The organism is Acidovorax sp. sif0632, assembly GCF_019218805.1.
GTDB classification, from domain to species: Bacteria; Pseudomonadota; Gammaproteobacteria; order Burkholderiales; family Burkholderiaceae_C; genus Acidovorax; species Acidovorax facilis.
Genome location: NZ_JAHUWW010000010.1, coordinates 1 through 57,269, shown reverse-complemented (window position 1 = coordinate 57,269; position 57,269 = coordinate 1). Strand labels below are relative to the sequence as shown.

General features: G+C 63.0%; 51 protein-coding genes and 1 pseudogene (1 of these 52 running past the window's edge). 37 read left to right on the top strand and 15 right to left on the bottom strand.

Annotated elements, in window-relative coordinates; translation table 11 throughout:
* The 3 genes from KW832_RS24550 to KW832_RS24540 all read left to right on the top strand — a co-directional run.
* Positions 1-294, top strand: partial view of a DUF4212 domain-containing protein gene (locus tag KW832_RS24550; protein ID WP_121422795.1) — the 3' portion only. 51 nt of this gene lie to the left of the window's left edge; only the last 294 of its 345 coding nucleotides appear in the window; its start codon lies beyond the left edge, outside the window; it ends in the stop codon at positions 292-294.
* A 2-nt stretch (positions 295-296) separates the two neighbouring features.
* Positions 297-2,387 carry a VC_2705 family sodium/solute symporter gene (locus tag KW832_RS24545; protein WP_218301813.1) on the top strand — a complete coding sequence of 697 codons (2,091 nt, stop codon included), beginning with the start codon at positions 297-299 and terminating at the stop codon, positions 2,385-2,387.
* A 166-nt stretch (positions 2,388-2,553) separates the two neighbouring features.
* The gene (locus tag KW832_RS24540) at positions 2,554-3,060 is read left to right on the top strand and encodes a hypothetical protein (protein ID WP_218301812.1); all 507 of its coding nucleotides are present in this window, start codon (positions 2,554-2,556) and stop codon (positions 3,058-3,060) included.
* A gap of 111 nt (positions 3,061-3,171) precedes the next feature.
* Here KW832_RS24540 and KW832_RS24535 read toward each other — a convergent pair whose 3' ends face one another.
* The 3 genes from KW832_RS24535 to KW832_RS24525 form a co-directional block, all read right to left on the bottom strand.
* The gene (locus KW832_RS24535) at positions 3,172-3,531 is read right to left on the bottom strand and encodes an FKBP-type peptidyl-prolyl cis-trans isomerase (protein WP_055398683.1); all 360 of its coding nucleotides are present in this window, start codon (positions 3,529-3,531) and stop codon (positions 3,172-3,174) included.
* Between the two features lie 150 nt (positions 3,532-3,681).
* The gene (locus KW832_RS24530) at positions 3,682-3,990 is read right to left on the bottom strand and encodes a helix-turn-helix domain-containing protein (RefSeq protein ID WP_010464095.1); all 309 of its coding nucleotides are present in this window, start codon (positions 3,988-3,990) and stop codon (positions 3,682-3,684) included.
* 376 nt (positions 3,991-4,366) lie between these two features.
* Positions 4,367-5,272 (bottom strand): LysR family transcriptional regulator, encoded by a 906-nt coding sequence (locus KW832_RS24525; RefSeq protein ID WP_055398682.1) that lies wholly within the window; start codon positions 5,270-5,272, stop codon positions 4,367-4,369.
* Positions 5,273-5,394: 122 nt separating this feature from the next.
* On the opposite strand from KW832_RS24525, the gene KW832_RS24520 reads away from it, so the two are divergent.
* The 3 genes from KW832_RS24520 (at position 5,395) to KW832_RS24510 (ending at position 8,724) form a co-directional block, all read left to right on the top strand.
* Positions 5,395-6,363, top strand: coding sequence for a hydroxymethylglutaryl-CoA lyase (locus KW832_RS24520; protein WP_370628784.1), 969 nt, complete (start codon positions 5,395-5,397; stop codon positions 6,361-6,363).
* 24 nt (positions 6,364-6,387) lie between these two features.
* Complete coding sequence (locus tag KW832_RS24515; RefSeq protein ID WP_218301811.1) at positions 6,388-7,605, top strand: CaiB/BaiF CoA-transferase family protein; 1,218 nt, start codon at positions 6,388-6,390, stop codon at positions 7,603-7,605.
* Between the two features lie 81 nt (positions 7,606-7,686).
* Positions 7,687-8,724: a tripartite tricarboxylate transporter substrate binding protein gene (locus KW832_RS24510; protein ID WP_218301810.1), complete on the top strand. Its 1,038-nt coding sequence runs from the start codon at positions 7,687-7,689 to the stop codon at positions 8,722-8,724.
* Between the two features lie 173 nt (positions 8,725-8,897).
* On the opposite strand, the gene KW832_RS24505 is transcribed toward KW832_RS24510, so the two are convergent.
* The 4 genes from KW832_RS24505 to dnaG all read right to left on the bottom strand — a co-directional run bounded on the left by KW832_RS24505 (position 8,898) and on the right by dnaG (position 16,631).
* Positions 8,898-10,511 (bottom strand): methyl-accepting chemotaxis protein, encoded by a 1,614-nt coding sequence (locus tag KW832_RS24505; RefSeq protein ID WP_255577943.1) that lies wholly within the window; start codon positions 10,509-10,511, stop codon positions 8,898-8,900.
* Positions 10,512-10,626: 115 nt separating this feature from the next.
* Complete coding sequence (locus KW832_RS24500) at positions 10,627-11,646, bottom strand: tripartite tricarboxylate transporter substrate binding protein (RefSeq protein ID WP_218301809.1); 1,020 nt, start codon at positions 11,644-11,646, stop codon at positions 10,627-10,629.
* Between the two features lie 312 nt (positions 11,647-11,958).
* A complete protein-coding gene (gene rpoD / locus KW832_RS24495) occupies positions 11,959-14,328 on the bottom strand; it encodes an RNA polymerase sigma factor RpoD (protein ID WP_055398678.1) in 2,370 nt (789 codons plus the stop codon).
* A 257-nt stretch (positions 14,329-14,585) separates the two neighbouring features.
* On the bottom strand, positions 14,586-16,631 hold the full coding sequence (dnaG, locus tag KW832_RS24490; protein WP_218301808.1) for a DNA primase: 2,046 nt from the start codon (positions 16,629-16,631) through the stop codon (positions 14,586-14,588).
* 60 nt (positions 16,632-16,691) lie between these two features.
* Here dnaG and KW832_RS24485 point away from each other — a divergent pair, with 60 nt between their 5' ends.
* The 3 genes from KW832_RS24485 to KW832_RS24475 are packed head-to-tail and all read left to right on the top strand — an operon-like array spanning position 16,692 to position 21,166.
* A complete protein-coding gene (locus tag KW832_RS24485; RefSeq protein WP_218301807.1) occupies positions 16,692-17,795 on the top strand; it encodes a PotD/PotF family extracellular solute-binding protein in 1,104 nt (367 codons plus the stop codon).
* Positions 17,796-17,798: 3 nt separating this feature from the next.
* Positions 17,799-19,469, top strand: coding sequence for a diguanylate cyclase domain-containing protein (locus KW832_RS24480; RefSeq protein ID WP_255577942.1), 1,671 nt, complete (start codon positions 17,799-17,801; stop codon positions 19,467-19,469).
* A gap of 50 nt (positions 19,470-19,519) precedes the next feature.
* Entirely contained in the window at positions 19,520-21,166 is a 1,647-nt protein-coding gene (locus KW832_RS24475) for an acyl-CoA synthetase (protein WP_218301806.1), read from the top strand.
* A gap of 9 nt (positions 21,167-21,175) precedes the next feature.
* Here the strand turns inward: KW832_RS24475 and KW832_RS24470 are convergent, their stop codons facing one another.
* The 3 genes from KW832_RS24470 to KW832_RS24460 form a co-directional block, all read right to left on the bottom strand.
* The gene (locus KW832_RS24470) at positions 21,176-21,439 is read right to left on the bottom strand and encodes a hypothetical protein (protein ID WP_218301805.1); all 264 of its coding nucleotides are present in this window, start codon (positions 21,437-21,439) and stop codon (positions 21,176-21,178) included.
* Positions 21,436-21,933 (bottom strand): hypothetical protein, encoded by a 498-nt coding sequence (locus KW832_RS24465; protein WP_176886469.1) that lies wholly within the window; start codon positions 21,931-21,933, stop codon positions 21,436-21,438. Before KW832_RS24465 ends, KW832_RS24470 begins: the two co-directional genes overlap by 4 nt.
* Positions 21,934-22,124: 191 nt before the next feature.
* Entirely contained in the window at positions 22,125-23,024 is a 900-nt protein-coding gene (locus KW832_RS24460; RefSeq protein WP_218301804.1) for an AraC family transcriptional regulator, read from the bottom strand.
* A 171-nt stretch (positions 23,025-23,195) separates the two neighbouring features.
* On the opposite strand from KW832_RS24460, the gene KW832_RS24455 reads away from it, so the two are divergent.
* From KW832_RS24455 to KW832_RS24445, 3 genes are all read left to right on the top strand, one after another.
* Entirely contained in the window at positions 23,196-23,762 is a 567-nt protein-coding gene (locus tag KW832_RS24455) for a carboxymuconolactone decarboxylase family protein (protein ID WP_218301803.1), read from the top strand.
* Between the two features lie 188 nt (positions 23,763-23,950).
* Positions 23,951-24,580 (top strand): pyridoxamine 5'-phosphate oxidase family protein, encoded by a 630-nt coding sequence (locus tag KW832_RS24450; RefSeq protein ID WP_218301802.1) that lies wholly within the window; start codon positions 23,951-23,953, stop codon positions 24,578-24,580.
* A gap of 219 nt (positions 24,581-24,799) precedes the next feature.
* Complete coding sequence (locus KW832_RS24445) at positions 24,800-25,555, top strand: sulfite exporter TauE/SafE family protein (RefSeq protein WP_218301801.1); 756 nt, start codon at positions 24,800-24,802, stop codon at positions 25,553-25,555.
* A 178-nt stretch (positions 25,556-25,733) separates the two neighbouring features.
* On the opposite strand, the pseudogene KW832_RS24440 reads toward KW832_RS24445, so the two are convergent.
* Positions 25,734-26,048: pseudogene (locus tag KW832_RS24440) on the bottom strand (IS110 family transposase); the annotation flags it as partial.
* A gap of 136 nt (positions 26,049-26,184) precedes the next feature.
* Here KW832_RS24440 and KW832_RS24435 point away from each other — a divergent pair.
* A complete protein-coding gene (locus KW832_RS24435) occupies positions 26,185-26,772 on the top strand; it encodes a hypothetical protein (protein WP_218301800.1) in 588 nt (195 codons plus the stop codon).
* A gap of 144 nt (positions 26,773-26,916) precedes the next feature.
* Positions 26,917-27,231 (top strand): hypothetical protein, encoded by a 315-nt coding sequence (locus KW832_RS24430; protein WP_218301799.1) that lies wholly within the window; start codon positions 26,917-26,919, stop codon positions 27,229-27,231.
* A gap of 131 nt (positions 27,232-27,362) precedes the next feature.
* Here the strand turns inward: KW832_RS24430 and KW832_RS24425 are convergent, their stop codons facing one another.
* The 4 genes from KW832_RS24425 to KW832_RS24410 form a co-directional block, all read right to left on the bottom strand.
* The gene (locus KW832_RS24425; RefSeq protein WP_218301798.1) at positions 27,363-29,198 is read right to left on the bottom strand and encodes a gamma-glutamyltransferase family protein; all 1,836 of its coding nucleotides are present in this window, start codon (positions 29,196-29,198) and stop codon (positions 27,363-27,365) included.
* Positions 29,199-29,379: 181 nt separating this feature from the next.
* The gene (locus tag KW832_RS24420; RefSeq protein WP_218301797.1) at positions 29,380-30,954 is read right to left on the bottom strand and encodes an alkaline phosphatase; all 1,575 of its coding nucleotides are present in this window, start codon (positions 30,952-30,954) and stop codon (positions 29,380-29,382) included.
* A 173-nt stretch (positions 30,955-31,127) separates the two neighbouring features.
* Positions 31,128-32,672: a GGDEF domain-containing protein gene (locus tag KW832_RS24415; protein ID WP_121420607.1), complete on the bottom strand. Its 1,545-nt coding sequence runs from the start codon at positions 32,670-32,672 to the stop codon at positions 31,128-31,130.
* 106 nt (positions 32,673-32,778) lie between these two features.
* Positions 32,779-33,753 (bottom strand): NADPH:quinone oxidoreductase family protein, encoded by a 975-nt coding sequence (locus tag KW832_RS24410; protein ID WP_008905961.1) that lies wholly within the window; start codon positions 33,751-33,753, stop codon positions 32,779-32,781.
* Between the two features lie 139 nt (positions 33,754-33,892).
* Here KW832_RS24410 and surE point away from each other — a divergent pair, with 139 nt between their 5' ends.
* The 23 genes from surE to KW832_RS24295 all read left to right on the top strand — a co-directional run bounded on the left by surE (position 33,893) and on the right by KW832_RS24295 (position 56,732).
* Positions 33,893-34,681 carry a 5'/3'-nucleotidase SurE gene (gene surE / locus KW832_RS24405; RefSeq protein WP_055398666.1) on the top strand — a complete coding sequence of 263 codons (789 nt, stop codon included), beginning with the start codon at positions 33,893-33,895 and terminating at the stop codon, positions 34,679-34,681.
* The gene (locus tag KW832_RS24400; RefSeq protein ID WP_121420605.1) at positions 34,681-35,451 is read left to right on the top strand and encodes a protein-L-isoaspartate(D-aspartate) O-methyltransferase; all 771 of its coding nucleotides are present in this window, start codon (positions 34,681-34,683) and stop codon (positions 35,449-35,451) included. The genes surE and KW832_RS24400 overlap by 1 nt, the downstream gene beginning before the upstream one ends.
* A 12-nt stretch (positions 35,452-35,463) precedes the next feature.
* Complete coding sequence (locus tag KW832_RS24395; protein WP_121420604.1) at positions 35,464-36,381, top strand: peptidoglycan DD-metalloendopeptidase family protein; 918 nt, start codon at positions 35,464-35,466, stop codon at positions 36,379-36,381.
* An 8-nt stretch (positions 36,382-36,389) separates the two neighbouring features.
* A complete protein-coding gene (locus KW832_RS24390) occupies positions 36,390-37,427 on the top strand; it encodes an RluA family pseudouridine synthase (RefSeq protein ID WP_370628783.1) in 1,038 nt (345 codons plus the stop codon).
* A 146-nt stretch (positions 37,428-37,573) separates the two neighbouring features.
* Positions 37,574-38,329, top strand: coding sequence for an SMC-Scp complex subunit ScpB (gene scpB / locus KW832_RS24385; protein ID WP_055398663.1), 756 nt, complete (start codon positions 37,574-37,576; stop codon positions 38,327-38,329).
* Complete coding sequence (locus KW832_RS24380; protein WP_218301796.1) at positions 38,329-39,918, top strand: pseudouridine synthase; 1,590 nt, start codon at positions 38,329-38,331, stop codon at positions 39,916-39,918. Before scpB ends, KW832_RS24380 begins: the two co-directional genes overlap by 1 nt.
* Positions 39,919-40,008: 90 nt before the next feature.
* Positions 40,009-40,434: a nucleoside-diphosphate kinase gene (ndk, locus tag KW832_RS24375; RefSeq protein WP_008905954.1), complete on the top strand. Its 426-nt coding sequence runs from the start codon at positions 40,009-40,011 to the stop codon at positions 40,432-40,434.
* An 87-nt stretch (positions 40,435-40,521) separates the two neighbouring features.
* Positions 40,522-41,643: a 23S rRNA (adenine(2503)-C(2))-methyltransferase RlmN gene (rlmN, locus tag KW832_RS24370; RefSeq protein WP_121505919.1), complete on the top strand. Its 1,122-nt coding sequence runs from the start codon at positions 40,522-40,524 to the stop codon at positions 41,641-41,643.
* 36 nt (positions 41,644-41,679) lie between these two features.
* Positions 41,680-42,513 (top strand): type IV pilus biogenesis/stability protein PilW, encoded by an 834-nt coding sequence (pilW, locus tag KW832_RS24365; protein ID WP_055398660.1) that lies wholly within the window; start codon positions 41,680-41,682, stop codon positions 42,511-42,513.
* Positions 42,506-43,417 (top strand): helix-turn-helix domain-containing protein, encoded by a 912-nt coding sequence (locus KW832_RS24360; protein WP_218301795.1) that lies wholly within the window; start codon positions 42,506-42,508, stop codon positions 43,415-43,417. The genes pilW and KW832_RS24360 overlap by 8 nt, the downstream gene beginning before the upstream one ends.
* Before the next feature lie 20 nt (positions 43,418-43,437).
* Positions 43,438-44,700, top strand: a complete 1,263-nt coding sequence (gene ispG / locus KW832_RS24355) for a flavodoxin-dependent (E)-4-hydroxy-3-methylbut-2-enyl-diphosphate synthase (RefSeq protein WP_199726978.1) — start codon at positions 43,438-43,440, stop codon at positions 44,698-44,700.
* Between the two features lie 155 nt (positions 44,701-44,855).
* On the top strand, positions 44,856-46,121 hold the full coding sequence (hisS, locus tag KW832_RS24350) for a histidine--tRNA ligase (RefSeq protein WP_218301835.1): 1,266 nt from the start codon (positions 44,856-44,858) through the stop codon (positions 46,119-46,121).
* 14 nt (positions 46,122-46,135) lie between these two features.
* Positions 46,136-46,822 (top strand): tetratricopeptide repeat protein, encoded by a 687-nt coding sequence (locus KW832_RS24345; protein ID WP_218301794.1) that lies wholly within the window; start codon positions 46,136-46,138, stop codon positions 46,820-46,822.
* A gap of 2 nt (positions 46,823-46,824) precedes the next feature.
* Positions 46,825-47,991, top strand: coding sequence for an outer membrane protein assembly factor BamB (bamB, locus tag KW832_RS24340; RefSeq protein ID WP_218301793.1), 1,167 nt, complete (start codon positions 46,825-46,827; stop codon positions 47,989-47,991).
* A gap of 13 nt (positions 47,992-48,004) precedes the next feature.
* Positions 48,005-49,348 (top strand): ribosome biogenesis GTPase Der, encoded by a 1,344-nt coding sequence (gene der, locus KW832_RS24335; protein ID WP_218301792.1) that lies wholly within the window; start codon positions 48,005-48,007, stop codon positions 49,346-49,348.
* 106 nt (positions 49,349-49,454) lie between these two features.
* Positions 49,455-49,709, top strand: coding sequence for an RNA chaperone Hfq (hfq, locus tag KW832_RS24330; protein ID WP_010464175.1), 255 nt, complete (start codon positions 49,455-49,457; stop codon positions 49,707-49,709).
* A 69-nt stretch (positions 49,710-49,778) separates the two neighbouring features.
* Positions 49,779-50,945 (top strand): GTPase HflX, encoded by a 1,167-nt coding sequence (gene hflX, locus KW832_RS24325; protein WP_218301791.1) that lies wholly within the window; start codon positions 49,779-49,781, stop codon positions 50,943-50,945.
* Positions 50,946-50,999: 54 nt separating this feature from the next.
* Positions 51,000-52,376, top strand: a complete 1,377-nt coding sequence (hflK, locus tag KW832_RS24320; RefSeq protein ID WP_218301790.1) for an FtsH protease activity modulator HflK — start codon at positions 51,000-51,002, stop codon at positions 52,374-52,376.
* A gap of 9 nt (positions 52,377-52,385) precedes the next feature.
* Positions 52,386-53,294 carry a protease modulator HflC gene (hflC, locus tag KW832_RS24315; RefSeq protein ID WP_055398652.1) on the top strand — a complete coding sequence of 303 codons (909 nt, stop codon included), beginning with the start codon at positions 52,386-52,388 and terminating at the stop codon, positions 53,292-53,294.
* 30 nt (positions 53,295-53,324) lie between these two features.
* Positions 53,325-53,507, top strand: coding sequence for a DUF2065 domain-containing protein (locus tag KW832_RS24310; RefSeq protein WP_218301789.1), 183 nt, complete (start codon positions 53,325-53,327; stop codon positions 53,505-53,507).
* 90 nt (positions 53,508-53,597) lie between these two features.
* A complete protein-coding gene (locus KW832_RS24305) occupies positions 53,598-54,746 on the top strand; it encodes an ATP phosphoribosyltransferase regulatory subunit (RefSeq protein ID WP_121420593.1) in 1,149 nt (382 codons plus the stop codon).
* A 27-nt stretch (positions 54,747-54,773) separates the two neighbouring features.
* Positions 54,774-56,150 carry an adenylosuccinate synthase gene (locus tag KW832_RS24300; RefSeq protein ID WP_176886441.1) on the top strand — a complete coding sequence of 459 codons (1,377 nt, stop codon included), beginning with the start codon at positions 54,774-54,776 and terminating at the stop codon, positions 56,148-56,150.
* A 57-nt stretch (positions 56,151-56,207) separates the two neighbouring features.
* Complete coding sequence (locus KW832_RS24295; protein WP_121420591.1) at positions 56,208-56,732, top strand: phosphoribosyltransferase; 525 nt, start codon at positions 56,208-56,210, stop codon at positions 56,730-56,732.
* Positions 56,733-57,269 lie beyond the last annotated feature (537 nt).

Below are 57,269 nucleotides of genomic sequence, written 5' to 3'. Positions count from 1 at the left end.
CCGTTCCCGCCCGATCTGCACGATGTGCGGCACCTCAAGCTCAAGGCCGGCTTGCTGCTGCTGTGGGCGCTGGTGTCGTTCGGTGCCACCTACTTCGCCCGGGACCTGCAAGTGCTGGTCTTTGGCGGTTGGCCCCTGGGTTACTGGATTGCGGCGCAGGGGGCAGTGCTGGTGTTCATTGGCATTGTGGTGGTCTATGGCTGGGCCATGAACCGCTTCGAACGGCAGGATGCGGAGCGCCTCGCAGCGGATGCCGTCGCCCTTTCGGACGACGCGGACCGCCCCCACGGCTGACCATGGCTGAAAACAATTCTTCCGACACCGACCGGGCCTATCTGTGGCGGTTGCACCGCATCCTGGCGCTGTATGTGACCGGTGTGCTGGCCTTTCTGGCGCTGATGACCTGGGCAGAGCACCAGGGGCTTTCGCGGCACTGGATCGGGCCCATTTTTCTGTTCCTCACGGTGATGGTCTACGCGGGCATCGGTGTCTATGGCCGTACGACCGACCCCGAGGAATACTACGTGGCCGGTCGGCGCATTCCGCCCATGTACAACGGCATGGCGGCAGCGGCAGACTGGATGAGTGCCGCATCGTTCATCAGTCTGTCGGGGGCGCTTTACCTGCAGGGTTTTTCCGGCACACCGGGGCAGGCCGGGGGGCTGGCCTATCTGCTGGGGTGGACGGGAGGCTTTTGCTTGGTGGCGATGCTGATCGCACCGCACCTGCGCGCCATGGGCCTGTACACCGTGCCCGATTTTTTCCATGTGCGTTTTGGCGGCCGGTGGCCGCGTGTGATTGCGGCGCTGGCGGCGGTGCTCTGTTCGTTCACGTACGTGGTGGCGCAGATTTACGGTGTGGGGCTGATCGCTTCGCGCCTGACCGGTGTGCAGTTCGAGATCGGCATCATGCTGGGCCTGGGCGGGGTGCTTCTGTGCTCCTTCCTCGGTGGCATGCGCGCCATCACCTGGACGCAGGTGGCGCAGTATGTGGTGGTGCTGCTGGCGTTCCTGATCCCGGTGTCCTGGCTGGCGTACAAACAATTGGGCAACCCGTTGGCGCCCGCAGTCTATGGCGCGCAGATCAGCAAGATCGCCGACCTGGAAGCGCAGCTGCTCGATTCCCCCGCAGAGCATCAGGTGGTGCAGACCTACCTGCGGCGCGCCCAGGATTTTGAGGCGCGGCTGCGTGATGTGGAAGGCGCCCTGGAGCGTGAGCGCGAGAAAGGGCGGGAGCGCATTCGTGCGCTGCGCACCCAGAACGCTGATGTAGGTTTGATCGTCACGGCCAGCCGCGAGCTGGCGGCCCTGCCGCGCGATGCCGCAGCGGCGCGCGAACGCTGGACCCGCGAAATGCGCGAGAACTACGAGCGTGCGCGTCCCCTGGGCGGCTTGCCCCTGCACAGCCAGGCGTATGTGGGTGACCCGCATGGCACGCCCGACGAGCAACGCGACTACGAGCTGACGCGCCGCAACTTCCTGGCACTCATGTTCTGCCTGATGGTGGGCACGGCAGGCTTGCCGCACCTGCTCACGCGCTACTACACCTCGCCCACGGTGTCGGCGGCGCGGGCATCGGTGGCGTGGTCGCTGTTTTTCATCGCCTTGCTGTACCTGAGTGCGCCCGCGTTAGCGGTGCTGGTGAAATTCGAGGTCATGCAAAACCTGGTGGGCAGCAGTTTCGAGGCTTTGCCCACCTGGATGGCCCAATGGGCGCGGGTGGACAGCTCGCTGTTGTCGGTGGAAGACGTGAACGCTGACGGCATCGTGCAGTTTGGAGAGATCCGGCTGGGGGCCGACCTCATCATGTTGGCCACGCCGGAGCTGGGGGGCTTGCCCTATGTGGTGTCGGGCCTGGTGGCGGCTGGCGGGCTGGCGGCGGCGCTGTCTACCGCTGATGGGCTGCTGCTCACCATCAGCAACGCCCTGGTGCGCGACCTGTATTTTCAGGACGCAAAGCGCCAGGCGTCGCCGGAGCAGCGTGTGATTCTGAGCAAGTTTGCCTTGCTGTCCGTGGCCCTGTCGGCGGCATTTGTAGCGGCGCTCAAACCCTCTGAGATTCTGCCGATGGTGTCGGCGTCGTTCTCGTTGGCGGCTTCGGCCTTTGTGCCGGTGATGGTGCTGGGTATCTTCTGGCGCGGCACCACGCGGCAGGGGGCAGTGGCGGGCATGCTGGCAGGGCTTGGCGTGGCGGTGTACTACCTGCTGTCGCATGTGCCCGCCATGCGCGCGCTGCCCAGCTGGATGCTGGCAGACGGGCTGTGGTTTGGTATTCAGCCCGTCTCGGCCGGGGTGTTTGGCGTGCCCACCGGCTTGGTGGTGACGGTGGTGGTGAGCTGGCTGACCCGGCCTGCCCCGGCGCTGCCGCGCATCCGGTCCGAGATGTAGGGGGACTTGCGTTGGCAGGCTGGAGTACCCTGCCCGTGCGCCTGCTAATGGGTTATGCGTAAACCCCGATTACCAAGCCTGCGCAAACGTGAGAATCTGGGGCGTAAAAGCTTACCTGTCGGGGTGAGCTTCGGTAACACCACAATGGTTCAGCTCAAGGAGATTCATGGTTCTCGTCAAAACGCAGGCAGGGCAGGAAGCGCTCAAGGATCGGCGCGGTAGCCTCAGCTCACGCCAGCGCTCGGCTTTTATTCTTTTTGACGGAAAGCGCTCCACGGGTGAAATACTGGCGGCCACGGCAACCATGGGGATCACGCAGGAGGATGTCCAGGCCATGATTGCGCAGGGACTGCTGGCTCCGCTGCCGGGGCAGTCTCTGCCTGCAGCTTTTGCCACCCCGCATGATGCGACGGCAGAGCCTGCACCGGCCACCGATCTGGGGACGGTGGCGTCGCCGCTGGAGGGCTCCGGGCGCTCACCCAAGGAGCGTTACCAGGCGGCCTACCCCATCGCCACCGAGCTGACAGCGGGGCTGGGGTTGCGCGGGTTCCGGTTGAATCTGGCGGTGGAAGGGGCGGGCAGCTTTGAGGATCTGGCGGCGCTGGCACCCAAGATCCGCGAGGCGGTGGGTGACGCCAAATTCAAGCGGCTGGACGAAGCGCTTTTTGATTGAGGCGCCCGGATCCTTTCCCCCGAGAGGCGCACCAGGTTCATGCGTGAAGTGCTGGCACAAAAAAGCGGCCCCCAGGCCGCTTTGTGTTTGGTGCGTCACAGGGCGCAGTGCTCAGCGGCCGACCTTGAGCAGTTCCACATCGAACTTGAGCGTGGCGTTCGGTGGAATCACGCCGCCCGCGCCGCGTGCGCCATAGCCAAGGGCGGCAGGAATGATCAGGGTGCGCTGGCCACCGATCTTCATGCCTTGCACGCCTTCGTCCCAGCCCTTGATGACCATGCCCGCGCCCAGCGAGAACTCGAAGGGGTCGTTGCGGTCGCGGCTGGAGTCGAACTTGGCACCTTGCTCGCCGTTGTTGTAGAGCCAGCCGGTGTAGTGCACCGACACGTTCTGGCCCTTGGTGGCTTCGGCGCCTTCGCCCACGGTGGTGTCTTCGTATTGCAGGCCGGATGCGGTGGTGGTCAGTGCCATGGGTGAAATTCCTTGTTTGCTATTAAAAAAAGAGCTATTGGCGCTTGATGGTTAAGCGCTAGCAGCATTTTTGACCCCTATTTTAACGAAAGCCCCGCGCGGAGTTCCGGCGGGGCTTTTCCCTGAGTGGGGCAGGGGAGCTGTTTGGCGTCAGGCTTTTTTGGCGCGGCCAGCGACCCAGCGGGTGGCGAAGGCCTGAACGTCCGACAGGCGCTTGAGCAGGTCGGCGCCCGAGGGGGTGACGGTGTAGCCGTCGCTGCCGTGGTCTACAAAACCGGCTTCGCGCAGTTCCTTGATGCGGGTGTTGAGCGTGTTGGGGGTGATGCCCCCCACGCTGTCCTGCAGCAGGCGGAAGGTCTGGGGGTGACCGTCCTTCAGGGCCCACAGCACGCGCAGTGCGTAACGGCATTCGAGCCGCTCGAACAACTGGTTGATGGCGGCATTTTCTTTGGAGCTCATGGACGCTTCTCCTCGCGCAAGTGTTGGGTCAAATATTCATTCGGGTGGGCGAATGCCGGGCCCGGTGATGCGCTGAGACTATAGCGCGGAACCCATTTTGCTACAAGTTTGGTAGCTCAGAACGCACACCACACATGCGCTACACCCCGAAAAACCTGTGTTACAAGTCAAACTGTTGCGGTAGGGCCACGGTTCTAGGAGCCTGTAGGACTTAGAGCGTCGAAAGCGAAAACTGGCCCCAGCGAGGACAGTTTTTGCCGGATTTGCAGCCCCATAGCCCGGCTATGGGGCAAAAAAGGCGGTGTTCTCGAAGAGCGGCGAAGCCAAAAATGGACCGCTGCGGTCCATTCGCCAAGCCTGACAGGCTGCTAGACGGTCATTCCTGACGGCCCAGCCCCGCCAGGTGGCTGACCAGCAACTGTGCGGCCGGGGCCAGCATCTGGGCGCTGCGGTAACAGATGGCGAAGCGCCGTCGGGCCCAAGGGTCGCTCAGTGGAACCACCCGGATGGGCGCAGTCTGGGCAAAAGGCAGGGCCACTTCGCGCGGCACGACACTGATGGCCAGGTTGGCCCGCACCACCCGCAGTGCCGCATCGAAGTTGGACACCAGCACCCGGTGTGCCAGCATCTTTCCCTCCACGGCCGCAGCGCGCGCCAGCAACACCTGCACGGCGCTCAGTGCGGGCATGCTGACGAATTCATGGTCCAGCACGTCGGCAAAACGCACGCTCTGGTGCTGGGCCACCGGGTGCAGCGCATGGGCCACCACGGCCAGGTGGTCGGTACGGTAGCCGCAGGTTTCCAGGCCTGTAAGGTCGGCCGCGTCCCAGCAGATGCCGATGGAGGCACTGCCGTCGCGGATGCCCTGTACGACGTCCGGGCTCACGCGCTCCTCCAGGCTTACCTGGATGTCGCGGTGCGCCGGGTCTTGCAGAAAAGCGGCCACGTCGTCTGCCAGTGATTCGGCCATCACCGAGGCCGTGACCAGCATGCGCACATGGCCCCGCGTGCCGGTGGCATAGGCCGCCATGTCGCGTTCAATCTGGCCCACGCTGGCCAGCATGGTGCGCGCGTGCTCCAGCAGGGTTTCGCCCGCCGGGGTGGGCACCACGCCACGGCGTTTGCGCAGTAGCAGGGGTGTGCCCACGGTGTCTTCCAGCTGCGCCAGCCGCTTGCTGATGGCCGAGCCCACGATGGACTCCTGCTCGGCCACGCGCGCGATGCTGCGCTGCTCGCACACGGCGGCAAAGAGGCGCAGGGTCTGCAGGTCCAGATCGCGCATGGGCTTGTCTCCAGGTGTTTGATATTCCTGTTTGGAATCATATGGCTTCCAAAATGTATTTTCTGATTCTGTTGGGAATTTCTAGAATCGACGGCAGAACACGACCCGCCGGAGACAACGCAGTGCTTACCCCCTCTATCGCTTCCACCACCCCGGCGCGTGCCACCGTCCGCGAAGTGGGCCTGCGCGACGGCCTGCAAAGCATTGCCACCGTGGTCTCCACCGCGCACAAGATCGAATGGCTCAACGCCGCCTACGCCGCCGGCCAGCGCGAGATCGAGGTCGGCTCCTTTGTGCCCGCCCGGCTGCTGCCCCAGCTGGCCGATACGGCCGAGGTGCTGGCCCATGCCAAAACCCTGCCGGGCCTGGTGGCCTCGGTGCTCGTGCCCAACTACAAAGGCGCCGAACGCGCGCTGGAGCAGGGCGCTGACTTGATGGTGGTGCCCTTGTCTGCCAGCCACGCCCACAGCCTGGCCAACCTGCGCAAGACGCCCGACGAGGTGGTGGCCGAGGTGGCCCACATCCGCGCGCTGCGCGATGCCAGCGGCAGCCGCACATTGATCGAAGGTGGCGTGGGAACGGCCTTTGGTTGCACCTTGCAGGGCGAGGTGGCCGAGAGCGAGGTGCTGCGCCTGATGCAAGCGCTGCTGGATGCGGGCGCCGACCGCGTGAGCCTGGCCGACACCGTGGGCTATTCCGACCCGGCCTCGGTCGCCCGCCTGTTTGGCAAAGCGCGTGCGCTGGTGGGCGACCGCCTGGCCTGCGCGCACTTCCACGACACGCGCGGCATGGGCTTGGCCAACGTCTATGCCGCCTGGCAGGCAGGCATCACCCGCTTCGACGCCTGTCTGGCGGGCATTGGCGGCTGCCCGCACGCGCCGGGCGCCAGCGGCAACGTCACCACCGAAGACCTCGTGTTCATGCTGGAGCGCATGGGCATCGCCACCGGCATCGATGTGACTGCGCTGCTCGCGCTGCGCCAGCGCGTGGCCGGATGGCTGGCGGGCGAGACCCTGCATGGCACGCTGTGGCAGGCAGGGCTGCCGCAGAATGCCGCACCTGCCGCGCTGCACGAAGCAGCAACCGCCTGAACCCCTTTTCGGAACGCCCTGAACATGAACGACGACACACCCGCCACCCCACCATCCCCCCGCCTGCCGCTCGAAGGCCTGCGCGTGGTGGAGTTCACCCACATGGTCATGGGCCCCACCTGCGGCATGGTGCTGGCCGACTTGGGTGCCGAGGTCATCAAGGTCGAGCCCGTGGACGGCGACCGCACGCGCCACCTGCTGGGCGCGGGTGCTGGCTTCTTCCCCATGTTCAACCGCAACAAGAAAAGCATCGCACTCGACCTGCGCAGCTCCGAGGGCCTGGCGGCGGCGCGCAAGCTCGCGGCATCGGCCGATGTGGTGGCGCAGAACTTCAAGCCCGGCGTGATGACCAAATACGGCCTGGACTACGCCGCGCTGAGCCAGCTCAACCCGCGCCTCATCTACGTCAACCACACCGGCTTTTTGCCCGGCCCGTACGAGCACCGCACAGCGCTCGACGAAGTGGTGCAGATGATGGGCGGCCTGGCCTACATGACCGGCCGCCCCGGCGACCCGCTGCGCGCGGGCAGCAGCGTGAACGACATCATGGGCGGCATGTTCGGCGCGATTGGCGCGATGGCGGCGCTGATGCAGCGCGGCATTACCGGGCGGGGGCAGGAGGTGGACTCGGCCCTGTTCGAGAACAACGTCTTCCTGGTCGGCCAGCACATGATGCAGTACGCCGTCACCGGCAAGCCCGCCGCGCCCATGCCCGACCGCATCTCGTCCTGGGCCGTGTACGACGTGTTCAGCGTGAAGGACGGCGGGCAGATCTTTTTGGCCGCCGTGAGCGATGCGCAGTGGCAGACCTTCTGCGACGCCATGGGCTATGCCGACCTGAAGGGTGACACCGGCCTGGCCACCAACAACGACCGCGTACGCGCCCGCCCCACGCTGATGCCCGTGCTGCGCGAGCGGCTGGCGCAGCACACGGCCGACGAACTGGCCGCGATCTTCGAACGCCACGGCCTGCCGTTTGCACCCATCCGCCGGCCTGAAGAGCTGTTTGACGACCCGCACCTGCAAGCCACGGGTGGCCTGGCCGACATCACCCTGCCTGACGGCGAGCGCGCGGGCCAGACGGCGCAGATCACGCTGATGCCGCTGCGTCTGGATGGCCAGCGCCTCGATGTGCGCTGCGACCCGCCCCGCCTGGGCCAGCACACGGCCGAGCTGCTGCAGGGCCTGGGCTACACGGCCGATGAGGTGGCGGCGTTGCACGCCGCCGGGGCCATCGCCTGATTTTTTGAAACCATCCCCGGGCACAGCAATGTGGCGCAGACCACCGCCCAGGGTTCCCTGACCACGACCGGAGACAAACCCATGCCACGCACCACCACTGCCCCCGCTTCACCCCACGGCACGCCTGCCGCCCGCAGCGTGCTCACGCGCCGCCAGGCGCTGGCAACCGGCGCCGCCGCGCTGGGGGCTGCGGCCTGGGGCCTGCCCCGCCTGGCCCGTGCCCAGGGCGATGGCAAGCCGCTGCGCGTGATCCTGCCGCTGTCGGCGGGCTCGGGGGCCGACGGCGCCATCCGTGCCATCAGCACCAGCCTGGCCAAGGCGCTGGGCCAGCCCGTGGTCATCGAGAACCTGCCGGGCGCGGGCGGCATCACCGGCACCACGCAGATCGTGCGGGCGCCCAAGGACGGCTCGGTGATCGGCGTGGTGTCCAACAACCACGTGGTCAACCCCAGTGTGTACAAAAACATTCCGTTCGACTCGCTCGCCGACATCACGCCCATCACCATCCTTGGCGCCACGCCCTTTGTGCTGGTGGCCCACCCCTCGGTGCCCGTCAAGACCGTGCAGGAGCTGATCGCGCTGGCCAGGGCCAAACCCGGCGTCCTCAACTACGGCTCGTCGGGCAACGGCACCATCCTGCACCTGGCCGCAGCCATGTTCGTGGACCAGGCCAAGGTGTCGATCCAGCACATTCCCTACAAGGGCATGGGCCCGCTCATGAACGATGTGCTGGGCGGCCAGGTGCAGCTGGCCGTGGTGGCGGTAGCGCCTGCGGCAGCGCACATCAAGTCGGGAGCGTTGCGCGCCCTGGGCGTGACCACGGCCAGCCGCGTGCCGTCGTTGCCCGGTGTGCCCACCATTGCGGAGCAGGGCTTGCCGGGCTACGAGCTCGACGGCTGGATCGCCCCGGTGGGGCCAGCCGGCCTGCCCAAGGCCGAGCTGCAACGCCTGTTTGCCGCCTTCAAAGCTGCGATGGAAATGCCCGAGGCGCGCGATGCGCTCATCGCCCAGGGCTACGAAATCAAGCTCACCCCTCCGGAGCCAGCAGCCGCGTTCTTTCGATCCGAGGTGGCGCGCATGGCGCAGGTCGTGAAGAACGCCAACGTGACGATGGATTGACACGGGGCTGCGATGCGCGGCGCGTGGGTTGCCCGAAGGGCGTAATCCTGCGTCGCCCCGCACGAAGTCGTCTGCCGGGTCAGGCTGCGCTCGGTCGAGCCGAAATTTGAAGATTTTTGGGCGTTAGCGCTTATGTGACAACCGCTGGTAGCTATGTTTTTTATAGCGATTCATCAGCCCTGCGATGCCGTCAGGGCGCGCTGCCCAGCCGGGTGGTGGTGAAGGTTCTGAAACTGCGGCTGCTGGTGGCGCAGGCGGAACACCTCAACGGCCTCCACCAGCTGGCGGGCCTGGCCGCTCAGACTGCCGGCGGCGGCGGCGCTTTCTTCCACCAGGGCAGCGTTTTGCTGGGTGGTTTCATCCATGCGCACGATGGCCTGGGTGACGCGCAGCATGTCGGAGGTCTGGGCCGCGCTCGCCTGGCTGATTTCGTCCATGAGCGCGCTCACGCCTTGGATGGACGAGACGACTTCACCCATGGTGCTGCCCGCGTTCCGGGCGAGGTCAGAGCCGGCCTGCACGCGCTCCACGCTGGTCTGGATCAGCGCCTTGATCTCGCGCGCGGCGCTGGCACTGCGGGTGGCCAGGTTGCGCACCTCGCTGGCCACCACGGCAAAGCCGCGTCCTTGCTCGCCGGCGCGTGCTGCTTCCACGGCAGCATTGAGCGCCAGGATGTTGGTCTGAAACGCGATGCTGTCGATGACGCCGATGATGTCGGAAATGCGGCGTGAGCTGTCTTGAATGCCCTGAACCACCGTCACCATCTGCGTTACCACGTCGCCACCGCGCTGGGCCACCGATGCGCCGCTCTTGGCCAGCTCGCTGGCACGTTGGGCGTTGGAGGCGTTTTGCTGCACGGTGGCCTGCAGCTGCTGCATCGAAGAGGTGGTTTCGTCCAGCGACGAGGCCTGCTCTTCGGTACGCATGCTCAGGTCCACATTGCCTTGGGCAATCTCGGCGCTGGCACTGGCCACGCCCTCAGCGTTGCTGCGCACTCCCGACACCACGTTTTCCAGGTTCTCCTGCATGGTGCGCAGGGCTTCCAGCAGCCGCGCGGGTTCGTCCTTGCCATCGACCTCGATGGTGGTGGTCAGATCGCCGGCCGCCACCTTGTTGGCCACCGAGACCGCCACCCGCAGCGGGCGCACTACCGAGCGTGTGAGCAGCCAGCCCGCACAGCCGCCCAGGGCCGTGACCAGTGCCAGCGCTACCAGGCTGCTGATGAGCGCACGCCGCGCGCTCAGGGCCGCCTGCTCTGCAATGGTCGCGCTGCTGGCGGCCACCTGCTCGCTCAGTGCGGTGAGCAGCTTGGCCGGGCCCTGGTCGATGTCGGCCACGTCCGCGTCACCCGCAGAGGGCACAAAACCGAGCGACTGGAACACCTCAAAACCCTTGCGGTAGCCCTGTGCCATCTGCGCGTGGGCTTGGGTGAATTTCTGCAGCGCTGCCTTTTCCTGCGCATCGGTCAGTTGCGGCTCCAGCGCCTTGGCGGCGTCGGCCACCCGCTTTTCACTGGCCTGGAACGCTGCCCAGTGCAGTTCGCGCTTGCGCGAATCCTCACCCCGCAACAGGGTGTTCTTCCACTCCTGCACCTGGGTCTTGAACTCGTTTTCCATGCGGCTCACCGCACGTTCCTGGGCCACGCGTTCCTGCACCGTGGTCTCGTAGGTGCCCAGGCTGCTGTACAGGGCCGCAATGCCGAACAGGGCAGCGCCCAGCAGGAGCGCGAGCACCAGGCCCAGTGCGGTGGCCATGCGTGCGCCGATGGAGTGGTTGGACATTTTCATCGGTCAGCTCCCAAGGTTGATCTCGGTTTTCCATCTTGCTGCACGTCGCCTGCAACCTGAAACCGGTATGGCCCGAGGGTGGCGCCCCGCAGCCGCACAGAGGCCTTGTTGCACTTCATGCCTTCAGCTTGAGCAGGTACACCATCACCCGTGCCGTGGTGAGGTCCAGTTCCATGAACTCTGCCAAATCCTTGCCTGTCAGCCAAGAGGGTTCCCAGCGATTGCTTTTGAGCGTGCGCAGCCAGGATTCATGGGCGGTGGCGGCCTCCACGGCGGCCAGCATCTCGGCCATGCGGGCGCTGGGCACCCCTTTGCCGGTGAACACGCCCCGCCAATTGGCCATGGTGGCATCCAGCCCCTGCTCGCGGAAGGCGGGCAGGCCGAAGGCGCTGCGGCGGGACGACACGCCGATGGCGCGCAGTTTTCCTGCGGCTATCGCATCACTGAATTCGCTGTAGCCCGACAGCCCCACCGCCGCGTTGCCCGACACCAGGGCGTCCACCACCTCAGAGCCACCGGGGAAGGGTTTGTAGACCAGGTCTTCCGGCTTGGCCTTGGAGGCACGGGCTAGCACCCCGGCGAAGATGTGGTCCACCCCGCCGGCCGAGCCCCCCGCCACCGGCAGGGCGCGCAGGTCGGCGCGCATGGCATCGGCCAGGTCCTTGGTGTTCTTGATGGGGGATTTGGCGGCTACCGCTGCCACCAGGTAATCGCTGGTGAGCCGGGCAATGGGCTGGATGTGGCCCATGTCCACGGCGGGCTTTTGCAGCGCCACGGCACCCACCATCACCATGCCGCCCATCAGCAGGGTGTTGGGGTCGTTGCCGTATTTTTCGGCGTATTTGGCCAGGCCGATGGTGCCGCCCTTGCCGCCAATGTTCTCGTACTCGATCTGGTCCGCCGCGCCCACCGCAGCCAGGGCCGCTCCCAGCGCGCGGCCCGTCTGGTCCCAGCCGCCCCCGGGGTTGGCCGGGATCACGATGCGCAGTGTGCCCGCCAGTTTGGGGGCCTTGGGGGCGGTGGGGCGGGCTGCCGTGGCGCTGGCTTGCGCCCATGCGGCCGGGGTCAAAGCGGTCCACGCCGTAGCGGAGAGTGCAGCATGTGCGAGTGCCTTGCGGCGGCTGAGGGGGGTCATGGGGTACCTCGTGAAAACGCGGGGGTGAAAAGCATGTCCTTCACGCAACCGGACAGCAGGGTCGGCTTCTCTGCGCAGCCTCGCCGCAAGAGGGCGGCTTGCAACGCTGCAGGGAAGTCTCCCAATTTTTGATTGGACGTGGTGGCAATGGTCACCATCCAAGCTGTCAGTCTGCTGTCGGGAGTATCAGGGTAAACGCGCTGGGCCTTGCGCAACGGATTGGCCATGAAAAACGCCCTGCGCCGCAATTGCGGGGCAGGGCGTTGTGCTGAACGAATGCTGGGGTTCAGTGTGCCGCTGGCTGGGCAGGGATTACAGCGAGTCGATGAAGCTGCGCAGCTTGTCCGAGCGGCTGGGGTGCTTGAGCTTGCGCAGCGCCTTGGCTTCTATCTGGCGGATGCGTTCGCGCGTCACGTCAAACTGCTTGCCCACTTCTTCCAGCGTGTGGTCGCTGGTCATCTCGATACCAAAGCGCATGCGCAGCACCTTGGCTTCGCGCGGGGTCAGGCCATCCAGGATGTCCTTGACCACGTCGCGCAGGCCAGCCTGCATGGCGGCTTCGATAGGGGCGGTGTTGGCGCCGTCTTCGATGAAGTCGCCCAGGTGGCTGTCGTCGTCGTCCCCGATCGGCGTTTCCATGGAGATCGGCTCTTTGGCGATCTTCATGATCTTGCGGATCTTGTCCTCGGGAATCTCCATCTTGGCCGCCAGGATGGACGCATCGGGCTCAAAACCAAACTCTTGCAAGTGCTGGCGGCTGATGCGGTTCATCTTGTTGATCGTCTCGATCATGTGCACCGGGATACGGATGGTGCGCGCCTGATCGGCAATCGAGCGGGTGATGGCCTGGCGAATCCACCAGGTGGCATACGTCGAGAACTTGTAGCCCCGGCGGTATTCGAACTTGTCCACCGCCTTCATCAGACCGATGTTGCCTTCCTGGATCAGATCGAGGAACTGCAGGCCACGGTTCGTGTACTTCTTGGCAATCGAGATCACGAGGCGCAGGTTGGCCTCGATCATTTCCTTCTTGGCATCGCGCGAGGTGGCTTCACCTTCGTTCATGCGCTTGTTGATGCCTTTCAGCTCTGCCAGTGGCACGACCACGCGCGACTGCAGGTCCATCAGCTTTTGCTGCAGGTCCTGGATGGGCGGGATGTTGCGCGCAATCACAGCCGACCAGGGCTTGCCAGCAGTGGCCTGCTTTTCGACCCACTGCAGGTTCAGCAGGTTGGGCGGGAAGTCCTTGATGAACGTCTCTTGGGGCATGCCGCACTTGTCCACGATGATGCGGCGCAGCTCGCGTTCCTTCTTGCGCACATCGTCCACCTGGCCGCGCACCATGTCGCACAGCTTCTCGATGGTCTTGGCGGTGAAGCGGATGGTCATCAGCTCGGCCGACAGGGCCTGCTGGGCCTTTACATACGCAGGGGTGCCATAGCCTTCCTTGTCGTACACCTTGTGGACCTTCTCGAACAGCTCGCGCAGCTTGTCGAAGCGCTCCAGCGCCTGCTTCTTGAGCTCTTCGAGCTTCTTGGTCAGCGCCTTGGAGCCGCCCTTGCCGTCGTCGTCATCGGCTTCGTCGAATTCGTCGAAGTCTTCTTCGGCCACATAGTCGTCGGCCTCGTTGGGGTTGGAGAAGCCGTCCACGATGGTCGAGATCACGACCTTGCCTTCGCGGATGTCTTCGCCCATGTTCAGGATCTCGGCGATGGTGGCGGGCGATGCGCTGATCGCCTCCATCATGGCCATCAAGCCGCCTTCGATGCGCTTGGCGATTTCGATTTCGCCTTCACGGGTCAGCAGCTCCACGGTGCCCATTTCGCGCATGTACATGCGAACCGGGTCTGTGGTGCGGCCGAACTCCGAGTCCACCGTGGACAGCGCGGCTTCGGCGGCTTCTTCCGCCTCTTCTTCGGTGGCGCCTGCGGGGGCGTTGTCCGTGATGATCAGCGCCTCAGCGTCAGGCGTCTGCTCGTACACCGCCACACCCAGGTCGTTCAGCGTAGTGATGACGGCTTCGAGGGTTTCGGCATCAACCAGCTTGTCGGGCAAGTGGTCGTTGATTTCAACGTGGGTGAGGTAGCCGCGCGTCTTGCCCAGCTTGATCAGGGCCTTCAGGCGCGCACGGCGCTTGGCCATGTCCTCTTCGGACAGGACGGTTTCGTCCAGGCCGAATTCCTTCATCAAGGCGCGTTCCTTAGCCTTGCTGATCTTCATGCGCAGCGGCTTGACCTTCTCAACCGTGGCTGCGGTTTCGGTGGTTTCTTCGACTTCACCTTCCAGGTCGGCCTCGATGTCGGACAGGTCGGTGTCGTCACCGCCTTCGTCGCCAGCGGCCGCAGCCTTGGGCTTGCGTCCGCGCTTGGCGGGGGCCTTGGCTTCAGCGGCACCAGCGGCCTTAGCAGGGCGGCCTGGGCGCTTCTTCGGGGTTTCTTCGTCGTCGGATGCTGCAGCCTTGGCGCGGGCAGGCTTTTTCTTCAGCAATTCATCGGCAGCTTTGGTCAGCTCGGCAGAACTTTTCACAGGCACAGTTTTCACTTTCTTGGCAACCGGGGCGGGCGCGGCGGCAGCTTTTTGAGAAGCAGCCTTGGCCGGGGCTTTGGCAGCGGTTTTGGTGGCAGCCTTTGCGGCGGTACCTGGAGCAGACTTGAGTGGCTTCGCGGACTTTTGAGCGGGCATGGAACAACCTCAGGATCAAAAACGGACACAAAGAAAACGCAAGCGCCTCAGGTCCCGGCGCGGGTGGCAACGCAAAGCTACGAGGGCTTTACGCTTTGAGGGGAGGCCCTCAGGGGCAAGATGTCTGGGCGATCATTTGGTGTGCAGTCCTTGCGATGGTTGGACGGTTGTGCGCGTTTGTCACGGTGGTCCGGCTCGGAGGTGCTGCTGTCGCTCTTGCCAATAACTAACCCTACATTATACCTTTGGCGCTGATTTCAAGCCGCCTTTGCAGCCACGCCGAGTAAAACCCTGCGCTTTTGTTCCAAACCGCGGTAACGCTCCAGGGCCGTCGGGTCATCAGCCGCTTGGAGCATCAATAGCTTTTGCTGTGCCTCGATGTCCTCAATCTGCATGCGGTTGAGCAGGTCGCGCAGTTCCAGTCGCAGCTCCTGCATTGCGCCTTCGGTCTGGGCGTGCGAGCCCGTCATCACCTTGACGGCCAGCGCTTCGCATTCGTGCTCGCGCAGGCTTTCGCGCAGCACAGCCCAGGCCAAGGGGCCATGTTCATGAAACTGCGCTTCCAGCCAGCTGAACAGCGGGCCGTGGGGGGCGGGCTGCGCGCACAGGGTGGTGTGGTCGTCGTGGGTCAGCTCCTCCAGAAACGCCATGTGCGACAGCAGCAGGCGCGCAGCATGGTCCGCTCGGCTGGCTGTGGGGGTGCGTGGCAGGCGGGGCTGGGGTGGCCAGGGGGAGTCCTTGTCCTTTTTCTTCCAGTTGCTCTTCCAGTCGCCACCCTTGCGGAATGCGGGCCTGTTGTTGCCGTAGCCGCTGCCATTGCTATAGCTGCCTGGATATCCTCCGGCCGCTTCCCCTTGGGGCGGCCACGCTCCGGCATCGGGCGGGGCGTCCCAGGACGGCGGTTCGTGATCGTAGGCCGCCGGGGCCTGCCGGGCTGGCGCACTGCCTGCGCCAGGGTAGCCAGAGTAGCCAGAGTGGGAGGACCGGGGTGCCTCGCGCGACGTGGCCTGGCCCCACAGGTCGGCCAGGTCCTGGGCCTTGAGCTGGGTCAGGTCCGCCAGATCGCTGAGCACCTGGCGCTTGAGCACGCCATCGGGCAGTGCCGTCCACAGCGGGCGGGCGTTGCTGGCCATGTGGGCGCGGCCCTCGGCGGTGGCCAGATCGCAGCCATCACTTGCTGATTCAACCAGGAAGCGGCTGAGCGGCACGGCCTCGCTCACGTGCCGGGCAAAAGCGTCCGTGCCGTTGGCGCGGATGAAGCTGTCGGGGTCATGCTCTGCAGGCAAGAAGAGAAATTTGATGCTGCGCGTGTCCGTGGCGTGGGGCAGGGCGCCGTCGAGTGCCTTGCGCGCAGCGCGCCGACCTGCCGCGTCGCCATCGAAGCTGAACACCACCGATTCCGTAAAGCGCAGAAGCTTTTGCACATGCTCAGGTGTGCAGGCCGTGCCCAGCGTGGCCACCGCATTCGGAAAGCCCAGCTGCGCCAGCGCTACCACGTCCATGTAGCCTTCGGTCACCAGCGCGTAGCCGTGCTCGCGGATGGCGGTGCGCGCCTCGAAAAGGCCATACAGTTCGCGCCCCTTGTGAAACACCGGGGTTTCGGGTGAGTTGAGGTACTTGGGCTTGTCATCGCCCAACACCCGCCCGCCAAAGCCGATGCATTCGCCCTTGACGTTGCGGATGGGGAACATCACCCGGTCGCGAAACCGGTCATAGCGCTTGCCGCCATCTTCGTCGTTGACGATGACCAACCCGCTCTCTTCCAGCAGCGGGTCGTCGTATTGCGGGAACACGCTGGCCAGGCTGCGCCAGCCCTCCGGTGCATAGCCCAGGCCATAGCGCTTGGCCACGGTGCCCGAGACGCCGCGGCCTTTGAAGTAGCCGATAGCGCGTTGTGATTCGCGCAGGTGGCGTCGGTAGGCGTCGGCGGCTTTTTCGAGCACATCGGTCAGCGTGGCCTGCTTCTGGCGGGCGGCGGCGGCGCGCTCTTTTTCCTGTGGGGAGATGTCGTCGTCCGGTACCTGCAGGCCCACCTGCTGGGCGAGATCCTGTACCGCCTCGACAAACCCCATACCCGCATGTTCCATGAGGAAACTGATGGCATTGCCGTTCTTTCCACACCCAAAGCAGTGGTAGAACTGCTTGGCGGGGCTGACGCTGAACGAGGGGGATTTTTCGCCGTGGAAGGGGCACAGCCCCATGAAATTGGCGCCACCTTTCTTCAATGGCACGTAGCGGCCCACGATGTCGACCACATCGACGCGGGCAAGCAACTCCTGAATGAAAGACTGTGGGATCGTCACACCCCGTATTGTCCGCGTAAACTATTTGTTACCAGATATTGCAGAAGCGGGGCTTTCGGCATGGCAGTCACGTTGCGGCACCAGGCGGTGGGTGGGGCAGGCACCCCGGCGCAGCACATGCTGCGGCGCCGGGATGTGGCTGCGCTGCTGCCGCTGGTGGCAACAGGCCTGTGGCCCACGCCCGCACAGGCGGCGCCGGTGCTGCGTGTGCTGTCCTGGCCCGGGTATGCCGATCCCGATATCGTGGCGGTTTTCGAGAAGCGCCATGGCGCCAAGGTGGAGATCACCACCGTCGCCTCTGACGATGTGCTGCGTGCCAAGCTGGCCAACCCTCAGGGAGCCGGTTTTGATCTGGTGGCCGCCAATACGGCCGAAATTGCGCGGCTGGTGGCCCGCCGGCTGCTCGCACCGTTGCCCGTGCACAACATCCCCAACACAGAGCGGCAGCTGCCGCGCTTTCGGCAACTGCATGCCATCGCTGGCATTGCGCAGGGTTCGGACGTGTATGCGATGCCCTACACCTATTCAGAGATGGGGCTGATCTACGACCGCCAGCAGATCACTACCCCGCCTGCCTCCATTGCCGTGCTGTGGGACCCCCGCTGGCGCGGGCGCGTGCTGGCATTTGACGGCAGCAGCCACGGTTTTTCGCTGGCTGCGATGTACCGGGGGATGGCGCCGTTCCATATCCCCGCCGCGCAGTTTGGCCCGCTGGCGCGGGATCTGGTGGCCCTGCGTCGCAACGTGCGCTCGTTTTACAGCCTTCCCGAAGAGTCGCTGGAGCTGTTTCGCAAACACCGCATTGCGGTCATGCATGCCAACTATGGCCAGCAGCAGCTCAAGCAGTTGCGGGATGCGGGGCTGGATGTGGGCTACGTGGTACCGCGCGAAGGGGCGCTGGCCTGGCTGGACTGCTGGGCCATCACCCGCCGGTCCACCCAGGTGGCGCTGGCCACCGAGTGGATCAACTACATGCTCGACCCCTCCGTCAGCCGCGAACTGACCCGGCGCCAGGGCCTGGCCAACACGCTCGAAGAGCCGCCCGCGCTGTCGGGCGATGCCCCCGCAGGCGCCATTGTGTGGCTGGAGCCCGTGGAGGACGAGGCGCGCCGCGCGCAGCTGTGGCAGCGCATCCTGTCGGGCGACCGACCGAACCGGTTCTGAGCCATGAAAACCCGCATGAAATGGGGCATTGCGCTGCGGCTGGGGGTGCTGCTCGCGTCCTTCAGTGTGTTTGCGGCCATTCTTGCGGGTTACTACACCTTTGATTCCAGCCGCGCGCGCCTGCAGGGGCGGGCCGAACAGGCGTTGCTGGCCACCACGCAGGTGCTGGCGCGCCACATGCAAGCCGGCTTTGGCACCGTGGCGCGCGACACGGCTTTTCTGGCCAGTGTGGCGGCCATAGAGCAGGACAAGAACGTGCTGGCTGATGTGTTCCGTGCCAGCTTGATCACCCACCCGAGCTACCTGCAGATCCGCTTCATCGGTGTGCAGGACTTTGGCCTGGAGCTCGTACGCATCGACCGGACTGGCGACGCCTGGGTCCGCGCCAGCGAGGACGAACTGCAGGAGAAGGCCCACTTCCCCTTTGTGTTCGAAACCCTGGCGTTGGCGCCGGGCGAGGTCTATGTATCGGAGTTCGGCATCAACCACGAAGGCGCAGCCGATGCCGAGCCGCTGCCCGTGTTCAGCATGGCTTCGCCCGTGGTGCGGGGTGGCCAGGTGCGTGGCGTGGTGGTGGTGCGTGTGGCGGCGCAGCATTTCCTGCGTAGCTTCAACACAGCGCTGCCCGCGCCTTATGGCTTCTTCCTCAGCAACCGCTGGGGCGATTTTCTGGTGCACCCGGACGCCAGCCAGACCTTCGGGTTCGACCGGGGCCAGCGCATCCTGATCCAGGACAGCTTTGCGCCCGTGGCCGCACTGGTCGGGGGCCACCAGGAAGAGGTGGTGCTCAGCCTGCCGGGCACTGACGACGAAGAGGCCCGCGTCTTCTCGTTCGTGCGCATGCCCTTCGGGCGCGAGGAGGAAAAGCGGTTTATGGTGGTGGGGCTCTCGCAACCACTGGCGGCGGTCCAGGGCGAGGTGGTGAACCTGGGCAACAGCATCCTCAAGATCCTGCTGGTGCTGAGTGCCGTGGGGGTGGTGCTGGCGGCGCTGGTTTCACGCGTGGTCACCCAGCCCCTCAAAGCCATGGTGCGCGCCACGCAGGCACTGCCGCAGGGACGTCCCCACGGCGTGCTGCCGGTGGATCGCGAGGACGAGGTGGGTGAGCTGGCGCGCAGCTTTCAAGACATGGAGCAGCAGATCCTGCGCCAGATGAACGAACTCAACGCCAGCCGCGATGCCATGGCCCACCTGGCACACCACGACGCACTCACCGGCCTGCCCAACCGCCGCATGTTCGAGCAGCGCCTGGCGCAGGCGCTGGAGCTATCGCGCCGCAGCGGGCGTGACTGCGCGCTGCTGTTTGTGGACCTGGATGACTTCAAGGCCATCAATGACGGGCGGGGGCACGCCGTGGGCGACCTGGTGCTGCAGGCCGTGGCCCGCACCATCGTAGGCGCCGTGCGCCAGGCCGACACCGTGGCCCGGCTTGCGGGCGACGAATTCACCGTGCTGTGCGAGAACGTGGATTCCGAAGATGCTGCCCTGCAGATCGCTGCCAAGCTGGAGCAGGCCTTCGAGTCTCCGCTCGACATCGAAGGCCAGCCCTTCCCGGTGCGAGCCAGCATCGGCGTGAGTCTGTTCCCGCGCGACGCGCAGGACGCGCACACGCTGATGGCCAGCGCCGACGCGGCGATGTACCGTATCAAGCAGAGTCGCCGCCGAAGGGTTTGAGTCAGCCTGGGGCGGTAGGCTGCGTTCTGTTTACCTCTCAGCACCGACCCATGAACTCCATCTTTGACCAGCACCTGCCCCGCACCGAAGCCAACTTCGCTGCCCTGTCCCCCCTGTCGTTCATCGAACGCACTGCCGAGGTCTACCCCGACCGTCTGGCCATCGTGCACGGCACGCTGCGCCAGACCTGGGCACAGACCTACGCGCGCTGCCGCCAGCTGGCCAGCGCGCTGACCAAGGCCGGCATTGGCAAGAACGACACCGTGGCCGTGATGCTGCCCAACACCCCACCCATGGTGGAGGCGCACTTTGGCGTGCCCATGGCCGGCGCCGTGCTCAACACCCTCAACACCCGGCTCGACCCGGAGGCCATCGCCTTCATGCTCGACCACGGCGAGGCCAAGGCCGTCATCGTGGACCCGGAGTTCACCGGCACCATGGCCAAGGCACTGGCCCTGCGCACGGGCACTACCCCCATCCGCGTGATCGAGGTGCAGGACGCGCTTTATGGCCCCGCCGTTCAAAGCCTGGGCGGCACCGACTACGAAGCCTTTGTGGCCAGCGGCGATGCGGCCTTTGCCTGGAGCCTGCCTGCCGACGAGTGGGATGCGATTGCGCTGAACTACACCAGCGGCACCACCGGCAACCCCAAGGGCGTGGTCTACCACCACCGGGGCGCCGCCACCAACGCCATCAGCAACGTGCTGGAGTGGGACATGCCCAAACATGCGGTGTACCTGTGGACGCTGCCCATGTTCCACTGCAACGGCTGGTGCTTTCCGTGGACCATTGCGGCGCGCGCGGGCGTCAACGTGTGCCTGCGCCGGGTGGACGCGCAGGCCATCTTCGACGCCATTCGCACGCACGGCGTCACGCACTACTGCGGCGCGCCCATCGTGCACGGCCTGCTGGCCAACGCGCCCGACGGGATGAAGGTGGGCATTCCCGCAGGCGTCAAGGCCATGGTGGCGGGTGCTGCGCCACCGGCCTCGATGATCGAGGGCATGGAAAAAATGGGGTTCGACCTGACCCATGTGTACGGCCTGACCGAGGTGTATGGCCCCGCCACCGTGTGTGCCAAGCACGAGGCCTGGGATGCCCTGGACATTGGCGAGCGCGCCCGTCTCAACGCCCGCCAGGGCGTGCGCTACCACCTGGAGCGCGACGTGCGCGTGCTCGACCCCGAGACCATGCTGCCCGTGCCACAGGACGGCGAAACCATGGGCGAGATCATGTTCAAGGGCAACATCGCCATGAAGGGCTACCTCAAGAACCCCAAGGCCACCGACGAGGCCTTTGCAGGCGGCTGGTTCCACAGCGGCGACCTGGCCGTGCAGTACCCCGACGGCTACATCAAGATCAAGGACCGCAGCAAGGACATCATCATCTCGGGCGGCGAGAACATCTCGTCCATCGAGGTCGAAGACGTGCTCTACCGCCACCCCGACGTGCTGGCCGCCGCCGTGGTGGCCAAGCCCGACCCCAAGTGGGGCGAGACGCCCTGTGCGTTTGTGGAGCTGAAGGCCGGTGCGCAGACCACGCCCGAAGACATCGTGGCGCACTGCAAGAAGCACCTGGCGGGCTTCAAGGTGCCGCGTGCCGTGGTGTTTGGCGAGCTGCCCAAGACCAGCACGGGCAAGATCCAGAAGTTTGAGCTGCGCAAGCAGGCCGGGTCGGCGGCCGCCATCAACGTCTGATCACCCGGCTCAGCCAAAACCGCACGCCAGCGTCTGCCGACCGCCCTCCAGGTTGTATTCGGACTTCCAGTAGTGCCGGTCTTCGATGGCGGTGAACTCCACGCCAGGCCCGGTCGGGTAGGCCGTCGCGAAAGGGCGGCGCAGGATCACGAGCAACTCGCACCGGGGCGGCCAGTCCGCCACCTCGTCGATAACGTTGCCCTGCGCCAGTTCGGCCTCCAGGATCACGCGCAGCGGGGTGGCCAGCGCGGCGAGAACCTGCTGGCGGCTCATGCGCAGGGCTGGCTGGCGGCAAGGGGCCTCGCCGACCGCTGGGTCGCCGCATCGTCCAGCAGCCGCTGCAGCGCCTGCACCTGCCACTGGTGCTCCGGCTCAAACGCCGAGAGGTCTTGCACCGCATACCCGCCATAGGCATACACCGTGGCATAGGCCGCGTAGCTGGCGGCCTCCAGCGCCCGGCCCGCCAGCGCGTTGGCCACGGCGTAGGTGGCCGACACGGCGGCATGGGCCGACCCGTCCAGCGACTGCGAGCCCCGGTGGTGCGAGGCCACCGCTTTCAGCCGCTCTGCTGCGTTGGCCAAAGTGGCCGCATCCACTGTGCCCGCCGTGAACGCGGCCAGCACGTCGAGGCCGGCGATGGCCTCCGGATCTTCCAGCAGATGGCGCACGCGCTGCACACAGGCCAGGCCAAAGGCCAGGCGCAGCGGGGTGTGGGCGTCGCTGGCCAGCCCGCAGTCGGCTGCCAGTTGGGTGAGAGCGGCGTTCATGGTGTGCATCCTTTCCAGCGGCTGATCTATTTACAGAGTTTTGCTATCAATTAAATAGCTGTTTACGTAATCAGGATAAGCGCCAGGGCCTGTTTTTATAAAGATCCTGGCGCTGCGCAGCCGGCGCAGGAAATTGTGGCGGCCCGTGGGCCGCGCGTCCAGCCGGGCAGAGGAGGTGGCGGCTTAGCTCGCTATGCTGCAAGGCCCTCCAGCCAGACCCGTGGCGACATGCCCACCTTCTGTGCAAACACGCGCGACAGCGCCGAGGGGTTGGCGTAACCCAGCTCGTTGGCAATCGACTTCAACGACCGTCCGCCGCGCAGATGGGCCTGCGCCAGCGTCAGCCGCCAGTGCGCCAGGTAGTCGGCGGGGGTGTCGCCCACCACGGCCTTGAAGCGGGCCGCAAACGCACTGCGCGACATGCCTGCCTGCTGCGCCATCTGCGCCAGGCTCCATGGCTGGCCCGGCGCATCGTGCAAGGCGGTGAGGGCGCGGGCCAGGGCAGGGTCGGCGAGACCCGTGAGCAGGCCGGGCGGCATGCGCGCCTGCTCGGGGTGGTCCAGCAGCCAGCGCAGCAACTGCAGCAGCACCACTTCAAACAGCCGGTCGGCCAGCACGCGGTGACCGCAGCGCAGGCGGTCGGTTTCGGCAAACAGCAGGTCCAGCGACAGCTGCAGCCCGTCCACCTTGCCCAGGGGCAGCAGCACCAGCGGGGGCAGAGCGCGGGCCAGCGGGTGGCTGGCACCACCGTCAAAGTCCAGCGCCGCGCAGGTGAAGTCCGAGCCCTCGGTGGGCGCATTGTGAAAAAAATGCTCTAGCGGTCGGGCGTAGAAGAGCAGGCTGGGCTCGGCTACCTCCAGCCGCTCCGGTGGCCCCGCCTGGGGCTGGTGCGTCACCACCATCTCGCCACGGCGCAGCACATGCAGAAACCCGCGCCCGGGCGCCGCCGCAAAGTGGGTCACGCCGCACAGCGGGCCGCTGTGGAACAGGTGGGCGCGCACCCGAAAGCGCTCCAGCAGCGACGACAGCCGGTCAAACGGAGCGGGTGCCTGCGTTGGCAGAGGCGTGGTGCAGGTGTCGCGGGCATTCATGGTGATTTTGGATGATTTGGTATGAATGGTGGATTTTATGTGCCCAATGGTACGCGCTGACGCTGGACACTGCAGGGGTGCTGAGAACAGGCACCCGGTGCTTAACCCCTTAACCAAGCACCGGCCCTTTAAACCAAACCGTCTTTCATGACCTTCAAGGAAATCCACGCCATGTCCGCTAACTACTCCTCCGTTGCCCGCGTCCCCCTCGTTGACCGCACCGCCGCCACCGGCCCCGTGCGCACCGTGCTCGACCAGATCCACGGCGCTTTCGGTGCCACCCCCAACATGTTCCGCGCGGTGGCCAACTCTCCCGCCGCGCTGCAAAGCATGTGGGCCGCCTTTGGCGCGCTGGGCGGCGGCGTGATCGGTGCCGCACTGGGCGAGCAGATCGCCGTGGCCGTGGCCAACCGCAATGCCTGCGACTACTGCCTGGCCGCCCACACCGCACTGGGCCGCAAGGCCGGCGTGAGCGGCGACGATTTGGCCGCCGCGCAGTCGGGCGAATCCGCCGACCCGCGCACCGCCGCCGTGCTGCGCTTTGTGCTGCAACTGGTCAACGAACGCGGCCAGGTCGATGCGGCCGATGTGCAGGCCCTGCGCGACCAGGGCGTGAACGACGAGCAGATCGTCGAGATCGTGGCGCATGTGGCGCTCAACCTGTTCACCAACTACGTGAACGTGGCGCTGGCCGTGCCGGTGGACTTCCCCGGCGTCAAGCTGCGCCCCGCACGCTGAACAAAGGAGCGGCGCGTGTCTTGCCTACGGGCCGGATTGCGCACCGCCCCTGGCACGGCACTCCCAATGCCGGACTCCATGTGTGCGCTTTTTGCACGCGTGACCTGCCGCAAAGTCGTTTGTCGGGGCGGCGGGCCTGCCGCACCATGGCCGTTCCCTTGCCACCCTACCCCAAGGAAGCTACCGCCATGACCCCCACCCGCGACGAGCATGCCATCGACACCCTGCCACGCCTGGAGGCCTTGCTGGGCCCACTCAGCGACGCCTCCGTCCACAAAGAGCTCCCGTATGTGCACCCCGCCTACCGCGCCATGATCGCGGCGTCGCCCTTTGCCGTGCTGGCCACCACCGGCCCTGGCGGGCTGGACGCCTCGCCGCGTGGTGACCCGGCGGGCTTTGTGCAGCTGCAGGACGATAAGACCCTGCTCCTGCCCGAGCGCCGCGGCAACAACCGCGCCGACAGCCTGCGCAACATCGTGGCAGACCCGCGCGTGGCGCTGCTGTTTCTCATCCCCGGCGTGGGCGAAACCGTGCGCGTCAACGGCCACGCGCGCATCAGCGTGGCGCCCGACCTGATGGAGCGGTTCGTGGTCAACGGCCAGCCGCCCAAATGCGTGATCGTCGTTGATGTGCAAGCCGTGTACTTCCAGTGCGCCCGCGCCATCCAGCGCTCGCGCCTGTGGAGCGCTGTACCGCCTGGCACCCCGCGCACGGTGCCGACCCCTGGTGCCATCCTCGCGTCCATCACGCAGGGCCGGTTTGACGGCGCCACCTACGACCGCGAACTGCCCGCGCGCCAGCAAGCCACGTTGTATTGATGGAGAAAGTGCGTGCGGGCCAAGGTGCTCCTGTGCCCGTGTGCGCCTGCGAACCAACCTGCACAATGGACCCGGCTGGCTCGGCAGCCCCTTAAAACGAATTGCGTGTCTGCGATCTACCGAAGCCGTTCAGGCTGAGCTCGTCGAAGCCTTGTGCAGCGCTCCGACAAGCTCAGCGTGAGCGGATTGTTGAACGCAGCCGATAGCAGTGGAGGTGCAATGGATTCCGTGCTGTTGATCGTAGCCCTGGGCGCCGTGGCCGCCGGGTTTGTGCAGGGCCTGTCGGGCTTCGGCTTTGGCATGGTGGCCATGTCGTTCTGGGCCTGGACGCTGGAACCCCGCCTGGCCGCGCTGCTGGCGGTGTGCGGCGCGCTCACCGGCCAGCTGGTGGCGGCGGCCACGGTGCGCCGGGGGTTTGACCGGGTGCGCCTGCTGCCCTTTGTGCTGGGTGGCCTGGTGGGCATCCCCATTGGCGTGGCCGTATTGCCCCGGCTGGACATGGACGCGTTCAAGGTCATCCTGGGCACGCTGCTGGTGCTGTGGTGCCCGGCCATGCTGATGGCCAAGCAGTTGCCCCGCATCACGCGCGGCGGGCGCGTGGCCGACGCGCTGGTGGGTATGGCAGGCGGCGTGATGGGCGGCCTGGGCGGCTTCACCGGCGTGCTGCCCACCCTTTGGTGCACCTTGCGCGGTCTGGACAAGGACGTGCAGCGCGCCATCATCCAGAACTTCAACCTGGCCATGCTGCTGGTGACCTTCATCACCTACCTGGCCACCGGCCTGGTCACCCGCGAGGCACTGCCCCTGCTGGCCATCGCCGTGCCCGCGATGCTGGTGCCATCACTCTTGGGCGCACGGCTGTATCTGGGCATCAGCGAGGCGCGGTTTCGGCAGATTGTGCTGGGGATGCTGACGCTGTCCGGGGTAGCGATGTTGGCGGCGAGCGTGCCCAAGCTGTTGGCAAGGTGGGGGTGATTGTGAGATTGCTCACCTATTGATAGCTGCTAGCGCTTGATGGATAAGCGCTGGAGGCATTTTTTGTTAGATACAGCGGGCAGGCAGTGCCCCCGGCAGCCACTCTCAATGCGTGGGTGTAGATCATGGTGGTGGACACATCACTATGGCCCAGCAACACGCGGTCTTTGATGTCCTTGACGGCTTCACAGATGGCAGCGGCATCAGTCGCCTCGTTCTTGCCGCACTTGACGGAGAGACGGCAGGGGACGACGAACTTGGGTGCCATCAGGCGCACGCTGTGGCCGAACCTCTGGAATTCGCGCGCCCAGTGGTGGGCGCCAGAGCACGCTTCCATGCCAATGCGACATGGCGGCAGCGCGGCGATGAGTTCGAGCAGCTTGGCACGCGGCACGCTGGGACGCAAAAGTCCAGGTTGGCCTGGGGCATCAACGCCATGTACGGCAAAGACATTCTTTGCTAGATCGATTCCGATGGTGACAATGTCAGTCATGGACGTCCCCTTCCAAAAAACGAGTGAGTTGATGAGAGATCGAACGTCCCATCGTGGCACCTGGATGCCTTATCCCGCAACTGCGCGGTTCACTCGGGATGGGGAAGTCCCATTCATTCGTCAGGCTTTTTGAAGCATGCTTGAACCAATCGTCAATTTCTTCGACAAGCTAGTTGATCAATTCACTTGGAGACGTCTTGTTCTCTTGGCTGTACTTCTTGCAATTGCTGCGTCTTCTATTTGGGGCTATGAGCAGTACACCCAAAAATTCAAGCTAGCACGCATCGAGAAGCAGATTTTTTTATTGGAGAAAATTTCGTCTCTGGCTAACAACGAAGCTATTCGAGGAAACTCAACACTCAAGGCCTTGCAAAGCAGAATTGAAATTCAACTTAAAGAAACCACAGAGGTCGAAACAGCAGAGTATGAAATTGAGCCATGGGCAAAAAAATCTCTGGCTGCTGCTGCTGCTTGGATTATTTTTGGTATTTGCATTGCATTCATACCGAATTCCTACGCATCAACCCAGCCAGCCACCACATCCGTTATCAGTGGTGTGTTGGTTTTTGCATCTCCCTTCATCGCAGCAGCGGCTTGGCTGCCTACAAATCCATGGCTGAATTACGCCATTTATCCCATAGGGCACATATTTGCATTGGTGTTCGCAGTGCTGTTTTTTGGCTTATGGATCGGCCGCAAATCTCGTCCGAAGGCAGCGCAGTGAGAATGTTGCGGCCTAACTTAGCGCCCAAGCGGACTGGCCTACGGCCATCCGCTTAGCTTGTTCGTTAAGCAGAACAAGGCCCACCCACCGCCGAGGAACGCCAGTATTGCCGTCCGAACTCATGAACTTCACTGGGAGTGCAAATTGTCAAACTTCTACATGCCGCTTCAGCTGGCCCCTACAGCGCTCTCCCAGCCCATCCTTCCCAACTGGTCGTTCAATCTCTTTCAGGTCAATCTGGGGGCAACTTCAAACGCCAAGGTAGAGCAAGCTGCGCTGGAGAAGGTTGGTAGTTACGGCAAGCAAATCGGCAGGCTCGCAGAGGCACTGGAAGTTGTGATCCACCAACTCCATCTTCTCGACAGCGCGGACCTTTCGCGTGAAGACAAGGATGCACTGCAAGTATTCCTTGGCGACGTTGCAGCGGTTCGCAAGATCAAGTCAGGCCTTCAGTCCTGAACGGCCTGTTCCGGCACAGCTTGTCGAAGCCTTGCGCGTCGCTTCGACAAGCTTGTGGGGCTCGCAGCGTGAAGGGTTTCAAGTCCGGCTGCAGATGGAGGCGTTGATGCCGAGGCATCAACACCTCCATCTCAATCCCCCATCACTACCCCTTCACGCCGTGGGTCGGCCCCGCCCATCCACAGCTTCTTCCCATGCGCCTGCCCGCGCGTGATGGCCTGCAACCCGCTCGTCATATTCATCTCACGCACCTCGGCGCCGCGGGCGCGCAAGGTATCCACCGTGGCGGGGGGGAAGCGCTTTTCTTCCAGCAGCGTCGGTCCGTTCATGGAGCCGAAGTTGGGCAGGTTGATGGCTTGTTGGGGCATCAGGCCCCAGTTGAGCACGCCGTAGAGCGTCTTGGCGGTGTAGTGGACGATGGCCGCGCCGCCGGGGCTGCCGCCGCTCATCAGCAGCTCGCCGGTGGCCTTGTCGAACACGAGGGTGGGGGCCATGGACGAGCGGGGGCGTTTGCCGGGCTGCACGCGGTTGGCAATGGGCTGGCCCTGGGCGTCGGTGGGGGCAAAGCTGAAGTCGGTGAGTTCGTTGTTCAGCAAGAAGCCTTTGACCATCTGCCGCGCGCCGAACTGGTCTTCGATGGTGGTGGTCATGGCCACGGCGTTGCCGAAGGCGTCGACGATGCTGATGTGGCTGGTGCCGTATTCGGGCTGGTCGGGCATGGGGGCGTAGCTTGTCTTCACGGCGGCCGGGTTGCCGGGCTGGGCGACCTTCATGCTTTGCGTGCCGATGAGCTTGGCGCGTTCGGCCAGGTAGGCGGGGGCGATCAGGCTGGTCCAGCTGCCGCCGGGGGGCTGCACAAAGTCAGGGTCGGCCACGTACAGCGCACGGTCGGCAAAGGCCAGGCGGGCGGCCTCGGTGTACAGGTGCAGCCAGTCGGCGGATGGGATGCCGTCTTGCAGGGGCTTGGCGGCAGCGTCGGTGTTTTTCAGGATGCCCAGGATCTGCCCGATGGCAATGGCACCCGAGCTGGGCGGCGGGAAGCCGCAGATGCGGAAGTCTTTGGCCTGCACCTGGTAGTCGTGGCAGAGCGCTTCGCGCTTTTTGGGCTCGTAGCCGGCCAGGTCGGCCATGCTGAGTTTGCCGGGGTTGGTGGGGTGTTTTTGCACCTTGTCCACAATGGCCTGGGCGATTTCGCCTTCGTGCATGGCCTTGCTGCCTTCGGTAGCAATCTTGTGCAGCACGGCGGCGAGCTCGGGGTTGCGCAGGTTCACACCCACATCGCGTGCGTCGCCGTCGGCCTTGTAGAAATAGGAGGCAGCCACCGGGTCCTTCTTGAGGTGCGGGTCGGCCTTGACCAGGGTGTTGAGCCGTGCGCTGATTTTGAAGCCGCCTTCGGCCAGGGTGATGGCGGGTTGGAACAGCGTGGCCCAGGGCAGCTTGCCGTGCTGCTTGTGCGCCATCTCCAGCATGCGCACGGTGCCGGGCACGCCGACCGAGCGGCCGCCCACCACGCCGTCGTAGAACTGCACGGGTTTGCCGTCGGCGCCGAGAAAGAGTTTTTCGTCCGCAGCGGCGGGGGCAGTCTCGCGGCCGTCGTAGGCCTCCACGGTTTTGCCGGTGCTGTGCAGCAGGAAGGCGCCGCCGCCGATGCCGCTCGATTGCGGCTCCACCAGGGTCAGCACCATCTGCACGGCAATGGCTGCGTCGATGGCAGAACCCCCGGCCTTGAGGATCTGGTAGCCCGCATCCGTGGCCAGCGGGTTGGCGGCGGCCACGGCAAATTTCTCGGTGGCCCAGCCGGGCTTTTCGGTGTAGCCCGACGAGCCTTCGGGCTGGGCGGGCACGGTGTAGGCGAACTGTGCCGGGGCGCTTGCGCAGCCTGCCAGCAGCACGGCCGAGGCCAGCAGGCTCAGGCTGAAGGTGATGGCGCGGGGGGAGGGCAGGGGGTGCGTGGTGGTTTTGGGCATGGACAACTCCTGGGTGGCGAGAAGCGAAGGGGCGAAGAAGTGGCCATGGTACGCGGACCGGCCGGAGCGACGCCGGGGCGTTACATCGCGCTACAGGCTCCGAAAATTTGGGTGTTTTTAGCCTCTAGCGCTTATCCATAAAGCGCTAATAGCTATAAATATAATAGCATTCAAGCAGCCGTCATGCTGGCTTGGGCCCGGGCCGCCCGTCTTCCACCACAAAGCGGGCGAGCGTGGTGGCGGCACTGTCCGCGCGCAGCGGGTCGTCCAGCGCGCGCAGGGTGCTGGTCCAGCGTGTGGGCGTGATGTCTGCCAGCCCATAGCCGCGCTGGTCGCAGCGGGCCAGCAGCACATGCGGGTTGTGCCGGGCGATGGCGTCCACCTTATCTTGTGTGGTGCCCGAGCGCGAGCTGATGGACGTGCCGCAGAACTCGCTGGCCACCACGGGCGACTCCGGGCGATCGGGATTGGCGTGCACTCTGCACACATAGTTCTGGTGGATGTCGCCGCCCAGCAGCACGGTGTTGCGCGGGGCGTGCTGGGCCACAGCCTGCAGCAGGCGCGCGCGGGCGGCGGGGTAGCCGTCCCAGCTGTCGGTGGCGGTGACGCCCGAGGGGTAGTGGCGCGGCGAAAACAGGGTTTGCTGTGCCAGCACGCTCCAGTGGGTGGCGTCTTTGGTGTGTGCGTCGGCGGCCAGGCCGGTGTCCAGCCACTGCTCTTGCGTTGCGCCCAGCAGCGTGCGGGCGGGGCTGGCCAGGTCGGCGCAGTCTGCCGCGCGCACAGCGCCCGCGCTGGTGGACTGGGGCGTGCGGCAGGCCTGCCAAGTGCGGTACTGGCGGCTGTCCAGCAGGTGGATGTGGGCCAGGCGCCCCCAGCGAAGGCGGCGGTAGACCTGCAGGGCATCCCAGCGGGTGCCGGAGGCGAGGCCGTTCAGGCTGGCGGCGCGCAGCGGCATGTTTTCGTAAAAGGCTTGCCATGCGGCGCCTCGCAGCGTCAGAAAGCTGCCATCGCCGCCCTTACCGGTACCACTGGCGTAGTCGTTCTGCACCTCGTGGTCGTCCCAGGTCACGGCCCAGGGGCAGGCAGCGTGGGCGGCTTGCAGGGCGGGGTCGCTTTTGTGCAGTGCGTAGCGGTCCCGAAAGTCCGCCAGCGTGGTGGCGTGGCGCAGGTTGTGGGTGCGCGTCAGGTCGGTGGTGTTTTTCGGCGTCGTGTATTCGTAGATGTAGTCGCCCAGAAACAGCACCAGGTCGGGCTGGTCGGCCACCAGATGGTGCCAGGCGGCGTAGTGCCCGTGTTCCCAGCGCTGGCAGGAGGCAAAGCCGATGCGCAGCGTGGCGGGCAGGTCACCGGGGGCCGGGGCCGTGCGCGTGCGGCCGGTGGTGCTGATGGCATCGCCCAGCATGAAGCGGTAGTGGTACCAGCGGCCTGGTGCCAGGCCCTGCAGCTCCACATGCACGCTGTGGCCGAGCGCAGGCAGGGCGGTGGCTTCGCCTTTTTGCACGATCTGTGCAAAACGCACATCGTGCGCCACCTCCCACCGCACGGTGTGGGCCGCTTGCATCAGCGCCGGGTCTGCTAGCGCCAGCCGTGTCCACAGCACCACGCCGTCAGGCGCAGGGTCTCCACTGGCCACGCCCAGCGCGAAGGGGTTGCTCTGTAGTGCTGGTGCGTTGCTCCATGCCCAGCGGGGCAGTTGGGTGGCAGCGGCGGCCAGGATGGCCTTCCGCAAAAATGCGCGTCTCTGCTCTGGATTCATTGCGGGGCGCTGGATAGGTGCGCTGCGCTTAGAACCGGCGCGGCCCAGGCCAGCGGCCACCGCGCAAGGGCCGCCAAGCTGCGGATGCGGCGCTTCGCTTGCGTGCGCTGGTGGCGTCCCCCTCCCGAAGGAGAGGGGGAAGGCGCCGACGGCGACTCAGGGGGTGCTTCACCCTATGCCGCCATGACCCGGTTCTTGCCTGATCGCTTGGCCAGGTACATCGCCTGGTCGGCGCGGCGGATGGCGTCGGGGCTGCCTTCGCTGTCGTGCAGCTGGGCCACACCAGCGCTGAACGTGATGAGCACCTTCTCGCTGCCCTGCAGGAAGAAGCGTGTGGTCAGCTCGCGCTGCAGCCGCGTCATCGCGGCCACGCCGCTTTCTACCGAAGTGTCGGGCAGCACCAGCACGAACTCTTCGCCGCCATAACGCGCCAGCAGGTCCTGTGGCCGCATGACTTCGCGTGTGACTTGGGCCAGGTGCACCAGGGCCGCGTCCCCGCCCGAGTGGCCCAGGCGGTCGTTGATGGTCTTGAAATTGTCCACGTCCAGCAGCGCCAGGCACAGCGGCGAGCCCAGGCGGCGCGCGCGGGCGATTTCGCGCTCCATGGCTTCGTCCAGGCCCTTGCGGTTGAGCGAGCCGGTGAGCGGGTCGTGCCGGGCCTGGGCGCTGGCGCGGTCCAGCTCTTCCTGCAGCTTGGCGACTTCAGCGCGCTTGGCTTCGGTGCGCTCGCGCAGGTCGTGGAGCTCGTCGTGGGCCACACGGCTGTCCAGCGCCATCGAGCGGGTGGCGGTCATCACCTCTTGCAGCACGGGGGCGATTTCCTCAAGGGTGTTGGCCTTGCCGATCAGGTCGGCGCAGCGTGCCATGGTGCCCTGGTAGGTGGTGCTGGACGCCGTGATCTTGGCCAGCCGTTCGATGAAGGTGGCCAGCATGTCCTTCATCTGCTCCTGCGCTTCCACGGTGCGCGCCTTGGCCTCGGTCTGCTTGAAGATCACGTCCTTGAGCCGGCGCTGCACATCGTCCAGGCGGCGCAAAGTGAGCGGCGGCGTGGATGCTGCCATCAGCGCCTCGGCCTGGCCGTGCAGCCAGCGGTCTTCCACGCTGAGCACGGCGATGTTCTCGAACACCATGTGCAGCAGCTCCAGCAGGCTGGAGCGGATGGCGGCCTGGTCTTCGGTGGCAAACGACAGCCGGTAGGTGAAGTTGCCCAGCATGAGCTGGACGGTGGAGATGGGCGGCGCGGGCTCTTTCAGAAAGGCGATGAGCTTTTGCGCCATCTCGATCACGCGGGCATCGTCTTCGCCCAGCGCGGGCAGCGTGTTGTCGATCAGGCGGGCGAGCATCTGCGCAAACTCGTCCGGCAGGACGCCGGGGTTGCCGGGGGCGGTGGTGCTTGCAGCGGTCTCTACCGGGGCTGCAGCCGCCGCCGGGCTCAGCCCCAGGTTGGCGTAACCCACCAGCACACTTTGTAGCGAAGTCCAGTCTTTGTTGTTGACGGCGCGCTCAAATTGCCCCAAGAGCCGCTTCTGGGCCGGTGTCTGCCCTGGCAACACCCGCAGGATGTGGTGCAGTTGGCCGTCCGGGAACGGCTGGGGGCTGCGGGTTCCTGCGATCTCGTCGTACAGCGCCAGGTAGTTGTCGGGCGTTGGGGGCAGGCGGCGGGTGGCTAGCTGCTTGAGCGTCTCGCGCGCAATTTCGGAAGGTGGTCGGTCGGCCATGTGCGGACACCAGTGTCAGAGGAGAGCAGGAGGTGCGAGTGTGACACAGCGGCCGCTTTCTGAGGGGCTGGCTCTGCCAAGCCTTGTGGCCTGGCAGGCGCAGGCGTCAGTTCACCATCACGAGCTTGCCCATCACCCCCCGTGAACCCATGTGCGCGTAGGCGGCGGGCAGCTCGGCCATGGGCATGGTGCGGTCGATCACGGGCTTGATCTTGCCCTGGGCGTACCACTGCGCCAGCTCGCCCATCATGGCGGCGTTGGCCTTGGGCTCGCGCTTGGCGAAGTCGCCCCAGAACACGCCCACGATGGAGGCGCCCTTGAGCAGCGCCAGGTTGAAGGGCAGGGCCGGGATGGGGCCGGAGGCAAAACCCACCACCAGGTAGCGGCCGCGCCAGGCAATGGAGCGGAACGCGGGCTCGGCAAAATCGCCACCCACAGGGTCATAAATCACGTCGGGGCCCTTGCCGTCGGTCAGCGCCTTGATGGCGTCGCGCAGGTTGTCCTTGCTGTAGTTGATGGTGGCGTCGGCCCCGATGGAAGTGCACAGCGCGCATTTTTCATCGCTGGAGGCCGCTGCAATCACGCGCGCGCCCATGGCCTTGGCGATCTGGATGGCGGCCGTGCCCACGCCCCCGGCGGCGCCCAGCACCAGCACGGTCTCGCCCGCCTTGAGCTGTGCGCGGTCTACGAGGGCATGGTGCGAGGTGGCGTAGATCATGATGAACGCCGCAGCGTCCACGTGCGAAAAGCCATCCGGCAGCGGCATGCACAGGGCTGCCGGGGCGATGGTGTGGGTGCCGAAACCGCCGGTGCCCGACAGGCAGGCCACGTTCTGGCCGACCTTGAGGTGGGTGACGCCTTCGCCCACGGCTGCCACCACGCCTGCGTACTCCGAGCCGGGGACGAAAGGCAGGGGCGGTTTCATCTGGTACTTGTTCTGCACGATCAGCAGATCGGGGAAGTTCAGGCTGGCCGCCTTGATTTCGATCAGCACCTCGCCCGCCTTGGGCGTGGGCGTGGGCAGTTCGGTCCAGGCCAGGGCGTCAACGCCGGTGGGGTTGGTGCAAAGCCAAGCGTGCATGGGAAAAGTCTCCTGTCAATGTGGTCTGCATGATAGGCGGGGCACCCGGGCGCACGATGTCCCACGAGCGACGGAGGGCGGGCCGTTGGGTGTGGACGGGTGCCCCACCTACAATCCGTTGCAAGCTCTACCGCAACCCATGAAAATTCTGATCTCCAACGACGACGGCTACCAGGCTCCGGGCATCGTGGCGCTGCACGATGCCCTGAAAACCCTCGATGGGGTGGAGGTTGAAGTCGTCGCGCCCGAGCACAACAACAGCGCCAAGTCCAATGCGTTGACCCTGCATTCGCCACTGTATGTGCACAAGGCCCACAACGGCTTCCGCTATGTGAACGGAACGCCGGCCGACTGTGTGCACATCGCCCTGACGGGGCTGCTGGGCTACCGGCCCGATCTGGTGGTGTCGGGCATCAACAATGGCGCCAACATGGGCGACGACACCATTTATTCAGGCACCGTGGGCGCCGCGATGGAGGGTTATCTGTTTGGCATTCCGGCCATTGCCTTCTCGCAGGTGGACAAGGGCTGGGGCGAGATCGAGGCTGCAGCGGCCAAGGCGCGGGAGATTGTGGAACAGATGCGCGCCCAGAACCTGGTGACCGATACACCCTGGCTGCTGAATGTGAACATTCCCAACATGCCGCTTGCGGCGCTGCAGCCCATCAAGCTGTGCCGCCTGGGACGCCGCCACGCGGCCGAGCGCGTGATCGTGCAGGAAAGCCCCCGGGGTGAGGCGATGTATTGGATTGGTGGCGCGGGAGCCGCCAAGGACGATGCGGAGGGCACGGATTTCCATGCCACGGCGCAGGGCCATGTGTCCATCACGCCACTGAAGGTGGACCTGACCGACCATGACAACCTTGGCTACTGGGCGCAAACGGCGTCCCGGCTTGCGGCAGGGGCGGCTGGCGCCCCGGAGCTCTGATGCAGCGCCGCCCTGGATTCCCGGCCCGGCTGCCCGGATCGGGTCCTGCGGCAGTCCGGCCCACGCCGGTGGCTCCCGCTGCGCGCAATCCAGTGGCGGCACCCCCTGTGGGCGTTGGGCTGGATTCTGCGGCGGTGCGCGCGCGCATGGTGCAAAAGCTGGCGGCAGGGGGCATCACATCGGCTGCGGTGCTGCAGGCCATGGGCACCGTGGAACGCCACCGTTTTGTGGACAGCGCCCTGGTCAACCAGGCGTATGAGGACACCAGTCTGCCCATTGGTCTGGGGCAGACCATCTCAAAGCCCAATGTCGTCGCCCGCATGTGCGAATTGCTCCTGGGCGCCGAAGGCGCACGCACCGATGGGCTGGGGCGTGTGCTGGAAATCGGTACGGGCTGCGGCTACCAGGCCGCCGTGCTGAGCCACCTGGCGCGCGAGGTCTACACCCTGGAGCGCCTGCGTGGCCTGCACGACAAGGCGCGCAACAACCTGCGCCCATTTCGGCTGGCCAATGTGCACCTGCTGTTCGGTGACGGCATGCTGGGCTATGCCAAGGGTGCGCCTTACGCGGCCATCATTGCCGCAGCCGGTGGTGACGCTGTGCCCCAGGCCTGGTGCGACCAATTGGCCGTGGGCGGCAGGCTGGTTGCGCCCATGGCGCTTGCGGGGGGGCAGCAGATGTTGCTTGTGATCGACAAAACCCCACACGGATTGAAACAAAGCGTGCTGGAGCCTGTGCATTTTGTCCCTCTAAAATCGGGGATTGCCTGAAGGGAATTGCTTATGTTCGTATCGCGTGGTCTTGTGGTTGGGTTTACTGTGGCACTGGCGGGTTTGGCGCTCAGTGGCTGCGGCACCCGGCTGAACAAGGCTCCAGTGGAAGACCGAGGCACATCCTCCTCCTCCGCTCCTTCATCCTCTGCACAGCCAGGTGTGGTGGTTGGCACCCCCATCAAGCCACTGCCGGGTGCTGAAAATGCGGGCAAACCTGGCTATTACACAGTCAAGCCTGGAGATACCCTGATCCGAATCGGGCTGGAGTCCGGCCAGAGCTGGAAAGACATTGCGCGCTGGAACAACCTTGACAACGCAAATCTGATCGAAGTGGGCCAGGTTCTGCGCGTGGCGCCACCGGTTGCTGCTTCGCAGGCGGTCGCGTCGGACAGCGGCGTGGTCACCCGTCCTGTCACGTCTTCCTCCATCACGCCTGCAGCACCTGCGAGCACGCCAGCCCCTGCGGCCAGTGCCGCGAAACCTGCAACATCGGCGGCTTCTGGCCCTGTGGTGGCCGTTGCCCCCGCCACGCCTGCCGCACCCGCTGCCGCGGCCGAGGATGACATGGCGTTCATCTGGCCTGCGCCTGGCTCGTTGATTGCCGGTTTTGACGAGGCACGCAACAAGGGCTACGACATTGCTGGCAAGGCCGGTGACCCGGTCCTGGCCGCCGCCGATGGCCGCGTGGTGTATGCGGGCGCTGGGCTGCGCGGATACGGCAACCTTGTCATCCTCAAGCATAACAACACGTTTTTGACGGCATATGCCCATAACCAGACCTTGCTCGTCAAGGAAGATCAGGCCGTGCGCAAGGGGCAAAAAATCGCCGAGATGGGCAGCACCGACGCCGATCGCGTCAAGCTGCACTTTGAAATCCGCCGCCAGGGCAAGCCGGTGGATCCATCGCGTTACCTGCCTCCCCGTTGAGCCCGGCTGTGGCTCAACCGCCTGTGGGCGCATCTGGCAGTGCGGATGAACCGGCCGGAGCCGCAGATGACTTGCTGAGCGAGGAGTCTGAAGGACTGGCGGACGAATCCGGGAGCGAGCTTCGCTCCACGCAGATAGGCGCCGGGCAGCACGCGGCCCGGCTGGACAAGGCGCTGGCCGATCTGGTGCCCGAGTTCTCCCGCAGCTATCTGCAGCAATTGCTGGTGCAGGGGTTGGTCAGCCTCAATGGCAAACCGGTCAGGAAGTCGGCGACCCGGGTGAAGGTGGGCGATCAGGTGGTGCTGGAAATGCGGCCCACGCTGCAGAGCCAGGCGTTTCGGCCCGAGCCCATGCACATCGAGGTCGTCCATGAGGATGCGCATCTGCTGGTGGTGAACAAGCCCGCTGGTCTGGTGGTCCATCCCGCGCCGGGGAACTGGAGTGGCACCCTGCTCAACGGCTTGCTCGCCCGCGACGACAAGGCGTTGACCGTGCCACGCGCTGGCATCGTGCACCGGCTCGACAAGGATACGAGTGGCTTGATGGTGGTTGCCCGTGATCGTGCCACCATGGACGCGTTGGTGGCACTGATTGCGGAGCGCAAGGTACAGCGCCAGTATTTGGCCATGGCCCACGGCGCCTGGTCGGGGCCCAAGTCACGAACGGTGGATGCTCCCATCGGCCGGGATCCACGCAACCGCCTGCGCATGGCGGTGGTGGACTTGGCACTCCATGCTGGCAAGTTGGCACGGACCGATATCCGCTGCCTGGCTGGTACGGACGACGGTTGCTGGGTGCAATGCACCCTGCACACGGGGCGCACCCACCAGATCCGGGTGCACATGGCATCTCTGAAGCACCCACTGGTGGGGGACAGCCTCTATGGGGGAGCTCCGCTCGGGGCGATGCAGCGGCAGGCCCTTCATGCCTACCGCCTGGCCTTTGTGCATCCCGTCACGGGCCAGGCGCTGGAATTCCATGCTCCTGTGCCCGAAGACATGCGCCAAGCCCTCTCCCTGTGGGGGCTGGGCTACAATGCGCCCTGACGGCCAGACTGGCCCCAGCCCGAAGACGGAATCCCGCCGGGCTTCTGCGTCGCGCCAGCGCCCTTGCACAGCGCGCCATTGATTGCCCCTGCTGTTGATGTGCCACCCGTTGCAACGCGTGGCACTTTTCCAGGAATCGCTGAACCATGAACACGGTGGATGCCAAACGGGTCCTCGAAACTGCGCTGATCTGCGCGCAGCAGCCTGTGCCCTTGCGCGAGCTGCGGGTGCTTTTCAATGACGCTCTGGGGTCGGACACGCTCAAGTTGCTGTTGCAGGAGTTGCAGCTTGAATGGACGCAGCGGGGTGTAGAGCTGGTGCAGGTGGCCACGGGCTGGCGTTTTCAGAGCCGTCCCGAAATGCGTGAATACCTCGACAGGTTGCACCCCGAAAAGCCTCCGCGCTATTCGAGGGCCACCATGGAGACACTCGCGATCATTGCGTATCGCCAGCCGGTTACGCGCGGCGACATCGAGGACATCCGGGGGGTAACGGTCAATAGCCTGATCGTCAAGCAGTTGGAAGACCGCGGCTGGGTCGAGGTCATTGGTCACCGGGAAACGGTGGGGCGCCCCGCGCTGTTTGCAACCACCCGGCAGTTCTTGGATGACATGGGATTGCAGTCGTTGGACCAATTGCCGGTGCTTGACGACCCCTCAGGCAATGCGAATGTGCTGGAAGCAATGGCCGCTGCAGCGCAAGGAGTGATAGAGCCGGAATCAACGCCTGAGGCCGAGGCTGAACTGCTGGCTGTGGCGATGGATAGTCAGCCATCAGAGTCTTTGGAGGCTGTTGCCGCCAGTGGGCAGTTGCTGCGTGTGGATGATTTTTTTCAGAGTGCGGAGACGGATCTCCGTGATGACGATGCCGATACCCCGGGTGGTATCCAGGGAAATACTTGATGAACGATTCGACCCCCGAAATCCCGGCCGATCTGCCGGATGCTGATCCTTCAGCGACAGCCGCAGCGCCCAAAAAAGCCGCTGTCAAACGTGCCCCGCGCAAGAAAAAAGTCGAGCCAGCGCAAGCCGTGGAAGTGCAGGATGCTGTGGACGTGCGCGTTTTGGATGCTGCTGAGGCACCTGCCCTGGCCGGGGAGTCGCCGCATGGGTTGAGCCAGCAGGATGTACCTGTCGCTCCTGTGGTTGCGCATGAGCCTGCAATTCCACAGGTAGAGGCGGAGGCGTCTGACGCCACCCCCGAACCTCGCCATGGCGAGCGCCAGAATCGTGGGGACGGGCGGGCTCGGCAGCCGCGCCTCGACGGCGCAGGGCGCGACAAGCGCAAGGCAGGTGCTCCTGCGGTTCAGGGATACCAGTTTGAAGATGTGGTGTCGGGGCGCTTCGATGAGGATGATGCCTCCGCAGAGATGGTTCCCGCTAAGCGGGTGCTTCTGCCCCAGGTGGAAACCCCCAAGCTTCACAAGGTGCTGGCGCAGGCGGGACTTGGCTCGCGCCTGGAGATGGAGCAACTCATTCTGGAAGGGCGCATCTCCGTCAACAACGAGCCAGCCCACATCGGCCAGCGCATCCAGTTCGGCGATCAGGTCAAGGTCAATGGCAAACCCATCCGCTACCGCATAGACCCGCCGCCAGCGCGGGTGATTGCTTACCACAAGCCTGTGGGGGAGGTGGTGACCCATGACGATCCCCAGAACCGGCCCACCGTCTTTCGCAAGCTGCCCCGGCTCATGCAGGGCAAGTGGCAGTCGGTAGGGCGCCTGGATCTGAATACCGAAGGCCTGCTGCTGTTCACCAGCTCGGGAGAGCTGGCCAACAAGCTCATGCATCCTCGTTTTGGGCTGGAGCGTGAATACGCTGTGCGTGTGCTCGGCGCCCTCAGCAATGAGGAAAAGCAGAAGCTGCTCGATGGCGTGCGCCTGGACGATGGCATGGCGTCGTTTGGTTCCATCGAAGATGGTGGAGGCGAAGGTTCCAATTGCTGGTACCGGGTCACCATTTCCGAAGGGCGCAATCGCGAGGTGCGCCGCATGCTCGAATCTGTGGGCCATGCGGTCAGTCGGTTGATCCGCATCCGTTACGGTGCCATGGTGCTGCCACGGGGTCTCAAGCGCGGTGCCTGGCTGGAACTGGATGAGGGCGACATCCGGGCTCTGGTGCAGGCGGCGGGCGCCGGGCGCCCGGAAGCAGCGGAAGCTCGTTCGGATGACGGGTCGGGCGCTGGCGGCGGACGGGGTGGCAACAAGCGCAACCGGGGGCGCAATGGTCCCCGCGTGGGCGACGGGCCGCGTCGCGACATGTCGCAGGGTGCGCCCGGTGGTCCCCGAGGGCAGAAACCCCGCCGTGATGGGGGGCAAGGGTTCGACCGTGGCAACAATGCAGGTGGTGGAGACCGCCCGCGCGGCGCGGCGCAGCCCGATCCGATGAAAACATCGGTGGGCTATATCGGCATGGACAGTCTCTCGCGGCATCGCCAGGACAAACGCCGCCCTGGTGGCGGAGGTCCACGTCGGGGCGGGGGCGGGCGCTAGGCGCTGTGCTGCCCCGGGCTCCCCGGTTAGAATCGAGGGCTTTGTCCGGTGGACAAACGAATCACAGCAACATCAATTCAGGAAATCAATATGGCAATCGAACGCACTCTCTCCATCATCAAGCCCGACGCAGTGGCAAAGAACGTCATCGGTCAGATCTATGCACGCTTCGAAGCGGCTGGTCTCAAGGTCGTGGCTGCACGTATGGCTCACCTGTCGCGCCTGGAGGCCGAGCAGTTCTACGCTGTGCACAAAGAGCGTCCTTTCTTCAAGGATCTGGTGGATTTCATGATCTCCGGTCCTGTGATGATCCAGGCCCTGGAAGGTGAAAACGCGATTCTGAAAAACCGCGAACTCATGGGCGCCACGGACCCCAAGAAGGCAGAAGCCGGCACTATCCGCGCCGACTTCGCTGACAGCATCGATGCCAATGCAGTGCATGGCTCCGACGCTGCGGAAACCGCCCAGGCAGAAGTGGCTTTCTTCTTCCCTGGCCTGAACATTTACTCGCGCTGATATGGGTGTCCCCATGCCTGTTCCCGCACACGTGGGATACCTGCGCCATGGGGACGACTGCGTTCGGCCCACCCCGGGGAGGGCGCAGTGACCACCAATCTTTTGGAATTTGATCTCGACGGTCTGGCGGCTTTCTGCCAGCAGTTGGGTGAAAAGCGGTTTCGCGCCACGCAGTTGTTTCGCTGGATTCATCAGCGCGGCGCCAGTGACTTTGACGCCATGAGTGATCTGGCAAAGGCCTTGCGCGACAAGCTCAAGGGCTGTGCTCGCGTCGAGGCCTTGCCCGTCATCTCCGAACATGTCTCCTCAGACGGCACGGTCAAGTGGCTGTTTGACGTGGGGGATGGCAATGCGGTCGAGGCGGTTTTTATTCCCGAAGATGATCGCGGAACCCTGTGTATATCCTCACAGGCTGGCTGCGCTGTGGGTTGCCGCTTCTGTTCCACGGGGCATCAGGGCTTCAGCAGAAATCTCACCACGGGGGAGATCGTTGCACAGCTTTGGTTTGCTGAGCATTCCCTGCGCCAGCGCCTCCAATCTGAGGACCGCGTCATTTCGAACGTGGTGATGATGGGGATGGGGGAGCCGCTGCAGAACTACTCGGCCCTCGTTCCGGCCTTGCGCGTCATGCTGGACGACCATGGGTATGGTTTGTCACGCAGGCGGGTCACGGTTTCAACGTCGGGCGTGGTTCCGATGATGGACCGCTTGTCCGTGGATTGTCCTGTGGCTCTCGCGGTGTCTTTGCATGCGCCGAATGACCCCTTGCGCGACAACCTGGTGCCGCTGAACCGCAAGTATCCCATTGAAGAATTGCTTGCTGCCTGCAATCGATATCTGGCGCATGCGCCGCGCGACTTCATTACGTTTGAATACTGCATGCTCGATGGTGTCAATGACCAGGTTGAGCACGCACGGCAGCTGATCGAACTTGTCAAGCCCGCCCGTGGTGTGGGTGTGCGCTGCAAATTCAACCTGATTCCTTTCAATCCGTTTCCCGCGTCAGGGCTGTTGCGTTCGCCACAAAATCAGGTGCTGGCTTTCGCCAAAGTCTTGAGCGAAGCGGGTATCGTCACGACCGTGCGCAAGACCCGCGGAGATGATATCGACGCTGCGTGCGGTCAGCTCGCAGGCGATGTCAAGGACCGCACAAGGGCTGCCGAGCGCATGGCAAAGCAGCGGACAATCGTGCTCAAACCGGTGACTTGATCAACAAGCAATCGGCATACTTCAAGGAGGCTCTACATGGTGAGATTGGTTGGACGCTGGCAGCAATGGGGCCGCTGGACTCTCACGGCATGTGGCGTGGTGGCCTGCGTGGCTGCGCTTCAAGGGTGTGCAACCAATAGCGGCATGCCGACCGCCGACGCCAACGCGGGAATGATCACCCCGTCTGATGAGCCAGAGACGCGGCGCCGCGCCCGTATCCGTCTGGAGCTTGCTTCCAACTATTTTGAGAATGGTCAGACGGCCGTGGCGCTCGATGAAGTCAAGCAGGCGCTTGCAGCTGATCCCACCTACGCCGATGCCTTCAATCTTCGTGGCCTCATCTACATGAGGTTGAGCGATTTTGCCCAGGCGGACGACAGTTTTCGCCGAGCATTGGCGCTGCGGGGCGGGGATCCCAATCTGCTGCACAACTACGGTTGGTTGTTGTGCCAGCAGCAAAAGTACGCCGAGGCGAATCAGCACTTTGGTCGGGCTCTCGCAAATCCTGCATACACAGCACGCAGCAAGACCTTGATGGCCCAAGGCCTGTGCCAATCAGGCGCTGGCCAGTTTGCGGAGGCCGAGCAGTCGCTGCTGAAAGCTTATGAACTGGATGCGGCAAACCCCGTGGTCGGTTATCACCTCGCGGCACTTTTGTTGCGTCGCAATGAATTGACCCGGTCTCAGTTCTATATCCGGCGGCTCAACAACAGCCAGTACGCCAATTCCGAGTCGTTGTGGCTGGGGATCAAGGTTGAGCGCGCTTTGGGTGATTCCGTGGCCATGAAGCAACTGGCTGATCAGTTGCGCAAGCGTTTCCCGGACTCACGGGAGTTGGGTGCATACGAGCGTGGGGCTTTCAATGAGTGAGGTTTTGGAAAGTGGTGGGGTAACAGCGGGTGGTTTGCTGAGGGAGGCGCGACAAGCGTCTGGTATGCACATCGCTGCTTTGGCAGTGGCGCTGAAAGTGCCTGTCAGCAAGCTGGAGGCGCTGGAGGCGGATAACTATGAGGCCCTGCCCGATACAGTGTTTGTGCGTGCGCTTGCCTCCAGCATGTGCAGAACGCTCAAGTTGGACCCCGCCCCCATTTTGTCGCTCTTGCCACAAAGTAAAAGCCCTCGCCTGGCTACAGACAGTGCGGGATTGAATGCTCCGGTGAAAGGCAGTATCGGGAAGTCGTCTTCCTCATCGGCGTCTTTTTCCTCAGGGTCCACCTCGCGGTCCGTAACGGTGGTGGTTTTGGCGCTGCTGGTGGGGGCACTGATCCTGGTCTTTTTCCCCAGGCAGCAGGACGGTGTAACGAGCCCGCCTGTTGCCCCCGCATCGATCCAACCGCCGGCCAATGTGGTCGAGCAGCAGGCCGCCCCTGCTGTCACGGGTGCGTCGGATGCAATCCCCGCAGCTGCCCAGCGCATCCCCGACGTTTCTCTGCCGTCAGTGGCAGGTCGCGCAGACGCGGCTCCCGCCGTTGCGGCTGCCGCTACTAACAACGCTGCGTCAGCCCCAGTGGAGGCGGCAAGCGCTACAACGCCACCGGCCGGGGCATTGGTGCTGCGCGCGCGGAGCGAATCCTGGGTGCAGGTGCGTGATTCCGCAGGCACCGTGGCGTTGCAAAGGAATCTTGCGGCGGGTGAGTCGGTGTCTGTCGCAGGCCAAATGCCGCTGGCCGTGGTGATTGGTCGTGCCGACGTGACAGAGGTATTCGTGCGCGGAAAGCCTTTTGACTTGACGCCTGTCTCCCGTGAGAACGTAGCTCGCTTCGAGGTGAAATAATGGAACGGTTACCTTGTGAGATGGAGCCCATTGCGGTGGCGTCCCCCTTGCCACGACGGTCCCGCCAAGCCAGGATTGTGTGGGGGTCGCGCGTGGTGACCGTGGGCGGGGATGCTCCAGTGCGAGTGCAGTCCATGACCAACACAGACACCGTGGATGCCATTGGCACGGCCATTCAGGTCAAGGAACTGGCGCAGGCCGGCTCGGAGTTCGTCCGGATCACGGTGAACACCCCTGAGGCCGCAGCGGCAGTACCCTACATTCGTGAACAATTGGACCGTATGGGAGAAAGCGTCCCCTTGGTGGGGGACTTTCACTACAACGGGCACCGGCTTCTTACGGATTTTCCTGAGTGCGCACAGGCGCTTTCCAAGTACCGCATCAATCCCGGCAACGTAGGCAAGGGCGACAAGAGGGATCGGCAGTTCGGCCAGATGATCGATGCAGCCATTCGCTGGAACAAAGCCGTGCGTATTGGTGTGAATTGGGGCAGTCTTGACCAGGACTTGCTGGTTGATTTGATGGATGCCAACAGCCGCCGTGCTACTCCTTGGGAAGCACGCCAGGTGATGTACGAGGCGTTGATTACCTCGGCCATTGAATCTGCGCGCCGGGCCGAAGAAATGGGCCTTGATGGCAACCAAATCATCTTGTCCTGCAAAGTCAGCGGTGTGCAGGACCTGATTTCTGTATACCGTGAACTGGCACGCCGCTGCGACTACCCTTTGCACCTGGGACTCACGGAAGCAGGCATGGGAACCAAAGGCACAGTAGCGTCGGCTGCTGCGTTGTCTGTGTTGCTGCAGGAGGGTATTGGTGACACCATTCGCGTGTCTCTGACGCCCCAGCCCGGTGAAGCGCGCACACAGGAGGTCGTGGTGGCCTCCGAGATACTGCAGGCTCTGGGGTTGCGTGTATTTGTTCCCAGTGTCACGGCGTGTCCTGGCTGTGGTCGCACTACCAGCACCACGTTCCAGGACCTCGCCAAGCAGATTGATGATTTTCTGCGTGCCCAGATGCCTGTATGGCGCGTTCGCTATCCTGGCGTCGAAAACTTGCGTGTTGCGGTGATGGGATGCATTGTCAATGGGCCTGGTGAGAGCAAGCACGCGGACATCGGCATCAGCCTGCCTGGTACGGGGGAGGCGCCAGCAGCCCCTGTGTTCATTGATGGCGAGAAGGCGATGACGCTGCGGGGTGACAACATCGCCCATGAATTCCACCAAATTGTCGAGCAGTACATCGAAAAGCGTTTTGGCGCCGCCGCTGTGACTTTGGCCTGAGCGTTGCTCGCCTTACCCTGATTGATACTGAGCCGCTATCTTGAGATGGTCGGTGATGTCCTTCGAATAGTTGCCAGATAGAGAAAAGAACAGTTGTGAGTAACGAAAAAAGCGCTTCGTCGACCAAGCCGGAAAAGCTGGTAGCCGTGAAAGGCATGAACGATATCCTGCCTCCTGAATCCGCCCGATGGGAGTGGCTGGAGTCCAAGGTCCGCACCCTTATGGCTCGATATGCCTATCGCAACATCCGTACGCCGATTGTTGAGCCCACGGCGCTGTTTGTTCGTGGCCTCGGTGAGGTCACGGACATCGTCGAAAAAGAGATGTACTCGTTCGAGGATCGTCTCAATGGCGAGCATCTCACTTTGCGTCCCGAAGCGACTGCAGGGGTGGTTCGCGCAGTTGCTGAGCATTCCATGCTGTATGACGGAGGCAAGCGCCTCTACTACATGGGGCCCATGTTCCGCCATGAGCGTCCGCAGCGCGGGCGGTATCGCCAATTTCACCAGATTGGCGCTGAAGCGCTCGGCTTTCCTGGTGCGGAGGTCGATGCGGAGTTGATTCTTCTGGCCCACTCGCTGTGGCGCGAACTGGGGTTGCAGAACGTGCGCCTGGAACTGAACAGCCTGGGTGAACCGCATGAACGCAAGGCGCACCGAGCGGCGCTGATTTCGTACCTGGAACAGCATGTCGAGGTGCTGGATGAGGAGGCGCGTCGGCGTTTGCATAGCAATCCGTTGCGCATTCTGGATACCAAGAACCCCGCTATGCAGGCCGTGGTGGAGGCTGCGCCTCGATTGATTGATTTTCTGGGGCCAAAGTCGCTCGCGCACTTTGATGCTGTGAAGTCCATTCTGAGCGCCAACGGTGTGGCCTGGACAGTGAACCCCCGGCTGGTTCGGGGCATGGACTACTACAACCTTACGGTCTTTGAGTTTGTCACTGATCAGCTGGGGTCGCAGGGCACCATTTGTGGCGGTGGTCGCTACGACTACCTGATAGAGCAGATCGGTGGCAAGGCGGCCCCGGCGGTGGGTTGGGCGCTGGGGGTTGAGCGTGTGCTTGAACTGCTCAAGGAGCAGACCAGCACGGTCCCAGCTCTTGTACCAGATGTCTATGCCGTGATTCCCTCTGCGGCGGCGCTGCCCGTGGCTGTGACCACCATTGAGCGCCTGCGGCAGTTGGGCCTCAGTGTGCAGATGCATGCCGCGCCTGCAGGGGGTGAGGGTATGGGCAGCATGAAATCCCAATTCAAGAAGGCAGATGGGAGTGGCGCGCAGCACGCGCTGGTCTTTGGGGAGGATGAGCTGTCCCGGGGGATGGTTGTCGTCAAGTCATTGCGCGATGGTGTGGGCGCACAGGCTGACCATCCGCTAGATTCCCTGGCCGATTGGGCCTCCAACCTACAATCCAACCGCTAAACAGAACACATTCCATGGCAAATCACCTTGATCTCGAAGAACAAGAGCAGCTTGATCAGCTCAAGCATTTCTGGAACACCTGGGGCACCCTCATCAGCTCCGTGCTGATTTTGGTGGCAGGCTCCTTGGTCGCCTGGAACGGATACCAGTATTGGCAGAACCGGCAGGCAAGTCAGGCCGCAGCGCTCTACGATGCTGTAGACGTGGCTGCCCGAGCGGGTGACCAGGCGCGCATGGCTCAGGCGTTTGCCGACCTCAAGGCTAAGTATGCGGGCACTACCCAGGCCAGTCAGGCGGGGCTTGCATTGGCCAAGACCATGGTTGAGGCAGGCAATGCTGATGGCGCCAAGGAGGCGCTTGCCTGGGTGGCTGCTCAGTCGGGAGATGATGGTCTCAAGGCATTGGCCAAGGTTCGCTTGGCCAGCGTGCTGATGGATCAAAAAAACTACGACGACGCACTCAAACAGGTGTCTGGAAGCGCTCCTTTGGAGTTTGAAGCGGTCTTTGCAGATCGAAAGGGAGACATTTATCTGCTGCAGGATAAGCGTGCGGAAGCTATTGCGGAGTATGCCAAGGCCTATAAGTCCTTCGAGGAGGGGGTGGAGTACCGTCGTCTTGTGGAGGTAAAGCTCGGTGCTCTTGGTGTTTCTCCACAAGGTGTTGCAGTAGCTGCCGCCGGATCCATTGATGGGGTGAAATAGCCATGGCATTCATTTGTGGAGACGGCGCAAAGGGCAGGGTGTTCGGCCTGCGGTGCATTTCTTCAGCGGTCTTGGTTGTCACATTGGCTGGATGCTCGCTGTGGAACAGCGGGAGCTCCAAGCCGATGCCGGCAGATCTGGGGGCCAATGTTGCGGTGCTGGGTGTGCGGCAGGCTTGGACTGCGCGCATTGGCAGCGTTGCTGGATTGCCGCTTGATGTCCATTCCGCAGGCAATGTGGTGACTGTTGCCTCCTCCGACGGGGTTGTGGCGGCCATCGACGCCCGAACCGGTGGCGACGTCTGGCGAGTAGCGCTTTCAGAGCCTTTGTCTGCGGGGGTGGGTAGCGACGGAAAATCGGCTGCGGTTGTTTCCCGCAGCAACACCTTGATCGTTCTGGATGCTGGCCGCGAGCGGTGGCGCCAATCATTGGCTGCGCAAGTATTCACCCCCCCTCTCGTTGCGGGTGGACGCGTATTTGTGCTTTCGGCCGATCGTTCTTTGGCGGCATTTGATGCGGTGTCGGGCCGCAAACTCTGGAGTCAGCAGCGCCCCGGTGAGCCTCTGGTTTTACGCCAGGCGGGCGTTTTGCTGGCTGTTGGTGATACCTTGGTTGCGGGGTTTTCCGGCCGTGTTGTAGGTCTGAATCCAGACAATGGCAGCGTTCGTTGGGAGGCTCCTTTGGCGAGTGCGCGGGGCACCAACGACGTTGAGAGACTGGTGGAGTTGGTTGGGCGTACCAGCAGAGTAGGTGATTCCATCTGTGCACGTGCCTTCCAGACGGCTGTGGGTTGTGTCAATGCTGCCAGAGGCGCAGTGACTTGGACGCAACCCGCCAGTGGTGCCGATGGCGTGCATGGAGACGGGGAGGCCCTGTTCGGTGCCGAGGGCAATGGCACGGTCATGGCGTGGCGTCGCAGCGATGGTTCGCGTCTGTGGGCCACCGACAGGCTCAAACACCGCAAACTGACGGCGCCCTTGTTGTTGGGCCGCTCCGTCGTAGTCGGGGACGACACAGGCCTCGTTCACCTGCTATCCCGCACGGATGGTTCTCCGCTCAACCGCATTGCCACGGACGGATCTGGCATCGCCGCAGCACCCTCTGTGGCCGCAGATACGTTGGTGGTAGTTACTCGCAATGGTGGTGTCTACGGATTCCGTCCAGATTGATGGATTTTATTTAATGAAGCCAGTTATCGCCCTCGTGGGGCGTCCGAATGTCGGCAAGTCCACGCTCTTCAACCGCCTGACCAAGTCCCGCGACGCCATTGTTGCGGACTTTGCAGGGCTTACGCGTGACCGGCATTACGGCAATGGCAAGCAGGGCAAGCACGAGTACATCGTTATCGATACTGGCGGTTTTGAGCCTGATGCATCGAGCGGAATTTACAAGGAAATGGCCAAGCAGACGCAGCAGGCCGTTGCCGAAGCTGATGTGGTCATTTTTGTGGTGGATGCGCGCGCAGGTGTATCTGCGCAAGACCATGACATCGCCAATTATTTGCGCCGCCTTGGTAAACCTTGTGTACTTGTTGCCAACAAAGCCGAAGGCATGCTGGAAGGCGTGCAACTCGCCGAGTTCTATGAGCTGGGTCTGGGCGAGGTTTACCCTGTGTCTGCTGCCCATGGGCAGGGTATTCGAAGCCTGGTGGAGATTGCGCTGGAGCCGCTTCAGTTTCCTGACCCCGACGACTCTGATGTTGAATCTGACAAAGGCATCATCAAACTTGCTGTGGCAGGTCGGCCGAATGTTGGCAAATCGACGCTGATCAACACCTGGCTCGGCGAAGAGCGTCTGGTTGCGTTTGATATGCCGGGAACCACCCGTGATGCGATCACGGTACCCTTCGAACGCAATGGGCAGCGCTTTGAATTGGTGGATACGGCGGGATTGCGCCGCAAGGGAAAAGTTTTCGAGGCGATAGAGAAATTCTCGGTCGTCAAGACGCTCCAAGCCATTGAATCGGCCAATGTGGTGCTGCTGTTGCTCGACGCTACCCAGGGTGTCACTGATCAGGATGCGCACATTGCGGGGTACATCTTGGAGAGCGGGAGAGCCGTGGTTGTTGCGGTTAACAAGTGGGATGCCGTTGATGACTACCAGCGTCAGTTGCTGGAGCGGTCTATCGAGACCCGGCTCGCATTTCTGAAATTTGCGTCCTTGCATTTCATTTCTGCAAAAAAACGGCAGGGTTTGGGGCCGGTGTGGGCATCGATTGCCCAAGCCCACAAGGCGGCAACCTGCAAGATGTCAACGCCAGTATTGACGCGCCTGTTGCTAGAAGCTGTTCAATTTCAGAGTCCGAAACGCGCAGGCATGTTCCGGCCAAAGCTGCGATATGCCCATCAGGGGGGCATGAATCCCCCGGTGATCATCATCCATGGTAATTCGTTGGAACACGTCACAGATGCCTACAAGCGCTTTCTGGAGGGCCGCTTCCGCAAAGAATTCGACTTGGTGGGTACACCGCTCCGGATAGAGATGAAGACATCGCACAACCCTTTCGCTGATAAAGAGGAAGCCTAAGTCAAAGGCTGGGTTCCCAAAGGGCCATGCATCCTGAGGCGGGGTTGTGCTCCGTGCTGTGGTAAGGTGCTGGTTTACAACAACATTTTTGAACACGGAGAATATCGTGAGCAACAAAGGCCAGCTTTTGCAAGACCCCTTCCTCAACGCTTTGCGTCGGGAGCATGTTCCTGTTTCCATCTATCTCGTGAACGGAATCAAACTGCAGGGGCAGATCGAATCGTTTGATCAGTACGTGGTGTTGCTGCGCAATACAGTCACCCAGATGGTCTACAAGCATGCCATTTCCACCATCGTGCCGGGCCGCGCGGTCAACTTCTCTACTGCCGACACCTCTGATGCAGATAGCAACAACGCTTAAGTTGTTGTTTGTGTTGCCGTTTTCGCGTCTTGCCCTGATCGGGCGAGGGGGCAATCTACTTTGCAATCGATGACCGCTTCGTCGGGAGATGGCACCCCGGTGCTTCTGGTTGGGGTTGATTTTGGTCTTCCTCACTTCGACGCCGATCTCGAAGAATTGGGATTGCTTGCCCAGACAGCTGGTATGAAGCCTGTCGCCCGCTTGACGTGCAAACGCAAGGCGCCGGATGCGGCCTTGTTTATTGGTAGTGGCAAGGCGGATGAAATCCGTACGTTGGCACAAATGCATGGCGCGGCGGAAGTCTTGTTCGATCAGTCTCTCAGTCCGGCGCAGCAGCGAAACCTCGAGCGTCACCTTGAGCTTCCAGTCAATGACCGAACGTTGTTGATCTTGGAAATCTTCGCGCAACGTGCCCGCAGCCACGAGGGCAAACTCCAGGTGGAGTTGGCAAGATTACAGTATCTCAGCACCCGCCTTGTGCGCCGCTGGTCGCATCTCGAGCGCCAGACAGGGGGCATTGGTGCGCGCGGCGGCCCGGGTGAAAAACAGATTGAACTGGACCGTCGGATGATTGGCGACGCCGTCAAGCGCACGCGTGAGCGCCTCGTGAAGGTCAAGCGCCAGCGGACCACCCAGAGAAGGCAGCGTGAGCGACGCGATACGTTCAATATTTCATTGGTGGGGTACACAAACGCTGGTAAGTCCACGCTCTTTAATGCGCTGGTGAAGGCACGCGCCTACGCTGCAGACCAATTGTTTGCAACACTGGACACCACAACACGGCAACTCTATTTGGGCGATGCTGGGCGATCGGTATCTCTCTCGGATACCGTAGGATTCATTCGAGACCTTCCCCATGGCTTGGTGGATGCATTCCAGGCAACGTTGCAAGAGGCCATTGATGCGGACCTTCTGCTTCACGTAGTGGATGCTTCCAATCCGGGCTTTCCTGAACAAATGGCGCAGGTTCAAAAGGTCTTGAGCGAGATTGGTGCAGCTGACATCCCCCAGATACTTGTATTCAACAAGCTGGACTCGCTACAGGCTGAGCAGCGCCCCCCGCTTCTTGAAGACCAGTACGACGTGGATGGGCATGTCTTCCCGCGCTTGTTTGTGAGTGCTCGTTCTGGTGAGGGGTTGGATGCCCTGCGCCGTGCGCTCTCGCTAAGGGTACTTGCCGCTCAAAAATGCATGACCCCTGATGCCGCCATTGAATTGCCAGGGGCCGCGCCCTGATTGGGCACAATGCCAGCATTACCAATGCCATCCAGAGAACCAGAGACTTTGCGCATGAATTTTCAAAATCGCACCCTACGCTGGGCTTCGCTGCCAGAACGTATTCGGGGCATGTTCAATCTGAATGACCCTCGGTGGGGGCGCGGCGACGATAACAAGGCAGACGACGGTGCACGTCCGGAGGAGCGTCCTGCTGCGCCTCCTCCAGCCGGAAATCGGGGCGGCGATCAGCGGCCTGGCAATGGACAGCCGCCCGACCTTGATGAGCTTTGGCGCGACCTCAACAAGAAGCTCGGAGGTTTTTTTGGCTCCAAGAACGGCGGTGGCCGTGGTCCGGGCAACGGTGGTAGTTCGGGGGGGGGCTTCCAGCCAGATATGAAGAGCGCTGGTGTGGGCGTGGGGCTGATCGCTGGGATTGTCTTTGTGATCTGGATGGGAACAGGGTTTTTTATTGTTCAGGAAGGTCAGCAGGCGGTCATTACCCAGTTCGGCAAGTACAAAAGCACCGTGGGTGCAGGTTTTAACTGGCGTTTGCCGTACCCCATCGAGCGCCACGAACTGGTATTTGTCACCCAGATTCGGTCAGCCGATGTGGGGCGAGACAGCATCATCAAGAGCACCGGTCTGCGTGAGTCGGCCATGCTCACGGAAGATGAAAATATCGTCGAGATCAAGTTCGCGGTCCAGTACCGCTTGAGTGACGCCCGCGCGTGGCTGTTTGAAAGCAAGAACCCTTCGGATGCGGTGGTTCAAGCTGCGGAGACGGCAGTTCGGGAGGTGGTCGGGAAGATGCGCATGGATACGGCATTGGCCGAAGAGCGTGATCAGATCGCTCCCCGTGTCCGCACACTCATGCAAACCATCTTGGATCGCTACAAGGTAGGTGTCGAGGTGGTGGGTATCAATCTGCAGCAAGGTGGTGTCCGTCCACCTGAGCAGGTGCAGGCCTCCTTTGACGATGTCCTCAAAGCGGGGCAGGAGCGTGAGCGGGCCAAGAATGAAGCCCAAGCCTATGCCAACGATGTGATTCCACGTGCAGTGGGGTCCGCATCGCGCTTGAACGAAGAAGCTGCAGCCTACAAAGCTCGGATTGTTGCCCAGGCACAAGGTGATGCCCAGCGGTTTTCTTCGATTCTGGCAGAGTATCAGAAGGCTCCACAGGTGACCCGCGACCGCATGTATCTGGAGGCGATGCAGCAGATTTATGGCAACGTAACCAAGGTGTTGGTTGAATCACGGCAGGGTTCTAACCTGTTGTATTTGCCACTGGACAAGATCATGCAAAGTGTCGCCAGCGGAGGGGGGGCATCGGATGCTCCCGCTGCAAATACGACGGCCCCCGTTGCAGTCCCTGCAGCCCCTTCGACCACTTTTTCGAATGACCCCCGCGCGCGTGACAGCAGTCGCACACGTGATCGTGAATCTCGCTAGGAGCAACTCGTGAACAGAGTCGGATTTATTGCATCTACCCTCTTGGTGGTGCTGGCCCTGATGAGCTCCATGCTTTTTGTGGTGGACCAGCGCCAGTTTGGTGTGCTTTACGCCCTAGGGCAGATCAAGGAAGTGATCACAGAGCCAGGCTTGAATTTCAAGCTGCCCCCGCCTTTTCAAAACGTGTCGTACATCGACAAACGCCTTTTGACACTGGATAGCAGTGACACGGAGCCCATGTTGACTGCGGAGAAGCAACGGGTGGTCATCGACTGGTATGTGCGGTGGCGTATCTCCGAGCCAACGGAGTACATCCGCAACGTTGGACTGGATGAGAGTGCCGGAGCGATGCAACTCAATCGCGTGGTGCGCAATGCTTTCCAGGAGGAAATCAACAAGCGCACCGTCAAGGAGCTTCTTTCCCTGAAGCGGGAAGCACTGATGGCGGATGTGAAGCGTGAAGTGCTGGAGACCGTTCGTGGCGCTAAGCCGTGGGGTGTGGATGTTGTCGATGTTCGCATTACCCGCGTCGATTACGTGGAGGCGATTACGGAATCGGTGTATCGGCGCATGGAGGCCGAGCGCAAACGCGTGGCCAATGAACTCCGTTCTACGGGTGCGGCGGAAGGTGAAAAAATTCGTGCTGATGCAGACCGCCAGCGTGAGATCACTATTGCCAATGCCTACAGGGATGCTCAGAAGATCAAAGGCGAAGGTGACGCCGAAGCCGCGCGCATTTATGCCGAGGCGTTTGGGCGGGATCCGCAGTTTGCGCAGTTCTACCGGAGCCTGGAAGCCTACAAATCCAGCTTCAACAAGAAGAGCGATGTAATGGTTCTTGACCCCTCGTCATCAGAGTTTTTCAAGACATTCCGAGGTGGAAACTCTGCGGCTATGCCTGCAGCACCCCGGAAGTAGTCCCCTGCTGATTTTCGTCATCCTGCCGCTGTGGATTCGGAAAGCCTCTGGGCAGCGCTCGCCTTGGTGCTGGTGATTGAGGGACTACTGCCATTTCTTTCGCCTCAGAGTTGGCGACGTGCAGTCGCTCAGATTGCGCTGCTGCAGGATGGACAGATTCGGTTTTTCGGTTTGCTGGCAATCGTTGCTGGCGTGTTGATGCTCTGGTTCTGAACAGCGCCAGAGCCGGTAGCGGGTGGAGTCTCTCTGGGCTCTTCGCCGCTCCCGGTAGAATCACGGTTTTAACAGCCTCCCCTTTTTTCCATGTCTGCTTGGGTCCTTCCGGATCACATTGCCGATGTCTTGCCGTCCGAAGCACGGCACATCGAAGAATTGCGTCGCGGGCTGCTTGATACAGCCCGCTGCTACGGCTATGAGCTAGTCATGCCCCCGTTGCTGGAGCATCTTGAATCCCTGCTGACAGGTACGGGAGAGGCCCTCGATCTCCAGACCTTCAAGCTGGTGGACCAGCTCTCAGGGCGATCCATGGGGCTTCGAGCGGACACTACCCCCCAGGTCGCTCGAATTGACGCGCATTTGCTCAATCGCAAGGGCGTGACTCGCCTCTGCTATTGCGGGCCAGTGTTGCATACCCGGCCTGATCGTCCGCATGCCACCCGCGAGCCGCTCCAGTTCGGCGCAGAAATCTTCGGACATGCTGGGCTGGAGGCTGATCTTGAGGCGTTGCAGCTCGCCCGGGAATGCTTGCGCATTGCCAATGTGCCCAGCACCACGATTGATCTGGCGGATGTACGCATCGTGCGCAATCTTCTGGCGGGCGTGTCCGTGAATGCCCAGGTGTTGAGCGGTATCCATGCGGCACTGGCAGCCAAGGACGCCGCTGAACTCGCGGCATTGACCCGAGATTTCCCTGTGGAGTCGCGCGAGGGTTTGTTGGCGTTGCTTCAGCTCTACGGTGATCAGGGTGTGTTGATTGAAGCTAAAAAAGCCTTCCAGCGCTTTCCTGGCATATCTCAAGTGCTATCAAATTTGAATTGGCTGGCATCCCGCCTTGAGGGGGCTGCTGTCACTTTTGATCTGGCCGATCTGCGTGGCTATGCCTACTACAGCGGTGCGCGTTTTGCGATCTATGCCCCGGGCGCAAGCGATGCGCTCGTTCGCGGTGGCCGCTATGACGAGGTGGGGGCTGTGTTCGGCCGCAATCGTCCCGCAGCGGGGTTTAGTTTGGATATCAAGCAGGTAGTGGGCGTGGTCTCTCCACGGGCATTGAAAGCTGCTATCCGTGCTCCCTGGGGAGAGTCGGATGAAGTGAATGCAGCCATCGCGGAACTCCGCACGTCTGGTGAGACGGTGGTTTGTGTTTTGCCGGGGCATGAGAGCGAAGTGGACGAGTTCCACTGTGATCGGGAACTGGTGCAGATTGCGGGCCGCTGGGTCGTGCAGGCTGTTTAAGCAATTGACAATTGAATTGGGTTTGAGATGAAAGCAACCAAAGGTCGCAACGTAGTGGTGGTCGGAACCCAGTGGGGTGACGAAGGCAAAGGCAAGCTGGTTGATTGGCTGACCGAAAGTGCACAAGGTGTCGTCCGTTTTCAAGGTGGGCACAACGCGGGCCACACACTGGTCATCAATGGTGTCAAGACGGCACTACACCTGATCCCTAGTGGCATCATGCGCCCAGGCGTCAAGTGCTACATCGGTAATGGTGTTGTCTTGTCGGCAGCCAAGCTGTTTGAGGAAATCGAAGGCCTTGAAAAAGCGGGCGTCGAAGTGCGTTCACGCTTGCGAATCAGCGAAGCTTGCCCGCTGATTCTTCCGTTCCATGCAGCCATTGATGTGGCGCGTGAAGCTGCACGTGAACAGGGTGGAACGGAAAAAATTGGAACTACTGGTCGCGGTATTGGCCCCGCGTATGAAGACAAGATTGCCCGTCGTGCCCTGCGGGTGCAAGACTTGAAGTACCCCGAGCGGTTTGCTGCCAAGCTTCGTGAATTGCTGGATCTGCATAACCATATCCTTACGACCTATCTGCGCTCGGGCGCCTTCGTGTTTGGTGATGCACTCAAGCCGTATATCGAGGACGGCAAGGTTCAGTTCGATGTGGTGTATGCAGAAGCGATGCGCCATGCTGAGTTGCTCAAGCCCATGATGGCTGATGTATCGCGCGAGCTTAACGACGCCCATCGAGATGGTGCCAATCTTCTGTTTGAGGGCGCACAAGGTACGCTACTCGATGTGGATCATGGGACCTACCCCTATGTCACATCGAGCAATTGTGTAGCCGGGAACGCAGCGGCCGGCTCGGGCGTCGGTCCCGGCATGTTGCATTACATACTCGGTATTACCAAAGCGTATTGCACCCGCGTTGGCGGCGGCCCTTTCCCGACGGAGCTGGACTGGGAAGTGCCTGGTACGCCTGGGTATCACATGAGTACGGTGGGCGCTGAGAAGGGTGTGACCACGGGGCGTAGTCGTCGATGCGGCTGGTTCGATGCTGCGCTGCTCAAGCGTAGTGCTCAGGTCAACGGTCTCTCCGGTTTGTGTATCACCAAACTGGATGTTCTGGACGGGCTGGAAGAGCTATTGCTCTGCACCGGGTATGAACTCGACGGTGAGCACATCGATCTTCTGCCCATGGGCGCGGAAGATATCGCACGCTGCAAGCCTGTCTACGAGACGTTGCCAGGCTGGAGTGAGTCCACCGTTGGCGTGACTGACTACGTCAAACTGCCACAGAGCGCTCGCCGTTATCTGGAGCGTATTGAACAGGTTACGGGTGTGCCTATCGATATGATCTCCACCAGCCCCGACCGTGATCACACCATCATGATGCGTCACCCTTATGTCGCTGGTTGATGATTTGAAATTGCCAGTGACTTCCGCACCCACAGCTATCTATCCAGGAGCTACCGCATGTTGACCGAAGACGGCAAACACCTTTACGTCAGCTATGACGAGTACCACAGTCTTATTGAGAAGCTGGCGCTCAAGGTGCACCAATCGGGCTGGGCGTTCGACACGATCCTGTGCCTTGCTCGGGGGGGGTTGCGTCCTGGCGATATTTTGAGCCGCATCTTTGACAAGCCCTTGGCCATCATGTCCACAAGCTCTTACCGTGCCGAGGCTGGAACGGTGCAGGGGCATCTGGATATCGCGCGGTTTATCACGACGCCCAAGGGTGAGATCGCAGGCAAGGTGCTACTGGTGGATGACCTTGCGGACTCGGGTCACACCTTGCATGCGGTGATCAACATGTTGAAGACCAACTATGCGCCCATCACCGAACTGCGCAGCGCTGTGATCTGGACAAAGGGCTTGTCGACGTTTACGCCAGACTATTCAGTGGAATTCCTGCCGACCAACCCCTGGATCCATCAACCGTTTGAGGGTTACGATAGCTTGAGCCCTGAGAAGCTGTTGGAAAAGTGGCGAGTGTGAAAGCCGGGCTATCGGTCTTTCGAGGGGAGTGTAAAGATTTCTCTCGAAAATTCTTCTTGCCCTCCAAACTAGTGCTATAGTCGAGGGCTTCGCTACTGAGGCGGTTCTGCGGAAATGCGGTGACGCTGAAGATGTGGGTGGTGATGGGGTTTAGGTCCTGTTGCTGCTGATGTCGAGAAGGCGGAAGAAGAAAGTTTGGTTTTGGGTTGTAGGCGGTGTAAAAACCGGTATATAATTCAAGGCTTCGCTAAGTAAAGCAGGGTGTCGCAAGATGCTGGGTTTGAAAAGTGATGAAAACAAAAAGTTTTCAAAAGTTTGACAGTTCTTCAAAAACTGTGCTAGAATTTAAGGCTCAGCTGATCGCAGCTAAGTCGGGAAAGCAAAGAAAACTTCGGTTAGATTTGCGATCCGGTTCATTAAAAATATACAGCCGATAAGCGTGGGCGTTTGATGGCGAGTGCCAAGTTCTTTGGAACTAGTGCTTAGCACTACAAACGCTCATGAGAATAGAAGTGAAGTTCACTTCAATTCCGTTTT

Bases quoted from the DNA above. Each gene is read 5' to 3' on its own strand.
- KW832_RS24545 (WP_218301813.1), top strand. From the start codon at position 297: ATGGCTGAAAACAATTCTTCCGACACCGACCGGGCCTATCTGTGGCGG.
- KW832_RS24540 (WP_218301812.1), top strand. From the start codon at position 2,554: ATGGTTCTCGTCAAAACGCAGGCAGGGCAGGAAGCGCTCAAGGATCGG.
- KW832_RS24535 (WP_055398683.1), bottom strand. From the start codon at position 3,531: ATGGCACTGACCACCACCGCATCCGGCCTGCAATACGAAGACACCACC.
- KW832_RS24530 (WP_010464095.1), bottom strand. From the start codon at position 3,990: ATGAGCTCCAAAGAAAATGCCGCCATCAACCAGTTGTTCGAGCGGCTC.
- KW832_RS24525 (WP_055398682.1), bottom strand. From the start codon at position 5,272: ATGCGCGATCTGGACCTGCAGACCCTGCGCCTCTTTGCCGCCGTGTGC.
- KW832_RS24515 (WP_218301811.1), top strand. From the start codon at position 6,388: ATGAACGACGACACACCCGCCACCCCACCATCCCCCCGCCTGCCGCTC.
- KW832_RS24510 (WP_218301810.1), top strand. From the start codon at position 7,687: ATGCCACGCACCACCACTGCCCCCGCTTCACCCCACGGCACGCCTGCC.
- KW832_RS24505 (WP_255577943.1), bottom strand. From the start codon at position 10,511: ATGAAAATGTCCAACCACTCCATCGGCGCACGCATGGCCACCGCACTG.
- KW832_RS24500 (WP_218301809.1), bottom strand. From the start codon at position 11,646: ATGACCCCCCTCAGCCGCCGCAAGGCACTCGCACATGCTGCACTCTCC.
- rpoD (WP_055398678.1), bottom strand. From the start codon at position 14,328: ATGCCCGCTCAAAAGTCCGCGAAGCCACTCAAGTCTGCTCCAGGTACC.
- KW832_RS24485 (WP_218301807.1), top strand. From the start codon at position 16,692: ATGGCAGTCACGTTGCGGCACCAGGCGGTGGGTGGGGCAGGCACCCCG.
- KW832_RS24480 (WP_255577942.1), top strand. From the start codon at position 17,799: ATGAAAACCCGCATGAAATGGGGCATTGCGCTGCGGCTGGGGGTGCTG.
- KW832_RS24475 (WP_218301806.1), top strand. From the start codon at position 19,520: ATGAACTCCATCTTTGACCAGCACCTGCCCCGCACCGAAGCCAACTTC.
- KW832_RS24470 (WP_218301805.1), bottom strand. From the start codon at position 21,439: ATGAGCCGCCAGCAGGTTCTCGCCGCGCTGGCCACCCCGCTGCGCGTG.
- KW832_RS24465 (WP_176886469.1), bottom strand. From the start codon at position 21,933: ATGAACGCCGCTCTCACCCAACTGGCAGCCGACTGCGGGCTGGCCAGC.
- KW832_RS24460 (WP_218301804.1), bottom strand. From the start codon at position 23,024: ATGAATGCCCGCGACACCTGCACCACGCCTCTGCCAACGCAGGCACCC.
- KW832_RS24455 (WP_218301803.1), top strand. From the start codon at position 23,196: ATGTCCGCTAACTACTCCTCCGTTGCCCGCGTCCCCCTCGTTGACCGC.
- KW832_RS24450 (WP_218301802.1), top strand. From the start codon at position 23,951: ATGACCCCCACCCGCGACGAGCATGCCATCGACACCCTGCCACGCCTG.
- KW832_RS24445 (WP_218301801.1), top strand. From the start codon at position 24,800: ATGGATTCCGTGCTGTTGATCGTAGCCCTGGGCGCCGTGGCCGCCGGG.
- KW832_RS24435 (WP_218301800.1), top strand. From the start codon at position 26,185: ATGCTTGAACCAATCGTCAATTTCTTCGACAAGCTAGTTGATCAATTC.
- KW832_RS24425 (WP_218301798.1), bottom strand. From the start codon at position 29,198: ATGCCCAAAACCACCACGCACCCCCTGCCCTCCCCCCGCGCCATCACC.
- KW832_RS24420 (WP_218301797.1), bottom strand. From the start codon at position 30,954: ATGAATCCAGAGCAGAGACGCGCATTTTTGCGGAAGGCCATCCTGGCC.
- KW832_RS24415 (WP_121420607.1), bottom strand. From the start codon at position 32,672: ATGGCCGACCGACCACCTTCCGAAATTGCGCGCGAGACGCTCAAGCAG.
- KW832_RS24410 (WP_008905961.1), bottom strand. From the start codon at position 33,753: ATGCACGCTTGGCTTTGCACCAACCCCACCGGCGTTGACGCCCTGGCC.
- surE (WP_055398666.1), top strand. From the start codon at position 33,893: ATGAAAATTCTGATCTCCAACGACGACGGCTACCAGGCTCCGGGCATC.
- KW832_RS24400 (WP_121420605.1), top strand. From the start codon at position 34,681: ATGCAGCGCCGCCCTGGATTCCCGGCCCGGCTGCCCGGATCGGGTCCT.
- KW832_RS24395 (WP_121420604.1), top strand. From the start codon at position 35,464: ATGTTCGTATCGCGTGGTCTTGTGGTTGGGTTTACTGTGGCACTGGCG.
- scpB (WP_055398663.1), top strand. From the start codon at position 37,574: ATGAACACGGTGGATGCCAAACGGGTCCTCGAAACTGCGCTGATCTGC.
- KW832_RS24380 (WP_218301796.1), top strand. From the start codon at position 38,329: ATGAACGATTCGACCCCCGAAATCCCGGCCGATCTGCCGGATGCTGAT.
- ndk (WP_008905954.1), top strand. From the start codon at position 40,009: ATGGCAATCGAACGCACTCTCTCCATCATCAAGCCCGACGCAGTGGCA.
- pilW (WP_055398660.1), top strand. From the start codon at position 41,680: ATGGTGAGATTGGTTGGACGCTGGCAGCAATGGGGCCGCTGGACTCTC.
- KW832_RS24360 (WP_218301795.1), top strand. From the start codon at position 42,506: ATGAGTGAGGTTTTGGAAAGTGGTGGGGTAACAGCGGGTGGTTTGCTG.
- ispG (WP_199726978.1), top strand. From the start codon at position 43,438: ATGGAGCCCATTGCGGTGGCGTCCCCCTTGCCACGACGGTCCCGCCAA.
- hisS (WP_218301835.1), top strand. From the start codon at position 44,856: ATGAACGATATCCTGCCTCCTGAATCCGCCCGATGGGAGTGGCTGGAG.
- KW832_RS24345 (WP_218301794.1), top strand. From the start codon at position 46,136: ATGGCAAATCACCTTGATCTCGAAGAACAAGAGCAGCTTGATCAGCTC.
- bamB (WP_218301793.1), top strand. From the start codon at position 46,825: ATGGCATTCATTTGTGGAGACGGCGCAAAGGGCAGGGTGTTCGGCCTG.
- der (WP_218301792.1), top strand. From the start codon at position 48,005: ATGAAGCCAGTTATCGCCCTCGTGGGGCGTCCGAATGTCGGCAAGTCC.
- hflX (WP_218301791.1), top strand. From the start codon at position 49,779: ATGACCGCTTCGTCGGGAGATGGCACCCCGGTGCTTCTGGTTGGGGTT.
- hflK (WP_218301790.1), top strand. From the start codon at position 51,000: ATGAATTTTCAAAATCGCACCCTACGCTGGGCTTCGCTGCCAGAACGT.
- KW832_RS24305 (WP_121420593.1), top strand. From the start codon at position 53,598: ATGTCTGCTTGGGTCCTTCCGGATCACATTGCCGATGTCTTGCCGTCC.
- KW832_RS24300 (WP_176886441.1), top strand. From the start codon at position 54,774: ATGAAAGCAACCAAAGGTCGCAACGTAGTGGTGGTCGGAACCCAGTGG.
- KW832_RS24295 (WP_121420591.1), top strand. From the start codon at position 56,208: ATGTTGACCGAAGACGGCAAACACCTTTACGTCAGCTATGACGAGTAC.